We start from the raw sequence: 52,396 nt of genomic DNA on the forward strand, positions 1-52,396 counted from the left end.
CCACCGCCCCCGAACCCGACCCACCGCGGACCCCGGCCGCCCCTCTGGTCCCGAGCGCGGACCCCTGCCGCCCCACTGCTGCCGAGCGCGGACCCCGGCCGCCCCTTCGGCGCCGAGCGCGGACTTCCACCGCCCCTTCAGCGCCGAGCGCGGACGGCTGCCGCCCCGCCAGTCCCGAGCGCGGACCCCGGCCACCCCTTCAACGCCGAACGCGGACCACGGCCGCCCCACCAACGCCGAACGCGGACCACAGCCGCCCCGCCGGCATCGATCATCCACGCTGACCGTTGCAACAACACCGGGCGACGGGACATCCCCAGCCCGCAATGACACCCCTGCCCATCTGCACCTGGACACATCGGGAACCACCCCACGACCGCAGAGCCCCACCGAGATCAAAATAGGCTGGGCGGCATTGGGACACGTGGGGCTGGCGGTGGCGGTCCTCGCCGGAGCCGGAGCCGGCGCCGGAGACAGGCGCCAGCGTCAGCGCCAGCTGGGATCGTGCGGCTGGTGGTGTCGGGGCGGTCAGAGGGGGAGCAGGGCGGACAGGATTTTGGCGGTGCGGGGCGGGTCGAGGGTCAGGCCATGTTCGGTGCCCCACAGCCAGTAGTCGACGCAGCGGGTGATCGCCCAGCCGCGGGCCAGCTCCGGGTTGAGGGCGGCGGTGTCGACCAGGACGGACAGCAGGTGGTGGACGTCGGCGGGGGCGTGCAGGTCGTCGGCGCGGGTCCAGAGGAGTTCCGGGATCGAGTACTCCGGGGTGCCGGCCAGCGGGCGCGGGTCGATGGCCAGCCACGGCGTGCGCGTGCCGGCCAGGATGTTGCCGTAGTGCAGGTCGGCGTGGATCAGGACGGGGGCGCCGGCGGACGGGAGCTCCCCCGCGTACCGCATAGCCTCGCAGAGCCAGCGGTCGGGAACCGGATCGCCGAGCTTGCGCTGACGAGCCTTCAGGGTTTCCGCGATGCCGGCGGCGACGTCCGGCAGGGCCGGAACGCCCGGCGGCGGTGGGATAGCGAGTGTGCGGATCAGCGTTCCGGCGATCTCGGCGGCCGTGGTCAGCGGGACGGCGTGCAGGGTCCGGGTGTGGTCGAGGCGCTCGAGCAGCAGCGTGCCGGGCTCGTCGGCGAGCAGCTCGACGGTCCCGTGGCCGTTCCAGGCGCGCAGGCCGATGGCCTCCTGGGCGGTCGTCCGGTCCTGGGGCGCGCTCACCTTCAGCGCCAGGCGGCGGTCGTCGCGGGTGACCATGAGGACGAGGGCCTGGGAACCGTGCAGCGGCGGAGTGCCGTCGAGCGTCAGGCACCAGCGGTCGAGAAGATCCTCGACGCGGTCCGGCAGGGTGGCGATCCAGTCCCGGCCGCCGGCGCCGTCGAGCCGGATCCGCCAGGCGGCGAACTCCTCCGGGACGGTGATCGGACGGCGGCGGGACGGCATGCGCCGCAGGCTATCCCGGCGGCGGAGCGGGAGTCGTCCGCATTTCCGGGCGGTGGGCCGGCGTTTCCGCAGCCCGCCGCGCCGTACCGCGGGCGGCGAAGAGGTCAGCGCGGGGTCGGGGCCGGGCTGGTCAGGCGGGTGCCGAGGAAGGTGAAGGCGGCCGGGAGCAGCGTGCTCCAGTACCCGAAGTTGTGCTTTCCCGGCCCGAACGCCTCGGCCTCCGGCAGCGCCGGCAGCGCCCGGCGCAGGGCGCGCACGTTGACATACAGCGGATCGTCGCGGCCGCACCACAACCCCACCGGTGTGCCGGTCAGCCGGCCGGTGGCCTGGAACACCGCGTCGCCGGGGACGACCGACGGGGAGAACGCGGCCACCGCCCGGACGAACTGCGGGAACGCCTCGGCCAGCAGCAACGACCCGTAGCCGCCCATCGACCAGCCCCACGCCGCCAGCCGGCCGGTGTCGTAACCCCGGGCCGCGCACCACGCCGGCAGCTCCTCGTGCACCATCCGTTGCGGGTCGTCGGTCCCGTTCGGCTGCCAGGACAGCCGGTCCCCGGTCGCGCCGGCCAGCACGAACGGTGGCGCGCCCCGGTTCACCGCGTCGGTCAGGAACCGGCCCAGGCCCAGCTGCGCGAAGTCGGCCGGACGTTTTGAGCCGCCGTGCAGGACCAGGCAGACCGGCAGCCCGGCGCCGTCACCGTGCCCGGCCGGCACCGCGGTGTAGAAGTCGACGGTCGCCCCGCGCGCCTTCGAGTACCGCAGCTCGCAGCGTTCCCGGCCGGGTGGCACCGACGGTACGGCGAGCGGCGCGACCCCGGTCCGCCCGGCCGCGTAGGCCCAGGCGCCGGCCACGCTCGCCGACGCCACGGCCGCTCCGGCGGTCAGCAGGGTTCGTCGTCGCATGGTCGTCCGCCTCTCGCTCGTGTCGTGAGGACAACGCGCGCCGTGCGGACCCGTCACGGGCCTTAGTTGTTGAGGGTGCCAGCCAGGACACCCGCTTTACAGCTTCCTAGGAGGCTAGGCGGTAACAAGAACCTGCTACTCCGCCGTGGCGGGCGGGGCAATCCGGGGCGGCCGGTTCTCGTACGGCGTGGACAGCACCACGGTCGTGCGCGTGGTCACGTTCGCCGCCGTACGGATGTCCTGCAGCAACCGCTCCAGATCCAGCGGACTCTTCACCCGGACGAGGAGCATGTAGAAGTCCTCACCGGCCACCGAGTAACACGAGTCGATCTCGGAGAGGTGGGCCAGCCGTTCGGGGGCGTCGTCCGGCTGGGACGGGTCGAACGGGCGGATCGCCACGAACGCGGTCAGCGGCAGATCGAGCGCCTCGTACGACACCTTCGCCGTATACCCCGCGATCACCCCGCGCTGCTCGAGCCGGCGAACGCGCTGGTGCACGGCGGAGACACTCAGGCCCACCCGCTCGGCCAAGTCGGTGTACGACAATCGGCCGTCCGCGGTCAGGGCTGACACGATCGCCCGGTCGATCTCTTCCACGGCGGTAACAGTACCGACCGGGCGAACCACGCGCCTCAGCCGGTCAGCGACCGGGCGATCACCATCCGCTGGATCTGGTTGGTGCCCTCGACGATCTGCAGCACCTTGGCCTCACGGAACCAGCGCTCGACCGGGTGATCGGCGACGTAGCCGTACCCGCCGAGCACCTGCACCGCGTCGGTGGTGACCCGCATCGCGACGTCGGTGGCGAACAGTTTCGCCTTCGCCGCCTCGATCGAGAACGGTCGCCCGGCGTCCTTCAACCGCGCCGCCGCCAGCAGCAACGCCCGGGCCGCGGACACCTGGGTGGCCATGTCGGCCAGCATGAAGCCGACACCCTGGAACCGCCCGATCGGCTGACCGAACTGCTCCCGGTCCCGGGCATACCCGACCGCGTAGTCGGTCGCGGCCTGGGCGAGCCCGACCGCGCACGCCGCGATCCCGAGCCGCCCGGAGTCGAGCGCCCGCATCGCGATGGCGAAGCCCTCACCCTCGCCGCCGACCAGGCGGTCGTGCGGGATCCGCGCGTCCTCCAGGACGATCTGCGCCGGTGCCGACGACCGCAGGCCCATCAGCCGCTCGCGGGCCTGCGGCAGCAGACCCGGCGTGTTCGCGTCGGCGATCAGGCAGGAGATGCCCTTCGGCCCGGGCCCGCCGGTGCGCACGAAGATGTTGTAGAAATCCGCGAAACCGCCGTGCGTGATCCACGCCTTGGTGCCGTTGACCAGCCAGTCGTCGCCGTCCGGCACGGCGCGGGTGGTCAGGCTCGCCGCGTCCGAGCCACCCTGCGGCTCGGAGAGGCAGTAGGCGCCGAGCAACTCGCCGCCGAGCATCTCCGGCAGCGCTTTGCGCTGTCGTTCGCTGCCGAAGGCCGCGACCGGGAAACAGGACAACGTGTGCACACTGACGGCCTCGGCGATGCCGAGCCAGGTCCCGGCCAAAATCTCCAAAACCTGAAGATAGATTTCGTACGGTTGGGCAGCGCCTCCGTCGCTTTCCGGGTACGGCAAACCGAGCAGTCCGGCACGTCCCAGCGTGCGCAGGACCTCCCGGGGGAACTCGCCCCGCGCCTCATAGTCGTCGACCTTGCCGGCCAGCTCACGGGTGGCGAGCTCACTGGTCAGGTCGAGCAGGTCGTGTGCCTCAGGGGTGGGAAGCATTCGATCCACGGTCACCGGGTCAGCTTAACGGTCGTTCACCCGCGGGGACAGGCAGGAACGCTTCCGGTCTGTTTGATGGCACACCCGCGGCGCCGGGACCCGACCGGGCGGTGTGCTGCTCGATCAGGGTGCGCGCACGCTCCCTGAGCTCGGGCGCGGGGTGGTCGAGCGCGATCGCGGCGGTCTCCAGGATCTCGGCGAGCCGGGCGGGTTCCCGGGTGGCGAGCGTGCCGAACCAGACCAGCTGGGCCTTGGCCAGGGACTTCACCGGGCCGGCCAGCACCAGTGCCCCGGCGGACAGCACGGTGTCCAGGTCGAGGAGGCCGGCCTTGTCGACGGCGCGCAGGCAGCGCTGGGCCAGGCCGGCGACCGGGGCCGGGGCGGTGGTCAGCATCCGCGCATAACCACCGAGGTGCGCGGCCAGCTCCGGGACCGTGGGCGCGAGGGCGGCGTGCAGCAGGGCGAACGCCCGGAGCTCGGTGGCGCTGCCGCCCCGGGCCAGCCGTGCGACGGTGGCGGACAGGATCCGCCCGCGATCGAGGCGGCCCTCGGCGACCAGCCCGGCCACGGCGGCCGGGAAGGCCGGCGGGCCGACGTGCGACTTGGTGCGCGGATCCCAGTCGGCGGCGGTCAGGTCGACACCGGCCCGGTCGGTCTCGAAGACCACGGGCAGCAGCAGGTCGAGGTGCGGATCGGCGCGGAGCCGCCCGGCGAACGGGACGAGCCGGGACGCGGCCAGCCCGGGCCACTGCAGATGGCCGATCCAGCCGGCGATCACGCCGCTCGGCGCCGGCGGGGTCACCCCGCCCTCGGCGCAGAGGGCTGCCACCAGCTGCCAGCCGTGGGCCCACGGGTCGTCGCCGCCGAGCCGGGCGCCCAGCCGGACCCCGAGCTCGCCGCACCAGGGCGGCTTGCGGGCGTGGAGCACCGCGAGGACGTGCCCCACCGGCACGCGGCCCCACTTGTCGCGGAGGTCCCGGCGGCACAGCAGGGTCTCCGCCGCGGCGGCCGCCGGCGCCGAACCGAGCACGGCCAGCACGTAGGACCCGGCCGGGTCGAACTCGGCCTGCCAGTCCGCCGCCCGCATCGCCCGCAGCCGGGCGGCGACCTCGGGGCCGAAGGCCACCCGCTCGGCCTCGCCGGCGGCACACAGCAGGTCACGGACCGCGTCGATGCGACCGGCGCGGGCCAGCTCGTCGAGCACGTCCCCACTCAGGCTCCCCATGTGCGGCAACCTAGGACACGGGTCCGACAGTTTTCAGCCACCTGGGGTGACCAGGCCCGTCTCGTACGCCAGGACGACCGCCTGGGCGCGGTCGCGCAGGTCGAGCTTGGCGAAGATCCTGGCCACGTGGGTCTTCACCGTGGCCTCACTGAGGCTCAGATCGGCGGCCAGCTCGGTGTTGGACCGGCCGCGGCCGAGCAGGGCGAGCACCTCGGTCTCGCGCGGGGTGAGCGGGGACAGGTCGCGGTGCACGGCCGGGCGGGCGGCCGGGTCGGCGGCGAACCGCTGCACCAGGCGCCGGGTGATCGACGGGGCGAGCAGCGCGTCGCCGGTGCCGACCAGCCGGACCGCGGCGGCCAGGTGGTCGGCGGTCACGTCCTTGAGCAGGAAGCCGCTGGCGCCGAGGGCGAGCGCGGCGTAGACATACCGATCCAGGTCGAAGGTGGTCAGCATGAGCACCCGGCAGCCGGGGCCCCGCGCCAGGATCCGGCGGGTGGCCTCGAGACCGTCCAGCACCGGCATCCGGATGTCCATCAGCACCACGTCGGGGCGCAGCCGCTGCTCCTCGCTGACCGCCTCGGCGCCGTCCGCGGCCTCACCGACCACGTCGATGCCCCGGGCGGTGAGGATCAGCCGGAAACCGGCCCGGATCAGCTCCTGGTCGTCGACGACCAGCACGCGCGGGGACGACGTCACGGCCCCTCCAGCGGGATGCGGGCCCGGACCCGGAACCCTCCGCCGAGGCGGCGCCGGGCGTCGAGGTCACCGCCGTACACCGAAACTCGCTGCCGCAAGCCGAGCAGACCGCGACCGGACCCGCCGCCGTCCCGATCGCCGCCCGGCGGCGCGCCATCCCCGGTGAGCACGCTGGGACCGGTGGTGAGCACCTCGACGCGCAGGGCGCGATCCGCATACCGGATGGTGACCTCGGCCTTGCCGCCGGCGCCGTGCTTGAGCGCGTTGGTCAGCGCCTCCTGCACGATGCGGTAGGCGGTGACGTCGACACCGGACGGCAGCGGCCGCGGCTCGCCCGAGACCCGCACCTCGACCGGCAGGCCGGCGAACGCGATCCGGTCGACCAGGCGGCTCAAGGCCCGCAGGCTGGGCTGGGGCGCGAGATCGGTGTCGGACACCGGGTCGTCGGCGCCGCCGGCGTCCGGCGCCAGCAGGCCCAGCAGGTGCCGCAGCTCGGTCATCGTGGTGCGGCCGGCCCGCTCCACCTCGGTGAGCGCGCCGGCCGCCGCCTCCGGCAGCGAGGTCAGCACCTCCCGGGCCGCCGTGGTCTGCACGATCATCACGCTGACGTTGTGCGAGACGATGTCGTGCAGCTCGCGGGCGATCCGGGCGCGCTCCTGCTCCACCGCGGACCGCGACGCGATCTCCCGCTCGCGCTCCAGCAGCCAGCCCCGCTCCCCCATCGCCCGGGCGTGCCGGCCCCGGGCGCGCACCAGCGCGAACCCCAGCCCGGCGGCGGCCGCGCAGGCCACCGCCAGCGCACCCGCCAGCCACATCGTTCCCACGGGACACACCTTGGCAGAAGGCCGCCGCGGGCACATCCACCCCTGCACGTACGGCGCCTACATCCCTGGTATGACGCCCCGGGAATGTCAGACCACGGTCCGATGCGGACGGCGCCGGGTCTTTCGTAGCGTTCCGGCCATGACGACCGAGAGACCGGTGGTGCGCCTCGACGGGGTGCGCAAGGAGTACGGCGAGACCGCCGCCCTGGACGGGGTGTCCCTGGAGATCTACCCCGGCGAGGCGGTGGCCGTGATGGGCCCGTCCGGGTGCGGCAAGTCCACGCTGCTCAACATGATCGCCGGGCTGGACCGGCCGGCCGCCGGCACCGTCGAGGTGCACGGCGAGCGGCTGGACACGATGACCGAGACCGGGCTGGCGCTGTTCCGCCGCCACCACCTGGGGATGATCTTCCAGTTCTTCAACCTGCTGGACGACCTGCCCGCGCTGGACAACGTGGCCCTGGCCGCGCAGCTCACCGGCAGCAAGGCCGGCCCGGCCCGCAAGCGCGCCCTGGAGCTGCTCGGCGAGCTGGGCATCGCCGACCGGCGCAACGTCTATCCGGCCGCGCTCAGCGGCGGCGAGCGGCAGCGGGTCGCGGTGGCCCGGGCGCTGATGAACCGGCCGGCCCTGCTGCTCGCCGACGAGCCGACCGGCGCCCTGGACAGCAAGGCCGGCGAGCAGGTGATGGACCTGCTGCTGGATCTGAACCAGATCGGTCAGACGCTGCTGATCGTCACGCACGACGAGCGGCTGGCACACCGCTGCGCGAGCCGGCTGGTCGAGCTGGGCGACGGCACGGTCGTCCGCGAGTCCGCCCTGGAGCGGTTGTGAGCGCGGTCTGGCGGGCGGCGCGGGCCGCGGTGCACCGCCGCAAACTGCAGACCTTCGTGATCGGCCTGGTGGTGCTGCTCTGCACGGCCACCGGGGTGGTCTCGCTGGCCCTGCTGGACGCGGTGTCCGCGCCGTTCGACCGGGCGTTCGAGGCGCAGCGCGGCGCGCAGGTGGTCGCCACCTACGATCCGGCCCGGGTCAGCGACGACCAGCTCATCGGGGCGAGCACCGGGCTGACCGCGATCGCCGGGCCGTTCCCCCAGGTGGTGATCGAGCCCGCCGGGGACGCCGGGTCGTTCCTCGGCGGCCGCCCGCTCACCGTGGCCGGGCGCGCCGACCCGGGCGGGGCCGTCGATCAGCTGGATCTCTGGCACGGCCGGTGGCCGTCCGGGCCGGGCGAGATCGTGCTGGCCGCCGAGCCGCACCCGGACGACTACGACCTCGGGCCGTTCGCCGACACCACCACGGTGACCGCGGGCCGGGTGACCCTGCGGGTGGTCGGGTGGGCGTTCAGCATCAGCGGCTCGGCCGACGGCTGGGTGACACCGGCCCAGGCGGCCGCGCTGCACCCGACCGCGACGCAGATGCTGTACCGGTTCGCCGGTGACGTGGCGACGCGGGACGCGCTCAAGGCCCGCGTGGCCGGGGTGGCCACGGGGCTCCCCGGCGGCGCGTTGCTCTCGGCCCAGCCGTACCTGGTGCTGAAGGAGAAGGCGGCCGCCCAGCCGGGCACCTACCTGCCGTTCCTGGCCACGTTCGGCGTGCTCGGCCTGCTGGTCGCCGTGATCATCGTGGGGAACGTGGTGAGCGGAGCGGTGGTGTCCGGGCTCCGGCACATCGGCGTGCTCAAGGCGATCGGCTTCACCCCGCGCCAGGTGGTCGCGGTCTACCTGACCATGGTCGGCGTGCCGGCGGTGGCCGGGGCGGTGCTGGGCACGCTCCTCGGTGCGAACGCGGCGCAGCCGATGCTGGTCAGCACGTTCCGCGGGCTGGGCTTCGGGCAGGAGGCCGGTACCCGGGCGTGGGTGTGGGCGGCCGGGCTGATCGGCGTACCGATGATCGTCCTGCTGGCCGCGCTGCTGCCCGCCCGCCGTGCCCACCGCCTCTCCGCGGCCGAGGTCATCTCGGCCGGCAGCGCGCCGCGCCGGGGGCACGGCCTGCGCGTGCAACGCGCCCTGAGCGCCACCCGGCTGCCGCGCTCGGTCAGCCTCGGCCTGGGCCTGCCGTTCGCCCGGCCCGGCCGGACCGCGCTGACCCTGGCCACGCTGGTGCTCGGCGTCACCACCGTCACCTTCGCGGTCGGATTGTCCGACTCGGTCGTGCGGATCACCGGCCTCGGCGACCAGGCCGCCGGCCAGATCGGGGTGCGCGCCTACAACACCGACGAGCGCGCCACCACCACCCGCACCGATGCCCAGGTCGAGGAGCTGCTGCGCGGCATGCCCGGCACCGCCCGGATCGCCACCTACCTCAACCAGTCGGTGTCGGTGGTCGGGTCGAGCGAGCCCATCCTGGTCAATTTCGGTCGCGGCGAGGTCGCCGCGATGGGGTACGAAGCCCAGCTGCTGGAGGGCCACTGGATCGACGGGCCGGACCAGGTGGTGGCGCCGTCCCAGCTGCTCAACCGTCGCGGCCTGCGCGTGGGTGACCAGCTCACCGTGGTGCTCGGCGGCGGCCGCCGGGCGATCACCGTGGTCGGCGAGACGATGAGCGGCGCGCCCGGGCCGGTGGGCCTGTTCGCCGACTGGCAGCTGCTCGACCAGCTCGACCCGGGCCGCAAGCTCATCCCGTTCGAGTACCGCTACCAGGTGCAGGTGACCGAGGGCACCGACCTGGACGGGTACGCCGCCGCGGTCCGGGCCGCCGATCCCGGGCTCTACTCGTGGAACGACGCCGGGGACAGCTCTTTCGCGGTGGTCGTGACGAGTTTCGCCGGCGTGGTGTCGGTGCTGCTGGCCGTGGTGACCGCGCTCGGCGTGCTGAACACCGTCGCGCTCACCGTGCACGACCGGCGCCGCGACCTGGGCATGCTCAAGTCGATCGGGATGACCCCGCGCCAGGTGGTGGCCATGATGGTCACCTCGGTGGCCGCGCTCGGGGTGGCCGGCGGGCTGGCCGGCATCCCGCTCGGGATGGTGGCGCACCGGTTCATCGTGCCGCTCGCCGCGAGGGCCGCCGCGATCCGGCTGCCGGGCGAGGTGCTGCGGGTGTGGCGGCCGGGGCTGCTCGCCCTGCTGGTCCTCAGCGGGGTGCTGATCGCGGTGCTCGGCGCGCTGCTGCCGGCCCGCGCCGCGGCCCGGGTGAGCATCGCGCAGGTGCTGCACAACGAGTGAGGCCGCCGGGCCTGCGCCGGACCGGCCCGCGGGACTGCCCCGGGCGCTCGGTGCCCGGACGGGACATCCCGCCCGGGCCTCCCCCGGTAAGATCGACTCCCGTGGATCATCGACGTCTCGGGCGTAGCGGCCTGCACCTCAGCGAGATCACCTACGGCAACTGGCTGACCCACGGCGAGCTGGTCGGCCGGGAACCGGCGCTGGAGTGCATCCGCGCCGCCCTGGACGCCGGCATCACGACGTTCGACACCGCCGACGTCTACGCCCAGGGCGCGGCCGAACAGGTGCTCGGCGAGGCGCTGCGCCCGGTGCGCCGCTCGTCGGTGGAGATCGCGACGAAGGTGTGCCTGCCGACCGGCGACGGGCCGAACGACCGCGGCCTGTCCCGCAAGCACATCATGGAGGCCTGCCACGCCTCGCTGACCCGGCTCGGCACCGACTACGTCGACCTCTACCAGGCCCACCGGTTCGACGACGGCACCCCGCTGGACGAGACGCTGATCGCCTTCGACGACCTGGTACGCCAGGGCAAGGTGCTCTACCTGGGCGTCTCGGAGTGGACCGCCCCGCAGATCCGCGGCGCGCTCGACCTCGCCGGTGAGCTCGGGCTGCGCAGCCGGATCGTGGCCAACCAGCCGCAGTACAACATGCTCTGGCGGGTGATCGAGCCCGAGGTGCTGCCGCTCTGCCGCGACGAGGGCATCGGCCAGGTGGTGTTCCAGCCGCTCGCGCAGGGTGTGCTGACCGGCAAGTACCAGCCCGGCCGGCCCGCTCCGGAGGGGTCCCGCGCGGTGAGCGGCGGACGCGGGCCGCGGTTCATCCGGCGGGTGCTCGGCGGCGAACTGCTGGAGCGGGTCCAGGGGCTGCGCCCGCTCGCCGACGCGGCCGGGCTGTCGATGGCCCAGCTCGCGATCGCCTGGACGCTACGGCAGGACGGGGTCAGCTCGGCGATCATCGGCGCGACCCGGCCGGAGCAGGTGACCGAGAACGCCGGTGCGGCCGGTACCCGCCTGCCGGACGATCTGCTCGCCGGCATCGACGGCGTGCTGGGTGACCTGGTCGACCGGGATCCCGCGAAGACCGCACGGATGATGGACGTGATGCAGGGCTGGAGCCGACCGGCCTGACGACGACACCCGGGCGCGCGGGTACCGCAGGCGGTCGTCAGGTGCGTGGCACAGGATCGCCGGACTTTCGGCCCCGGGCCGGCGCGGCTCGCAGAGGCCGGAGTGCCTCGCTGACCGGGTCGCCCGACGGTTGACTGTGACGTCACGTCACAGCGGACACTGACCGGGTGCGCATCGCAGAACTGGCGGATCTCACCGACACGACCGTCCGGACGATCCGCTACTACCACCAGATCGGCTTGCTGCCCGTGCCTGCGTGCCAGGACGGCTTCCGGGACTACGACCTGTCGCACCTGGCCCGGCTGGCACGGATCCGCTGGCTGGCGCGGGCCGGGATCGCGCTGGTGACGATCGGCGCGATGCTCGACGACCCGGACCCGGCGTCCGGCGCGATCCGGGCCGACCTGCGGGCCGCCGTCGATGCCGTGGACGAGCAGATGCGACGGTTGCAGGGGCAACGTGACCGGCTGACCGGGCTGATCGACACGGTCGACACGGATGGCCGGCTGTCCCCGATGCCGGTCGCGATGGCCCGGTTCTACGACCGGATGCAGGCCGGGGCCACCGATCCGCAGACCCGCCGGGTGATCCGCAGGGAACGCAACTTCCTGGAGCTGGCGTTCTACCGCGGCGACATGCCGCCGGAATCGGTGCTCGCGTACGAGGGTCTGACCGAAGCCAGTCTCGCGGAGAGCTCGGCGCTGTTCGACGAGATCGCCGACCGGGTACGACGCGGTGAACGCCTCGAGCAGCCGGAGATGGACGCGATCGCCACGGCGGTGGTGGACCGGATCGCGCGGCGTCTCGGGGGCGACATGCCACGCCTGGTGCGATCGATCGACCAGGAGGTCGCCCAGCGGGCCGTCGACCTCTACGTGCGGCTGGCCGACCCCGGTCAGCGGCAACTCGCCCGGGTGATCGGCGACGCGGTGCTGACCACCATCGAGAAGGGACACGCATCGTGACGGAACCGCCCATCGACGTCTCCGGTCTGGTGAAACGCTTCGGCGGGTACACCGCTGTCGGCGGCCTCGACCTGCGGGTCGGGCCGGCCGAGGTGCACGGCTTCCTCGGCCCGAACGGCGCCGGCAAATCGACGACGATCCGGGTACTGCTCGGGCTCCACCACGCCGACGCGGGTCGGGTCCGGGTGCTGGGGCGTGACCCGGCCCGGCAGGCCGCCGAGGTCACCAGACGGATCTCGTACGTCCCCGGCGAGGTCACCCTCTGGCCGAACCTGACCGGACAGGAGATCCTCGACGCCTTCGCCGGACTGCGCGGCAGCCGCGACAAGGCCGCCGAGAAGCGCCTCGCCGGCGCCTTCGCCCTGGACACCGGACGGCTGGTCCGCACGTACTCCAAGGGCAACCGCCAGAAGGTGGCGCTCGTCGCCGCGTTCGCCGCGCGCACCGACCTGCTCATCCTCGACGAGCCCACGTCAGGTCTCGACCCGTTGATGGAGGAGGTGTTCCAGGGAGCTGTCCGCGATGCCGCCGCGGCCGGTCGCACCGTCCTGCTCTCCAGCCACATCCTCGGCGAGGTCGAGGACCTGTGCGACGCGGTGACCATCATCAAGGACGGGCACCTGGTCGAGTCGGGCCAGCTGTCCGACATGCGGCATCTCGCGGCGTCCGTCGTCACCGCCCATCTGCCCGGCCGGGACGCCGCCACCGTCATGGCGCGGCTCCGCCAGACCGGCCTGACCGGCGAGACCACCGCCGGGACGGTACGACTCGCGGTGCCCCGCGACCTCGTGCCCGCAGTACTCGCCATCCTCGCCGACGCGGACGCCCCCGACATCACCTGCACCCCGGCGAGTCTGGAGGACCTGTTCCTGCGGCACTACGTGGTGGCGCCGCGATGACGATGACCTGGCTCCTGGTGCGCCGCTACCGATTGCCGCTGCTCTGCTGGACGGCGCTGGTGACGGCGCTGTGCAGCACCCCGTCCGCGTATCAGAGCGCGTACGCCACCGCCGAGCAGCGCCGGACGGCCGTCGTGCTGGCCCAGAACAATCCGGCGAGCACCCTGGTCTACGGCCGGCTGCCCGATCCGGGCACGGCGGCGCAGATGTTCGCGTGGGAGATCGGCGCGTTCGTCACCATCCTCACCGCGATCATGGCGGTGGTCGTCGCGGTGACACTGACCCGTACCGCCGAGGACGACGGTTCCCTCGAACTGCTGCGCGGCTGCGGCGTCCCGCCGATGCGGCCGCTGCACAGCGCGCTGGTCATCCTCGCCGTCCAGTCGGGAGTGCTCGCCGTCGCCTGCACCGGCGCGGTTCTGGCCACCTCCAGGACCGCCGACGGGGTGACCGGCGCCGGAGCGGCCGCGTTCGGCGCCGTCGTCGGCCTGACCTTCGCGACGGTGGCCGCGGTGACCGTGCTTCTGGCCCAAGTGGCGGCGACCGCCGGGCAGGCCCGGCTGCTGGGCTTCACCGCGCTCGGCGCCGCGTTCGCGGCCCGCGCGATCGCCGACACCAGGCACCTCGGCACCCTCAATCGGCTGAGCCCGCTCGGGCTACGCGCGGTGACCGGGCCGTTCACCGAGGACCGGTGGGGTGCTCTGCTCCCCGGGCTGCTCGCCGTGGTCATACTCGGCGGGACGGCCGTGCTGCTGTGCGCACGCCGCGAGTTCGGGGCGGGCCTGCTCCCGCGCCGTGACCGGCGCGGCGGCCGGCTGCGGATCCGGACCACCGTCGGGCTGGCCGCACGGCTCGCCCGGCCCGCGCTGCTGTCCTGGACCGTCGCGGTCGCCGCGATCGGCACCCTGTTCGCCGCCATGGGTTCCGGCACTGTCGAGCAGCAGCGCGACGGCGAGGTGGGCGGGTTCCTCGGCAGCCAGCTCGGCGCCGGTGACCCTGCCGCCGAGTACCTCGCCTACTGCGGCACGGTCGTCGGCATCGTCGTGTCCACCTACGCGATCCTGTCGATTCTGGCCGGCCTCCGCGCCGAGGACACCGGCCGGACCGGCCTGGTGCTGGTCACCGGCGTCCGCCGGTGGGCGCCGACGGCCGCGCAAGCTGTCGTCACGGCAGCCGGATGCCTCGTGGTCCTCACCATCACCGGGGTGATCAGCGCGCTGATCACCCCGAGCGTGCTCGACGGTGACGACATCGGCCCGCGCAGCCTGGCCTACACCGTGGGCCAGTGGCCCGCGGCGATGGCGAGCATCGGGTGCGCCACCCTGCTGGTCGGCGCGTTTCCCCGGCTCTCCGGGCTCGCCTGGCTTCCGCTGCTGGCCAGCAGCGGACTGGCGCTGCTCGGTGAATTGCTCGGCGTACCTCGGCGCATTCAAGATCTGGGATTCTTCCGGCACGTGCCGGATGTCGCCGGCCCCGACCCGCACGTCACGCCGCTGCTGGTGCTCATCGCGGCGGGTGCGGTCCTGGTCCTGCTCGGAGCGGCCGGCAGCACGCGCCGTGACCTCCGGGCCGGCTGACAGCGGGCGGAAGGCCAGGGGCTCGGGCCGGCATGCTGTGCGGAAGATCAGGTCCGGCCGGTGACCGGCGGACGCCGTACGGACATTGTCGTACCCGTGTGGCAGGGTTTAGCGCGTGACTCGACCACTGCTCGCCGTCGACGCCCCGAGCCTGTATTTCCGCGCGTTCCACGGCATCCCGGAGAAGGCCGCGCAGACCGAGGCCGGTGAGCCGGTCAACGCGATCCGCGGGTTCCTCGACATGATCGCCCAGCTGGTGCGGACCCGGCGGCCCGACCGGCTGGTCTGCGCGCTCGACGCCGACTGGCGGCCGGCCTGGCGGGTGGCGCTGGTGCCGTCGTACAAGGGGCATCGGGTCGCCCACGGTGACGTCGAGGAGGTGCCGGCGTCGCTGGAGCGGCAGGTGCCGGTGCTGCTCGAGGTGCTCGCGGCGGTCGGCATCCCGGCGTTCGGCGTGCCGGGGTATGAGGCCGACGACGTGCTCGGCACGCTCGCGGCGACCCAGCCCGCGCCGGTCGAGGTGGTCTCCGGCGACCGTGACCTGTTCCAGCTGGTCGACGACGCACGCGGCACCCGGTTGCTCTACTGCGGGCGCGGCGTCGCCAAGCTCGAGGACGCCGACGAGGCGCTGGTCCAGGCGAAATACGGGGTTCCGGCGCGGTATTACGCGGACTTCGCGGCGATGCGGGGCGACGCCAGCGACGGGCTGCCCGGGGTGGCCGGCGTCGGCGAGAAGACCGCGGCGCGGCTGATCGAGCGGTATGGCGGGATCGCCGAGATCATGACCGCGCTCGACGACCCGGAGTCCGGGTTCGCGCCGGGCGTGCGCACCAAGCTGAACGCCGGGCGGGACTATCTGGCGAAGGCCCTGCCGGTGTGCCTGGTGGCCCTCGACGTGAAGCTTCCGGAATTCGATCCGGCCCTGCCGAAGGCGCCCCGCGACCCGGAGGCGCTGCTGGCCCTGGCCGAGCGGTGGAACCTGGCCGGCTCGGCCCGCCGCCTGGTGGATGCCCTGGCCGGCTGATCCCCGCCGGGCGCGCGGCGTGTTCCGGGACTCCGCAGGAGCGAGAGGTGCGCGGCGTGTTCCGGGACTCCGCAGGAGCGAGAGGTGCGCGGCGTGAGTGGTGAGCGGGTGGCGATCGTCACCGGGGGCGGGTCCGGGCTCGGCCGGGAGATCACCGGCGGGCTGGCACGCGCCGGGTTCGCCGTGGTGGTCGCGGATGTCGACCTGGCCGCCGCCGAGGAGAGCGCACGGGCGGCCGGGCGAGGTTCCCTAGCGATGCGGGCCGACAATCCGGGAGCCGGAGCAGGCCCGGGGCGTGGTGGACGCCGCGGTCGCGCGGGGTGGGCCGCACGTGCTGGTCAACAACGCGGGCGGGTGGACGGCGGGCGAGCAGCAGTACCCGTGGGCGGCTCCGGACGACTGGATCGCGAGCATCGCACTCAACCTGACCGCGCCGATGCTGCTCACCCAGCTGGTGCTGGAGCCGATGCGGCGGCTGGGCGGGGGCGCGATCGTCACCATCGGGTCGAGTGCGGGCTCCGGCGAGGCCGCCTACGGTTCACCGGAGTACGCGGCCACCAAGGCCGGGCTGGTGCGCCTCACGACGAGCCTGAGCGGGCTGGACGCCGAGCACGGCGTACGCGTGATGTGTGCCGTCCCGGATTGGATCGGCCTGGAACGGGCCCAGGCGCAGCTCGCCGCGCGGACCCCGGCCGATCGGGCGGCGACGCCGCCGCTGATCCCGCCCGCCGACGTGGTCGCCGTGGTGCTCGACCTGATCAGCACCGGACGCGGCGGCACCGTCGTCGAACTGTGGGGCGGCCAGGAACCGATCACCCGGCAGCCCGGCTGAGTCAGCGGCGGCCCAGGCGCCGTTCGCCGCCCGCACCCGGCACGTACGGCAACCCGTAGTGGGCGAACACCGTCGGTTCGTCCACCGCCGTCAGCTCCCCGTCGACGTCGATCGACGGCGCTTCCCCGGCCAGCTTCTTCGGGAACTGGACCCGCAGCGCGTCCGGTTTCACCGTCGCGCCGGCCAGCGGCACGAAGACCAGCCGGTGCCGGCCGATGAAGCCGACCCGCACCGTGATGAAGGACGGCTCGTCGCTCGCGGTGTCGACGTACACCGCCTCCAGCTCGCCGATCTTGTCGCCGGATGGGTCGATGACCTTGTGGCCTCGCCATTCACGCAGGTTCTCCGCCGGAAACATGCCCCAGGTGTGCCCGGCCGTCCGTCCGGCGAAACGCGACAGGCAAAGGGTCAGTGTTGCCAACCGGGTGCGACCCTGCGCGCCACACTCAGATCGGGCCCGTCCGCCCCGATAACGCGAGTGCTGGACCCACTCACCGAACGGAGTAGGCATGACGACGCGTACCGCTCGCGCGTGCTTCGGCGCCTGGATCCTGGCGCTGGTCGTCCTCTACTACGCGTTCCCGGACGCCCACCTGTACACCTGGGCACTACTCGGGTACTCGTCGGCGGCCGCGATCCTGGTCGGCACCCGGCTGCACCGGCCGGACCGGCGCCTGCCCTGGTATCTCACCAGCGCCGCGCTGGCGTTCTTCACCACCGGTGACACCTGGTACAACCTGATCCTGGCGGTCGGCCGCCGGCCCGGCTTCCCGGGGCTGGCCGACGTCTTCTATCTGCTCGTCTACCCGCTGCTGACCGGCGCGTTCCTGCTGTTCATCAGGTCCCGCTCGGGCCGCGGGGACAACAGGGCGGCGCTGCTCGACGCGCTGGTGCCGACCGTCGGCCTGGGCCTGCTGGCCTGGGTGTACTGGATCGCCCCGTTCACCCGGGCGCAGGACCTGAACGTGCTGGAGAAGGTCGTCTCGATCGGCTACCCGCTCGGCGACGTGCTGGTGCTCGCGATGATCCTGCGGATGCTCGCCGCGATCGGCACCCGGCCGAAGGCGCTGACCAGCCTGGCCGTGGCCATGGTCGGCCTGCTCGTCTCGGACATCTTCTACGGGCAGTCCCAGCTGCGCAGCGACTGGACCCTGGGCGGGCCGGTCGACCTGGGCTGGATCGTGTTCTACGCGATGATGGGCTACACCGCGCTGCAGCCGTCGATGCGGCAGATGACCGAGCCGGCCGAGCGGTCCCGCGTGGTGATGGGCCGGCACCGGCTGGGCTGGCTGACCGCGGCCGCGCTGATCGCCCCGGCGGTGCTCTGCCTGGAGTACGTCCAGGGCCGGCCGGCCGAGATCGCCCGCGGCGGCATCGTCGACGCGCCGATCATCGCGGCCGCCGCGGCCGTGATGTTCCTGCTGGTGCTGGCCCGGGTCGCGGACCTGGCGCTGGCGCAGCGGCAGGCCGGCGCCCGGGAGCGGGCGCTGCGCGAGGCCGGCGCCCTGCTCTTCACCGCCGCCACCGAGGACGACGTGATCGAGGCGATCCGCCGGGCCGTCGACCGCCTGATGCCGCCGAACCAGGCCTACCACCTGGAGCTGACCAGGCCGGTGCCCGGCCACGCGGACGTGTCCGTGCAGTGGCGGGCCGCCGCGGACCTGCCCGAGGGCGTCGGCGCAGGCGGGTTCCCGCTGGTGCTGTTCGCCACCCAGCCGCTGCCCGGTGGCACCCGGCACGGCCAGATGATCGTCGGCGCCGCCGAGGACGTGCTGCACGCGCTGCGGCCGGCGCTGGAGACCCTCGGTGCGCAGATCGCCGTGGTGCTGGAGCGGATCTCGCTGACCGCCGAGGTCAACCAGCGGGACAGCGAGGCGTACTTCCGCACCCTGATCCAGAGCACGGCCGACGTGATCCTGATCCTCGACGAGCAGGACGCCGTCCGGTACGCCAGCCCGTCCGCGACCAAGCTGTTCGGCGCGATCGTCGAGGCCGGCACCCCGCTGACCGCGCTGATCACCGCGGACGGCCAGGACGCGCTGCGGGACGTGCTCGCCCGGCTCGAGCGCGGGAACGGCGACCTGAACGGCGTCGAGCTGACCGCGCAGGGCCCCGGCCGCCGCCAGATGCTGATCGAGTGCGACCTGCGCAACCTGCGGGACGACCCGACCGTGGCCGGCCTGGTGATCACCATGCGCGACGTCACCGAGCAGCGCCGCCTCGAGGACGACCTGACCCATCAGGCGTTCCACGACTCGCTGACCGGGCTGGCCAACCGGGTGCTGTTCCGCAACCGGCTGGAGCAGGCGTACATGGTCGCCGAGCGGGACGGCGCGACGCTGGGTGTGCTCTTCGTGGACCTGGACGACTTCAAGGAGGTCAACGACACCCTCGGGCACGCGATCGGCGACCAGCTGCTGCTCGCCGTGGCCCGGCGGATCTCCTCGATCATCGGGGCCGGCAGCACCGCGGCGCGGATGGGCGGCGACGAGTTCGCCATCCTGGTCGAGCAGGCCGACAGCGCGGACGCCGCCGAGGACGTGGCGGCCCGGATCGTGACCGCGCTGAACTCACCGCTCGAGGTCCCGGACGGCGAGGGCAGCACCCACCTGGTCAGCGGCGCGGTGAGCATCGGCGTCGCCACCAACCGGGACGCGGACGGCGCCACCGAGCTGCTCCGGCACGCCGACCTGGCGCTCTACCTGGCCAAGGGGATGGGCAAGGGCGACTGGCAGCGGTACCAGAGCGACCTGGCGAGTGCCATGGTGCAGCGGCTGGAGATGCGTACCCAGCTGCACGAGGCGATCGAGGACGAGCAGTTCATGCTGCAGTACCAGCCGATCGTCGAGCTGGCCGACCAGCGGGTCACCGGCGTCGAGGCGCTGGTCCGCTGGCAGCACCCGACCCGTGGGCTGCTCGGCCCGTTCCACTTCGTGGAGGCGGCCGAGGAGAGCGGCGCGATCGTCGGGATCGGCGCCTGGGTGCTGGGCGAGGCGCTGCGGCAGTTCGCCGCGTGGAAGGCCGCCGACCCGGACACCACGCTGCGCTACGTCAGCGTGAACGTGTCGCCGCGGCAGTTCCGCGCCGCCGACTTCGTCGAGCAGGTCCGCGCCGCGCTGATCGAGGCGGACGCGCGTCCCGAGTGGCTGCTGCTGGAGATCACCGAGAGCCTGGTGCTCAAGGACGCCGACAAGGTGGTCCAGGATCTGCGCGCGTTGCGCGCCATGGGGGTCCGGGTCGCGATCGACGATTTCGGTACGGGGTACAGCTCGCTCAGCTATTTGCGGCAGATGCCGGTGGACGTCCTTAAACTGGACAAGTCGTTCATCGACGACATTCTGACCAGTCGACAGCAGCACGCGCTCGTCGACGCGATCGTCACCCTCGCCGGTAACCTGGACCTGGCCGTGGTGGCCGAGGGCATCGAGGAGCCCGGGCAGATGCTCGCGCTGGACGCCATGGGCTGCCACTACGGCCAGGGGTACCACTTCGCCAGGCCGCTGTGGCCGGCCGACATCCCGGCGATGACCGCGTCGGTCCGGCCGGCCGCGGTCAGCGCGTGAGACCTGGGGCCGCCGACCACGTAACGATCCACCGTAGGCATGGGAAGTCCGGTTAATTCTTGACTGTCGGTAACCGAACACTCACTGACAGGGTGAGCGCGGTGCTTATCCACTGGCGCGACCGGCCGGGAGGGGGCAGGGTCACAGGGGTGCTGAACAATCCCGTGTGGGCCGCCCTCTCCGGACCGCAGGCCGGCTATGCCGAAGCTGCCGGAGACGCCGCCCGATACCAGCCCGAGATCTCCCCGTTCTGCGCCGTGAGCGACCCGGCCGACCCCGAGGCCTGGCGTGACCTGGGCACCCTCACCGACCACGCGCTGCTCGTCGGCCCGGCGCTCAGCCCGCCGCCCGGCTGGGTGCTCGAGGAGCGGACGATGGGCGTGCAGATGGTCGGCACCGCGATGACCGCGGTCGCGGACCCGGAGGCGGTCCCGCTCACCGAGCACGACGTCCCGGAGATGCTGGAGCTGGTCGCGAGAGCCCAGCCCGGCCCGTTCCGCAAGCGCACCATCGACCTCGGCCGCTACTTCGGCATCCGCAGCGCGGACGGCAGGCTGATCTCGATGGCCGGCGAGCGGATCCGGATGCCCGGCTGGACCGAGGTGTCCGCGGTCTGCACCGACCCGGAGTTCCGTGGCCAGGGCCTGGCCGCCCGCCTGACCCTCGCCGTCGCGGCCGGCATCCTGGCCCGCGGCGAGCTGCCGTTCCTGCACACCGTGCACGACAACGAGAACGCGATCCGCCTCTACGAGCGCCTCGGCTTCAACCACAGCGCCAACCTGGTCTTCGCCTCGTTCCGCCACGTCCCCACCGCCTGACCCGCGCCGCCCAGAGCCGCCCGGGCCGGGCTGCGGCCGCGCGCCCAGGAACTCGGCTGGTCCTGAGGGGTGCCTCCGGATGCGCGAGACACCCCTCAGGACCAGCCGGGGTCGGGAGCCGCGCCGCGGCCGGGAGTGGCTGCGGCCTCGCGGTGGCCTCACGGGCGGGACGTGGCTCGTAGCCTACGGACGTGCGCTCCCCATTCGTACGATATGGGGTTAAATCTGGCCGTGATTCGGCGGTGAGATGTCGGAGAGTTCATACGCCGCGATGTGGTGATATTTCCAGTCCAGGGGGTCGTGGACGCTGTGCGTGCGGGCGTTGCGCCAGTGTCGGTCCAGGTCGTGCTTGGCGGCGGCCGCGCTGGTGCCGCACATCGCGAACAGCTCCGAGCCGGCCTCGACCGCGATCTCACTGCCGAACGCCTTCGCGGCCGCGACGGCGAGTGAGCCCCGTGCCGCGGCGTCGGCGTCCGCCGGGGTCAATGTCACTTCCTCGAGGGTACGAGCGGCGGAGTCGAGCAGCGCCTCGGCTGCCCGGATCCGGGAGGCGAGCCGGCCGTAACGGTGCAGGACGTGCGGGTCCTCGGCAGCCGACCCGGCGCCGTAGCGGACCGCCTCGGTGGACGGGCGCGCCGTGGTCCGCAGGTACTGCCGGGTGTCGGCGAGCGCGGCGCCGGCGATCCCCACCTCGATCGCGGCGTGGTAGAGCTGGGCGCGGGCGCCGAGCTGCTGCGGCACCTGGTAGGCCCCCGCGTAGTCGATCCGCAGCCCCGGCTCGACCGGCACGTTCGTGAACGTGGCCGTGCCGCTGATCGTGGCCCGTTGCCCGATCACGTCCCAGTCGGTGTCCACGGCCACGCCCCCGGCGTCCCGGGCGACGAACGCGAGGACCAGCCGGCCCTGCTCGTCGAGCGCGCTGACCGCGATCCACGCGCTGGTCAGGGCACCGGTGGTGTAGTACTTCACGCCGTCGAGCCGTCCGCCGGTGATCTTGGTGCGCAGGTCCTGGGCGTGTTTCCCGCCGCGCTCGGCGAGCGCGTTGCCGAACCGGCGGCCGGCCAGCACCTCGCCGAAGAGCCGCTTACGGGCGTCCGCGCTGCCGTGCACCGCCAGCACGTCGACCAGCAGGAAGTGCGCCTGCGGCACCTGCGCGACGGACGGGTCGGCGGCCGCGACGATCCGGGCGACCTCGGCGAGGGTGCGCGGGCCGAGACCCGGCCCGCCGTCGGTGGCCGGGACCGTGACGGCCAGCAGGCCGGAGGCGTCGAGAGCGGCGAGGGCGTCGGACGGGATCACCGTCGCGCCGTCGCGGTCCCGCTGGATCGCGCCGGGGGTGAGCTCGGCGGCGAGCCGGTGGGCGGCGGTGACCGCCTCGTCGTGCGTCTGGGGAACGGACATCCACCGATCCTACGATCGGCGGCCTTTCTCAAGTGACCCGCTCCGCGACCGATCAAACGCAGGTCACCGCGGCGGAGGGAGGGCAAGTGCGTATCTGGACCAAGCGTGTTCCGACGGTTCATCTGGTGCTGGGGCTGCTCTACGCCGCCATGCTGGTCCTGTCCGGTGCTCTGTCCGACAACGAACATGTCGGCCAGGGCGCCCGGATGGTCTTCGGGACGATCGGCCTGGTCGCGGCGCTGCGGGCGGCCCGGGAGCCGGCGCTGCTCCCCCGGCTGCGGCAGGCGTGGCGGGCGATCGCGGTCTGCTTCGCGGTGCTGGTCGCCTCGCCGCTGCTGATCGCCGCGCTGCGCCCGGCCGGGATCGAGGTCGCCGACGACGTCACGCACATCGCGTTCGTGGTGGCCCTGCTCGTCGCGCTGCAGCGGTTCCCGCTCGCCGCCACCAACCGCCGGGACTCCTGGAAGACCGCGCTGGACGCCGGAACGGTACTGGTCAGCGGCACGGTGCTGCTCTGGTACACGTCGTTCGGCCCGTACGTCGACACCCACGGCCTGTCCCTGAGCGTGGTAGCCGCCGGGGTCTACCCGATCGTCGACCTGGCCCTGCTCTTCCTGATCGCCCGCGGACTGCTGCGCGGCGCCGACCAGTCCGCGCTCCGGCCGATGCGGCTGCTCGCGGCCGGCACGCTGGTGCTGTTCGCCGGCGACGGCGTGCACGGATACCTGCACGGGCACAATCAGATCGAGATGCACTCCTCGTGGCAGTTCGTCTGCTGGCTGACCGCCGACGCGCTGCTCGCCGCGGCCGCCGCCGAACAGTGCCGGACCCTGGCCGCCGGCCCGCGCGAGATGCGCGACGGCACCCGGTTCGGCAAGCACCTGCCGTTCGTGGCGGTCGCCATGGCACACGCGTTGATGCTGGTCGCGGCGTTCCACGAGGGTTCGCTCTACCCGTGGGGCGGGCTGGCCGTCGGCGGGACCGTCCTCAGCGTGCTGGTGCTGTGCCGGCAGACGCTGGTGCAGCGGGAGAGCGACGAGCAGGCGCTGACCGACGGACTTACCGGGCTGGCGAACCGGTCCCGGTTCCGGTTCACGTCGTACCGGAACCTGGCCCGCGCCGCCCGCACCGGCAAGCACTCGGCCGTCCTGGTGATCGACATGAACGGCTTCAAGGAGGTCAACGACACGCTCGGCCACCACTCGGGTGACCTGGTGCTGATCGAGTTCGCCAAGGTGCTCCGCCAGTGCGTGACCGCGCCGGGACTGGCCTGCCGGATGGGCGGCGACGAGTTCTCCGTGGTCCTGACCGATCTCGACTACCCGGAGCAGGCGTATGAGGTGGCCGGTCGGATCGCCGCCGTGATGGGCCCGGTGCTGATCGGCGGCACCCTGATCTCGCTGGCCGCCAGCATCGGGGTGGCGGTGTCCGCGCCGGGCGAGCTCACCCACGACGAGATCGTGCACCGCGCGGACCTGGCGATGTACCGGGCGAAGGCCCTCGGCCCGGCCACCCGGTGGGCGATCTGGCAGGAGTCGCTGGAGCCTCAGCCCGCTGCGGCCTGAGGTCCGCTCCGCTCCCGACCGCTTTTGACCGGTACGCGCGAGGTCGCTTCGGCTTTCGAGCTCATACGGTACGGATACGGAGCGCTCGTCCGCAGGCTACGAGCCGCGTCCCGTGGTGGTCTCGCGCCGGGCCCGCGCGGGTCACGGCCGCGGCCGCGTCTTGCGCTCCGCGAGGCTCATCACGCGAGGCGGCCGCTGCTCGCGGCCACGGCGCGACTCCCGGCGGTCAGGCGGTTCAGGGCGGTAGGGGCACGCGGTCAGGCGGTTCAGGGCGGTAGGGGCACGCGGTCTGGCGAGTTCAGGGCGGTAGGGGCACGCGGTCGGGGATTGCGTGCGGGTGGCGCCCCTATGAGGGCGGCGGCAGGACGCGATGACGCAGCGCGGACGTTCACCGCCCCACCACAGCGGGGCGGCGGCGGGTGGGTGGTTCTGCGAGGGTGGTGATCTCGGCGGCGGGGCGCGCGGCACCGGCGGGACCGGTGCGGAATATCGCGCGCATCCGCTCACCGCGGGACCGGGCGGAAATCGCGCATCCGTTCGCCGCCGGGCCTGGGGTGGGGCAGGCGCGGCTCGCTGAGCTGGGCGGAGGAGTGGTGATGGCGAAAGAGCAGCGGCTGGCCGGGGGTTTCGACGGCGGCGCGGTGCGGGTGGGTGGCACCGTGCGGCGGGGTCCCGGGCCGTGGACTCCGGCGGTGCACGCGCTGCTGCGGCATCTGGAGGCGACCGGATTCGATCAGGCGCCGCGGGTGCTCGGCTTTGATCAGCAGGGGCGGGAGACGCTGTCGTTCCTGCCCGGCGCGGTGATCGGGACGGCGCGGCCCTGGCCGGGGTGGGCGCACAGCGACGAAGCGCTGCGGCAGGTGGCCGGCTGGGTGCGGGACTATCACGCCGCGGTGGCCGGCTTCGTGCCGCCGGCCGGGGCGGTCTGGCGGGAGGGCGGCAGCTGGCGTCCGGGACTGATCATCGGCCACAACGACGCGGCACCGTACAACGCGGCATGGTCCGACGGGCGGCTGACCGGGTTCTTCGACTGGGACCTGGCCGGGCCGGCCGAACCCGTGGCGGATCTGGCGTTCGTCGCGTTCGCCTGGGTGCCGCTGCACCGCCCGGGAGGTGGTGGCGGCCGAGGGGTTCACCGCGTTCGCCGACCGGCCGCGTCGGTTGCGGTTGTTCCTGGACGCCTACGGCTGGGCGGGTGACCCGGCCGGCTTCGTCGACCTAGTGCGGGATCGGGTGACCGAGACTGCCCAGCGACTCCGGCGGACCGCGGCGGCCGGCGACCCCACCTACCGCGCCATGCTCACCGCCGGCGTCGACACGTCCTTGGACACCGCGGTCCGCGAACTGGCCGACTTCCCCGCCTGACCACCCTCCCCCTACGCATGGCGCGCACCGCAGCCTGGTCGACTCCAGCTCGCATCCAGCAGCCCGCCCGCCGCCCGGTCCCGGCTGGCACTGACGGCTGCCTCACAGCCCACGACACAACCCTGGGCGCCAGCCGAAAACGCGCGGCTGGCGCTGAGGGGTGCCTCACGAGCCGCGAGACACCCCTGGGCGCCAGCTGGGGTCGGTGGGGCGGGACTGGGCTAGCGGGGTAGGTGGTAGAGGGTCAGGGCGGCAAGGGATGGGGCGTCTGCCAGCCGGCCGGTGTGGATCATCTTGGTGAGTTCCGCGTCGGTGACCGGGCGGTGGGTCATGTCGGCCTCGGTCGGTTCGCGGTTGGGGGTGCCCTCGGTCAGGTCGGTGGCCAGGTAGACGTCGAAGGCCTGCGTCGAATAGCCGTAGGCCTCATACAGGTGACCGAGATGGGTCATCGAGCCGGCGCGCAGGCCAGTTTCCTCGGCCAGCTCCTGCCGGGCCAGGGCGAGCTGGTCGCCGCCCTGGCCGCCGCTGCCCCAGCTGCCCTGGGGGAACTCCCAGGCTCGGCGGCCGATCGGGTAGCGGAACTGTTCCACCATCCAGAAGCCGTCCCGCCAGCGGGGCAGCACCAGGGCGAAGTCGGGTTTCTCAACGACGCCGTAGATGCCGGGGGTGCCGTCCGGGTGGCGGACCTCGTCCTCGCGGACGGTCATCCACGGGTTGCGGTAGACGACTCGGCTGCTGAGCTGTTCCACGGAGGTCTCCTACGAGTGGGCCGGTGGGCGGTTGACCAGGACTCGGGCCAGGATCGCGGTGAGCACTCCGGCCAGTACGACGGTGAGCAGGCCGACCCGGAGGCTGGTGAGGTCGGCGACCACCCCGACGATCGGCGGTGAGAGCAGGAAGCCGCCGCGGAGCAACCAGCTCACGATGGTGAGGCCGGTGCCGGGCGGCAGGCCGGGAAGTTCGTCGGCGGTGTGCATCGCGGCCGGGACCAGGGTGGCGACACCGAGTCCGGCCAGCGCGAACCCGGCCAGCGCGGCCGGGACCGACGGGACGGCCAGGGCGGCGCCCATGCCGACGGCGGCCAGGGCGCCGCCGACCCGGACCACGGTGCGCTGGCCGAACCGGTCGACGACCCGGTCACCGGTCAGCCGTCCGGCGGTCATGGCGACCTGGAGGGCGACCACGGCCAGGCCCGCGGTGGCGGCGGAGGCGTGCAGGTCGGTCAGGTACAGCGCGCCCCAGGAGGAGCCGGCGTCCTCGACCAGCGCGCCGCAGGCCGCGAGCACGCCCAGCGCCGCGAGCATCCGCAGGGCCGCGCCGCCGAACGACCGCCACCCGGCGCGAGGTTCGGCCGGGGCCGCGGAAGACGCGACGGTCGCGGCGCGCGGATCGGCCGATGCCGCGGAAGGCGCGGCGGCGAGAAGCGGGTCGGCCGGGGGCGAGGGAGGCGTGGCGGCGGCGGGTTCGCCGATGGGGGCGGTGACGGCTTCCGGGGTACGTTCGGCGTCCTCCGGGCCGGGCAGTGTGAAGCGGTAGGCGACCAGGGCCACCAGGCTGAAGAGGGTGGCCGAGATGGTCAGGTGGACGGCCAGCGGGAGGTCGAGGCCGGCCGCGGCGGCGCCCATCATCCCGCCCAGGACGGCGCCGATGCTCCACACGCCGTGCAGGGAGTTGACGATCGAGCGGCCGTAGAGGCGCTGGACGCGCAGGCCGTGACCGTTCTGGGCGACGTCGACGATCGAGTCGAGGGCGCCGACCACGAACAGCACCGCGGCGAAGACGATCCAGTGCGGGGCGAACGGGATGAGCAGCGTGGCCGCGGCGGTCAGCACGATGCCGAACGAGGCGACCCGGGCCGAGCCGAACCGGCGGATGGCGGCGCCGGCCAGCAGACCGGCGAGCAGCGCACCGACCGGGAAGGCGGCCAGAGACGCGCCGAGCAGCGCGTTGCTGAGGTCGAGGTCCGCTTTGATCTGCGGGTATCGCGGAACGACGTTGAAGAAGACGGCGCCGTTGGTGAGGAAGAGGGCGGCGACGGCGGCCCGGGCCTGACGGGCCTGACGGGTGGGGCCGGTCGCGACGGTGCTGGACACAGCGATCTCCGGGATGGTGGAACGGGTGGGGCAAGGGAGTGTCCGGGTGGGACGGGCAAGGGAGTGGTCAGCGGAGGTAGCGCTCGATCGCGTGCCGGATCTGGTCGGGGGTCATCGGGTCGGTGGAGAGCGCGCTGTGCAGCACCAGCCCCTCGATCAACGCGTCCACCTCACGGGCCGTGGTCGGGTCGAAGTGGCGTTCCAGCGCTCGGCGGCTGCGCTGCATCCAGCCCTGGGTGACCGCCCGCAGGGCCGGGTTGCGGGCCGCGGCGACGTAGAGCTCGACGGCCAGGACCAGGTCGTCCGGGGAGCCGAGCAGGTCGTCACGGACCAGGGTGATCACGGCTTCGATCGCGCCGTCGCGGTCGGTGGCCGCGCCCAGCCGCTCGTCGAAGACCTTCGCGGCCGCCTCGGCATGCCGGGTGAACGCCTCGGCGAGCACCTCGTCGAGCGAGCCGAAGTGGTAGGTCATCGAGCCCAGCGGGACGTCCGCGGCCCGGGCGATCTCCCGGTGCGTGGTGCCGGCGACACCCCGCTCGGCGATCACCCGCAGGGTCGCGTCGATCAGCCGGTCGCGGCGGCCCGGATCATGGCGCCGAGACCGCCGGGCGGGCGCCGGATCCCCCGTGGCGCCGGGTCGATGGACAGGCACAGGATCCCCCGCGGCGCCGGGCCGATGGACAGGCACAGGATCCCCCGCGGCGCCGGGCCGGCGGGAGGGAACCGGGTCGGCGGTCATTCCGGGGTGATGGTGCGGATGATCCGGGCCGGGTTGCCGGCCGCGACCACGTTCGCCGGCAGGTCCCGGGTGACCACCGAGCCCGCGCCGACCACGGTGTTCTCCCCGATGGTGACGCCGGGCAGGACGATCGCGCCGGAGCCGAGCCACACATTGTCGCCGATCACGATCGGTTTGGCCGCCTCCCACTTGTCGCGGCGCGGGCCGGGCTCGATCGGGTGCGTCGGGGTGAGCAACTGGACGTTCGTGCCGATCTGCACGTCCGCGCCGATGGTGATCGGGGCGACGTCCAGCGCGATCAGGCCGAAGTTGGCGAACGTGCGCGCGCCGATCCGCAGGTGCGAGCCGTAGTCGACGCGCAGCGGCGGGCGGATCTCCACGCCCTCGCCGAGCTCACCGAGCAGATCACCGAGCAGACGGCGGCGCTCGTCGAAGTTCCGGATCGGGGTCGCGTTGAACTCGTCGGTCAGGTCCATGGCGCGCAGGGCCGCTTCGCCGAGCTCCGGGTCGTCGGCGATGTACAGGTCACCGGCGAGCATCCGCTCACGCATGGAACGCGTGTCAGGAGACGTGGTCATGCGTACGAGCGTACACATGATGCGTACGCCCGTACATAAAAGTTCCGGAACCTCGCCGCCGGACCGGCACCCACCTCGGTCGTGACCTGCATCGATGCCGCAAGGGTCGCCGGAACCGGTTCCGGCGGGATATTGACACCGCTTCACGGCGAGTTCACAGTGTCCGGCAAGAGAGCGTTTTCACAGCTTGTTCCCCAGGTGGAAACCGCTTCGTCACATCCTCCAGGAGTCCCCATGTCGATGCCTGCTGCCCGAAAACACCGACCCCTCAGACGCCTGCTGACCGCGACCGCCGCCCTCACCGGCCTGGTGGCCGTGCTGCTCTCCGCACCGAGCGGCGCGCAGGCCGCGGAAACCCTCGTCTCGCAGAACAAGCCCGCCACCGCGTCGTCGTCGGAGTGGGCCGGCACGCCGGCGAGCGCCGCGGTCGACGGCGACAACGGCACCCGCTGGTCGAGCGCGTTCGCGGCCGCACAGTGGTTCCAGGTCGACCTCGGCGCGCCGACCGCGGTCAGCCGGGTCGCGATCAACTGGGAGGGCGCGTACGCGAAGGCGTTCACGATCCAGCTCTCCACCGACGGCAGCGCGTACACCCAGGCCTACGCGACCACCACCGGCACCGGCGGCGCGCAGAGCATCCCGCTCTCCGGCACCGCCCGGTACGTGCGGATCAACCTCACCCAGCGGGCCCTGGACATCTACGGCTACTCGTTCTGGGAGTTCCAGGTCTTCTCCGGCGGCGGCACCACCACGCCGGGCGCGCGACTGCTCTCCTACGCGAAGCCGGCCCGCGCCTCGACCGAGCAGAACGACGTGAACTGCAACCCGTGCACCGCCGACAAGGCGTTCGACAACGACCCGGCCAGCCGCTGGGCGACGAGTTCGACGAACGGCTGGGTGGACCCGGGCTGGATCCAGGTCGACCTGGGCGCCACCGCGCAGGTCAGCCAGGTGGTGCTGCAGTGGGACCCGGCGTACGCGAAGGCCTACCAGATCCAGGTCTCCGCCGACGCCGTGAACTGGACCAGCATCTACTCCACCACCACCGGTGACGGCCTCAAGGACGTCATCAACGCCACCGGCACCGGCCGTTACGTGCGGATGTACGGCACCGCCCGCAGCAGCGCCTACGGCTACTCGCTCTGGGAGTTCAGCGTCTACGGCACCGGCGGCAACCCGGTCGACCCGCCCGCCAAGCCCGCCGACCCGACCTTCCCGGCCACCCGCCTGGTCTTCGCCGACGAGTTCAACGGCGCGGCCGGGTCCAAGCCGGACACCGCGAAGTGGACCTACGACCCGGGCGTCCCGCAGAACGGCGAGGTCCAGTACTACACCCCGAACAGCGAGAACGCGTCGATGAACGGGTCGGGCTCACTGGTCATCCAGGCCCGCAAGCAGGACTACGAGGGCCGGCAGTACACCTCGGCCCGGATGAACACCAGCAACAAGTTCCACGTCCAGTACGGCAAGGTCGAGGCCCGGATCAAGGTGCCGAAGGGCAACGGGCTCTGGCCGGCGTTCTGGATGATGGGCGCCGACTTCCTCAACGGACGGCCCTGGCCGTACAACGGGGAGATCGACATCATGGAGGTGCTGGGCCGCAACACGTCCGAGGCGTACTCCACGCTGCACGCCCCGGCCTACAACGGGGCGGGTGGATACGGCCAGAAGTACGCGACGGTGGACCTCTCCCAGGACTACCACGTCTGGGCGGTCGAATGGGACAGCAAGGGGATGCGGTTCCTGCTCGACAACCGTGAGGTCTTCTACGCCGCCAAGGACACCGTGGAGAACACCCGCGGCCCGTGGATCTACGACCACCAGTTCTACGTGATCCTGAACCTGGCGGTCGGCGGCGACTTCCCCGGCCCCATCGACGCCACCACCCCGTTCCCGAGCCAGATGCTCGTCGACTACGTGCACGTCTACCAGTAGGTCACGCGCCGGGGCCGGCTCCGGCCGGTCCCGGCAGCAGCTTGTCCAGGTCCGGGGCGTACACCGTCATCCAGTGCGGGCGCAGGCGGTAGTAGACGACCTCGTTGGCCCAGTCGAACGCGTCGTCGCCATAAAATCCTTTGAGGTACGCCAGCAGCTCCGGTCCCGCCGCCATGTCGAGCGTCGCCACCGTGCCGTGGGTGAAGACGCCCAGCTCCTCGCCGCGCAGGTCGGCGACGCTGGCGGCCGGCCGGGCGGCCAGATGGCGGGCCTTCGCGGCCGCCGGCGCGGTGCCGAAGATCCAGACGCCGTGCAGGAAGTGGCCGTCGACGGCGCTGATCCGGGGCTCACCCTTGGCGGTCACGGTGGAGAGCGCGAGCGTGCACATGCCGGTCAGCACCCGGGCGAGCTGCTCGGCGGTGATGGTGCGCTCGGCGACGATCGACTTCAGGTGCGCGGTCGAGCCGGACAGCGACACGTCCAGCAGGCGCTGCAGCTCGGCGAGCTCCTCCGGGGTCTCCCGCATGGTCTCAGCGCGGGGCGCGGCGGTCGGCGGCGGCGTACGAGGCCGCGGCGGTGAGCGCGGAGACGGCGAGGACCGCGGGCCAGGGACCGATCTTCCTGGCCAGGGGGTGTGACAGGCCGAAGGCCCCGAGATACGTCGCGGCCAGCGCGGTGGTGACGGCCGGGCTGGTGCGGCGGGACCACTCCCGGCCGGCCAGCACGCCACCGGCGGCCAGGACGACGGCGCCGAGCGGGCGGATGCCGGTGCGGCGGGCGATCTGCCACCCGCCGATCAGGGAGCCCGCGGTGATCACAGCAGTGGGAACACGCATGGGCCGACCCTACTACCGGCCGCGCGCCGGTTTCGAGGACACCACGCGGTGCCGCGCCGAGACGGTCAGGTCAGGCTGGTGGTGGCCAGGGCCGTCGCGATCAGCAGGCCGAGGCCGTTCGTGGCCCAGTGCAGGGCGGCGGCCGCGAGCAGGCTGCCGGAGCGGCGGCGCAGCTCGCAGAGGAGCAGGCCGGCCAGCGCGGTGAAACCGACCGCGGCCAGCACGGCCAGGACGCTGCCGAGCGGGCCGGAGCCCAGCGTGGCGCCGACCGCCGCGTTGACCTGTGCCAGCCGCAGCGACGGCAGGATGTGCCAGAGTCCGAACAGGACCGACGACGTGATGCTGGCCCAGGTGGCGCCGCGGTGCCGGTTAACCAGCCCGAGCAGCACGCCGCGGAACGCGACCTCCTCGAGCAGCACGGTGCCGAGCGGGACCACGACGAACGCGGTGAGCAGGGCGGCGCCCGGGTGCAGGTGGTAGCGGACGTCGTGGAACGCGATCCGGGTGGCCGGGATCGCGGCGCCGATCGTGTAGACCACCGCGACCAGGGCGACCGCGCCGACGGCCCACTTCACGCCGGGCAGGAACGTGCGCCGGGACAGGCCGAGGTCGTGCCAGGTCAGGCCGGCGTGCCGGGAGATCAGCACCAGGGCCAGGGCGACCACCGGGCCGGCGACCAGGCCGGTGTGGTGCGGGCCGTACTTGTCGGCGACGTTGACCGCGGCCAGGATCACCAGGACCGCGCCGAAGACCAGAGCCAGGCGGCGGCCGGACGGGTGACCGGCGAGCGGGACCGGTGCGGCGGTGAGCGGGACCCGTGCGCCGGCAGGCGGGACCGGTGCGGCGGTGGGCAGAGCGACGGCAGGCGGCGGCGGGAGGGCGCGGGACGGGATCGGCATGGCGGGGCGAAGGCTACCCGGTCGTACCGTCTCGAACCAATTGCGGCAGGTGCCCCGAACGGGTCAGATCTGCGGTTTCGTGATGGTGACCGGCTCGCCCTGACCGGCGAATGTCGTGGTCATGGTGATCGGACCGGGTCCCGGGTTCGCGGTGACGACAACCGAGGTCAGTCGCCCGGCGGTGTCGAGCTCGGCGGTCCAGGTGGCGGTGTCGGAACCGGTCAGGTCGAGGCCGGGCGCGCCGAGCGGGAGGAAGCGCCCGTCGTCGCGGGTGGGGTCGACCGTGCCGGTGAACGTGGCCGGTCCGGTGCGGGTCACCGCGCCGATCACCTTGCTGAGACCGAGCAGGCCGACCGGATCGTACGAGTCGACGCCGAGCAGGAAGCTCTTCGCGTCGAAGAGCGCGAGGGGCACCTGGGACCAGGTCGTGGTCTTGCCGACCCGGGTCCAGGCGTCGTCGCCGATCGTGATGACCTGACCGGAGCCGGCATCCGCACCGGTGAAAGCCTGGTATTCCCGGGTGAACAGCTGCCGCGCCGGGTCGTGGGCGCCGCTGGCCTCGAAGCGCGGCCCGGCGGCCGAGTCGACGGTGAGGAGGTAGCGGTAGGTGCTCGTGCGGAGCTGATCCAGCGCGGTCAGGACGGTGCTGCCTGCGGGCGGGGGCGACGCCTCCGGCGTGGACGGGGCGGGCGTTTCGGGCGCGGACGTCGTGCAGCCGGCCAGCAGGGCGGCCACCGGGGCGAGCAGGACGAGACGGCGGCGCACGGTCATGGTTCCCCCGGGGACATTCACGTGGATGCGTGTGCCGACACCCTAGCCTCACGGGCGGGACGTGGCTCGTAGCCTACGGACGAGCGCTCGGTATTCGTACCATATGGGGTTTGTGGAAACGGCCGCCGTGAGGGGAACGGCGGCCGTGACCAGGGGGAATGTCAGCTGCAGGTGTTGAGCATGGTCTGCAGGGCGGTCTTCTCGGTGGACTGGAGCTTGAGGGCCCAGTAGTACTTGACCGCGATCCACATGCGGGCATAGGTGCACTTGTACGACGACACCGACGGCTGCCAGGTCGACGGGTCCTGGTCGCTCTTCGACTGGTTGACGTTGTCGGTGACCGCGATCAGTTGCGGACGGGTGAGGTCGTTCGCGAAGAGCTGGCGCTTGGCCGTGGTCCACGCGTCGGCGCCGGAGCGCCAGGCCTCGGCGAGCGGGACGACGTGGTCGATGTCGAGGTCGCTGGCGGCGGTCCAGGTGGCGCCGTCGTAGGGCGAGTACCAGGAGCCGCTGGTGGCGGCGCAGGCCGAGCTGACGACCACACTGGAGCCGTCCCGCTTGAGCACCGTCTCGCGGGTGTTGCAGGTACCGCTGATGGTGATCCAGTGCGGGAAGAGATCCCGGTCGTAGGTGCTGGCGTTCGCCTCGGCGGCGACGGTGAGCGAGTTCAGCTCGGTCTGTGCGGTGGCCTTCGTGGGGATGTTCGGCGGGGTGGCCTGAGCCGGGGACGCCAGCAGGCCGGCGGCGATCGCAGCGGTGGCTACGGTCGCCAGGAGACGGGTGACAACGCGCATCTGGTGCTCCCATCGGGGATGAAAACGGGACACCGAAGAATTACGGGAGTTCGACGACCGTGGATGGGTTTTGACGTGAACTCCTTGTTTCCCGCACAAGAAGACCGTTTCGGGCGTGTGTACGGAGAGGAAACATCCGGCCAGGTCATCCCCTAGCCACCCGGACCCGGAAGTAGCCTCAGCTGTCCTGAATTTTCCGAAATAGGAGTTTTCACTGTGGGGTTACCGCGCCGTCGATTCCTGGCCCTCAGCGGAGCCGCGCTGGCCGGAGCCCTCCCCCGGCCCCGGATCGCGGACCCGTTCACGCTCGGCGTCGCGTCCGGCGACCCGCTGCCCGAGGGCGTGGTGCTCTGGACCCGGCTCGCGCCCCGCCCGCTGGAACCGGCCGGCGGCCTGCCACCGGTGCCCTACCCGGTCGGCTGGCAGGTGGCCGAGGACGACCGGTTCACCCGGGTGGTCCGCAGCGGCACCGCGACCGCCGCGCCGGAGTTCGGCCACACCGTCCACGTCGACGTGCGCGGGCTGCGGCCCGGACGCGACTACCACTACCGGTTCCGCACCGGCGGCCACCTCAGCCCGGCCGGCCGGACCCGGACCACGCCGGCCCGGACCTCGTCGCCCCGGGCCCTGCGGTTCGCGGTGGCGTCCTGCCAGTCCTACGCGGACGGTTACTACGACGCGTGGCGGCACGCCGCGGCCGAGGACTTCGACGTGGTCTTCTTCCTCGGCGACTACATCTACGAGGGCGCGATCGACAGCGTCGGCGGCAGCCGATCGGACACCGGGCTGGCGCTGCCGGACACGTTCGAGCTGGAGACCGACACCCTCGACCTGTACCGGATGCGGTACGCGCTGCACCGCACCGACCCGGACCTGCAGGCGGCGCACGCCGCCTTCCCGTGGATGCTGACCTGGGACGACCACGAGGTGCAGGACAACTACGCGGACGCCGCGTCGCGCTTCCCGGACGTGCCGGCGCAGGACTTCCTGGTACGGCGCGCCGACGCCTACCGCGCCTACTGGGAGAACCAGCCGCTGCGCCGGTCACACGCGCCGGCCGGACCGGACATGTCGCTGCACCGCCGGTTCCGCTTCGGCGACCTGGCCGAGGCGTACCTGCTGGACACCCGGCAGTACCGCTCCGACCAGGTCTGCGGCGACAACCTGCGGTCCGGCTGCGCCGATCGGGAGGACCCCGGGCGTACGCTGCTCGGCGCACCGCAGCGCGACTGGCTGCTCGACCGGATGGGCCGCTCCGAGGCCCGCTGGAGCGTGCTCGCCCAGCAGGTCATGATGGCCGAGTGCCGGTACGGCGGCCCGGCCGACCGCCGCGACATGGACAAGTGGGACGGCTACCCTCCCGACCGGCAGCGGATCCTCGAGCAGGCCGCCCGCACCCCCGGCACCGTGGTGCTCTCCGGCGACCTGCACTACAACTACGCCGCCGACCTGCACCTGCGCCCGGACGAGCGGCCGGTCGCCGTGGAACTGGTCGGCACGTCGATCTCCAGCGCCGGGGACGGCAGCGACAGCACGCCGCAGCTGGACCTGCAGCGCGAGTACAACCCGCACCTGCGGTTCGCGAACGCGCAGCGCGGATACCTGCGGTGCGAGCTGACCCGGGACCGGTTGCGCGCCGACTACCGGGTGATGTCGGAGGTCACCCGGCGCGGCGGGACGGTGTCCACCCGGGCGTCGTTCGTGTCCGAGCGGGAGCGGCCGGGGCTGGTGGCGGCGTGATCGCGCTCGGGCTCGTGGCGGCTCTGCTGGTCTCGGTCGATCCCGGCGCCCTGGCGATCACGACCGGGCAGTGCAACGGCAGCGACCTGGTGGTCCGGATGACCAACGACGGGCCGGAGCCGATCTACGCGGACGCGTTCCTGGAGGCGCCCGCCGCACTGCACCTGCCCCGGAAGATGATCTCGAGCTGGCTGCCGCCGGGATACACCCGCAGCGTGCCGGTGGCGGTGCGTGCGGCGCCGGGCACGCCGGCCGGGGTCTATCACGTACGGGTGAGCGGGAGGGACGTGCCGGTGACGGTGCGCGCTCCGGATCCGTCGGCGGATCTGATGCGGCTCGCGTCGCGGGTGAGCGCGTCGTCGGCGCGGGCCGGGTCGGGGGCCTGCGCGGCGATCGACGGGGATCCGGCGACGATGTGGAACGACGGGACCGGGAAGCGGTGGCCGGACTGGTGGCAGATGTCGTGGGATCGTGCGCAGGTGGTCGGCCGCGTGGAGGTGGCGACGACGGCAGTGTGGGGGCTGCGCGACTGGGATGTGCAGGTACTCGGGGCGGGTGGATGGTCGACGGTCGCTTCGGTGCGGGGCAACACTGCTGTCCGAAATTTAGCTATTTTTCCCTCTGAAACCACTAAATCGCTGCGGATCGTCACGCTCGCCGGGAACACCGTGAACGATCAGTCACGCCTGGTGGAGGTGATCGTCTCGGCTCCCTATCCTCAACGGCATGGCTGACGCTGAAGACGTACGCCGGCTCGCGCTGGCACTCCCCGGCGTGGTCGAGATCGCGAGTGACGGCTTCGACTTCCGGGTGGCGAACAAGGGTTTCATCTGGTCATACCCGGAGCGGGTCCCGGGCAAGCCGCGGGTGATCCGCACCGACATCGCGGTGCTCTACGTCGGCGACGAGGCGGAGAAGCAGGCCCTGTTGCTCGGCGAGCCCGACCTGTTCTTCACCACCCCGGGCTACGACGGCTTCCCGCTGGTCATGGTGCGGCTCGCCGCGGTGGACGTGCCGCGCCTGACCGAGCTGGTCACCGACGCGTGGCAGATGCGCGCCCCGGTCACCACCGATCCTGGTGCACCGCCTGCGCCAGTGGACGCCGCCTCCGCCAGCCGTGCCGCTCCAGGTCGGGGACGTCGCTCAGCCGGCTGACCGGGCCCACGCACAGCCAGGCGATGGGCCGGATCCCGTCCGGGATGCCGAGGAGCTTGCCGAGGAACTCCTCGCGGTAGAACGACACCCACCCCACACCGAGTTCCTCCGCGGTCGCCGCCAGCCAGAGGTTCTGCACGGCCAGGCAGGCCGAGTAGAGCCCGGCGTCGGCGATCGCGTGCCGCCCCAGCACGGCCGGCCCGCCCCGCTCCGCGTCGTAGGTGACCACGATCGACAGCGTCGACTCCAGCACCCCGTCGATCTTGATGCGGGCGAACCGGTCGGCGGCCTCGCCGGTCAGCGTCGCGGCGAACACCTCGCGCTCCTCGTGCACGTGCCGGTGGAACTCGCCGCGGATCCCCCGGTCGCGGATCACCACGAAATCCCACGGCTGCGACAGACCGACGCTCGGCGCGGCGTGCGCCGCCGCGAGGAGCCTTTCCAGTACGTCGTCAGCGAGCGGTTCCCCGGTGAACTCGCCGCGCACGTCACGGCGGCGGTGGATGACGTCGTAGATCGAATCCGGCATGGGTCGACTCTGTCAGGCGCCTCATCGACGGGTCAGCGGGGTCGCCGTGTGCACCCGGGTCAGCTTCGCCGGGTTCCGGACGTAGTAGAGACCGGTGATCCGCCCGTGCACCACCCGGACCGCCATCACCCCGTCGAGCTCGCCGTCCAGGCTCACCACCAGGGCCGGGTAACCGTTCACCGCCGCGAGCTCGAAGGTGATCGCCGCCGGGTGCCGGCTGATGCCGCCGAGGCCGAACCGGGCCACCCGGTTCGCTCCGGTCACCGGGCGCACCGCGGCCTGCTTGACCCCGCCGCCGTCGGCGATCAGCACCACGTCCGGCGCCAGCACGTCGAGCAGGCCCTGCAGGTCGCCGTTCGTCACGGCCCGCTGGAACGACGCCACCACGGCCCGGGCCTCCCCCGCCGGGACCGCGGCCCGCGGGCGCCGTTCGCCGACGTGCCGGCGGGCCCGGAGCGCGATCTGCCGTACCGCCTCGGTGCTCCTGCCGACCGCCTCGGCGATCTCCGCGTAGTCCAGGGCGAACGCCTCACGCAGCACGAACACGGCCCGCTCGGTCGGCGACAGCGTCTCCAGGACCAGCAGCAGCGCCATCGACACGCTCTCCGCCAGCTCGACGTCCTCGGCCACGTCCGGGGTGGTCAGCATCGGCTCGGGCAGCCACGGGCCGACGTAGGCCTCGCGGCGGCGGGTCACCGTGCGCAGCCGGTTGAGCGCCTGGCGGGTGGTGATCCGGACCAGATAGGCGCGCCGGTCGCGGACCTGCTCCAGATCCACGGCCACCCACCGCAGCCACGTCTCCTGCAGTACGTCCTCGGCGTCGGCCGCCGACCCGAGCATCTCGTAGGCCACGGTGAAGAGCAGGTTGCGGTGCGCGACGAAGACCTCGGTCGCCGGCTCACTCATGCGCGGTCCCCTCAGGTGGTGAACGGCTGCGGACCGAGACGGCCCCAGAGCACGAAGACCGCGACCGCCAGCCAGACCAGGTTGCCGATCGCGAACTTCCACCCACCGTCGTACCGGAGATGGGTGATCATCGCGCCGACCATCAGCCCGACCCAGCAGGCGGCGGTGATCGGCACCAGCACCGGCGCGATCCCGGTCAACGCGGGCAGGATCAGACCGGCCGCGGCAAGGAGTTCGAGAACCCCCAGAGTCCTCACGAATCCCGCCGCGGCGTTTCTGGTCCACTCACCACCGCGGTGCGCGGCGAGCTTCTCCTTCGGTACAAACGTCTTGCTGATCCCCCCGGCCAGCGCGACCAGAGCCAACAACCCACCGGCGATCCACAGCCCCACATCCACGACAGCCTCCTCGTTTCCACCGGGTACGCCCGCAAGACACCGGCCCGCCCCGAGCCGTGACATCGGTGACCCAGGTCACTCCCCATCGTGGGTCAGCGCCGTGGCTCCTCGAGGGCCACGGCGAACGCCTCGGCCAGTTCAGCGTCGGTGGCACCCCCACGGCGCCCGGCGCGTACGTAGTCGCGGGCACGCCGGGCGAGATCGGTGGCCAGGTCCTCCGACAGCGGGGCGGGGAGGTCGGCGACCCGGGTCCCGGCGGCCCGTCTCGTGACCACCAGGCCGGCCGCCTCGAGTTCCTGGTACGCCCGGGCGACCGTGCCGTTCGCCAGCCCCAGGTCGCCGGCCAGCTGCCGGACCGGTGGGAGCTTCTCCCCCGCGACCAGTCCGCCGAGCCGGATCAGATCCGCGATCTGCTGCCTGACCTGCTCGAACGGGGGCACCGCCGAACCCGGATCGACCCGGATGAGCGGCGTGGCGGTCATCGCGCCGCTGCGCTCTCCCGCACCGCCGCTTCCTCGCGCGCCGGTCCTGTGGCTTCTTGAGGCGGCGTCACCAGGGTGCCGGCGAACCGGGCGAACGTCACCAGGCCGGCGGCGGCCAGCAGGCTCAGCGTGTAACCCCACGGCGGTGAGCCGGCACCGCGCCAATCCAGCTGGTCGTCGGCGTACCAGAAGGCAAGCGAGGTGAGGACCACCGCGAAAATCGCACCGCAGCCATGCACGATCCGCCGTACGGCGGCCTGTCGCCACATCCCGTCGGCGGCGTGCTCCGCCTCGTCGAGGCCGAGTTGCGGGCTGCGCACCACCCGCCACACGGCGAGCGCGGCCAGGACCGCGACCACTCCCAAGGTCGCGATGGTGCCGACGAGGGTCACCGGCGCCGCGGTGCCGTAGTACTCCACTTCGTGTCCGGGCCGGTCCGGCTGCGGGAACGCGGTGAAGCCAGCGACGTAGTGATAAGACGCCACGAATCCGGCGACCCCGGCGGCGAGCAGCCCGATCACCACGAGATCCCCAGCGGCGACGTAGTCGCTCATCCGCCGGACCCGCAGGCCGGCACCCCCGGACCGCCGAGCCGGCCGCGGCGAGACAGCCTCACCGGCCAGCATCCCCACGACCGTCGCGACGGCGAGCACCACCGGCGCCAGCTCGAAGTAGATAGTCCGGACCAGCGCGAACCCCACCCCGACCCCGACCGCGATCCCCGTCGCGCGACATCGCTCACTGACCGCCATGACCATCCCCCTTGTACCGGCAACTTGGTACAAGGTAGCGACCGGGCCGCTTTGTATCAAGAGGCCGGTACAAGAGGGCGCAGTCGATGGCGACGCCGATTCACGTCAGATCCGTCTGCTGCCAACCCGGCGGGAGCTTCTCAAGCCCGATCAGGACATCGAGGTTGAGATGCTCTTTGAGCAGATACTTGAGATGTCGCCCTTCGATGATTTCAATCCGCCCGTTCGCCACGGCAAAGTCACGGCTAGCCTTGCCCACCCATGAGGTCGTGACGAGGACACCCTTCGCGGCACGCTTGTGGTCCATCACGCCGGCGAGAGCGTGGACCGCCTCCAGGCCGACGATCTTGCTATACCGCTTGGCCTGGATGATGCACAGCCCGCCCACGATGGGATCCTTGTTGAAGGCGACACCGTCAACACCTTCGTCCTTGGACGCCTGAGTAACCCAGGATTCCATCCCGATGGCTTCGAAGAGCCGACGGATCAGGTGCTCGAACGCGCCGGGGGACAGCGTCAGCAGATCGGTGCGGCTGTCCATTCCGGCGACCACGTCCATCTCATCGACGAATTTGTACTTCGACAGATCGAAAGACACCACCGGCCGGACCGCTTCAAGGTCGTACGGATGCGGAGAGACGATGGCGTTGAGGTGTCCACGGAGGCACAGCACCGGATCGAGTTCAGGTTCGTCGAGTTCGATCTCGGCGAACTTGTCGCGTCGCGCATCAATGCTGATGAGAAGTGGACGGATCGCCCGGCCGGTCGCCTTGTCCTTGGTGGAGACATAGCCGTTGAAGACGATGCCGTCGACCAGGTGTGGCGAGGTTGCCCCGAATGCTTCGGCGAGGGTACGCAGTGTCAACCGCGCGAGGAGATCGCCGTAGAGTTTTTTGGTTTCAGGCTCCTTACGCGGCAAAGCCGTCACGCCTTTCGCCTTGGTGTACCGGTAGGCGACGACGATCGGCACTGCGCCCTGGAGCGGTAGCTCGTATTCGATGAGCAACTCGCGGGAGGCTGGGTCGTAGTGAGCCGCGGCTCGCCCGGTAAGGCCTTCGGGGTATCGGGACTGGGCCAGAACACGCTGCAGACGTTCGACGAAGACGGCTGGACCACCGTTGGCCGCCGCGCCGTCAAGTTCAGTGACCGCATCGGTGGCCCGCCGATTCCTACCGGCCAGAAGGTCGGCGAAATCAGCGACCCTCGTCGCTACGGCCTCGGTGCGAAACTCTGCCTCGGCAGCCATCCGGGCTTGGGCCTCCTGTTCCTCCTGCCGCGCCGCAGCAGCCGCCTCCTGCGCCTTCGCCCGAGCTTCAGCGGCTTGGCGCCGTTCCTCCGCCTGCGCCCGCTGTGACGCCTCCCGAACAGCCTTCGCAGCCGCTTGATCAGCCAGGCGTTGCGCCTGCACTTCCTGGCGCAGTCGCGCGACTTCGGCCTTCTTCGCCGCGGCTTCAGCCTGACGCGCCTCTCGGCTCGCCTCCGCCTCCTGGCGTTTCTGCTCGGCGATCAGCTCACGATGCCTGCGTGCCTCGGCTTGGGCCTCAAGCTCCTTGGCCCGTTTGCGGGCATCGAGCATCTGAGCGAAAAGCCCTTTACGTCGCGCCATACATCCTCCGCAAGCTCCCGACAGACAGGCATGACCGTAGCCCAGAGCATCACGCAGCGGAAGATGTTAATAGCTCAGAGTGACCCCCTGGGAGTGATGACTCGATCTTCGCCAAGCCGAACCTCCACACAGGCCGACCGGCGCCTATTCGTAGCCGGTCGCCATGACCAGGACCTCGGCGAGCAGCTTCCAGGTCGGCTGGGCCGGCAGCGCCTCACCCCGATTGGTGTGCAGCGGCTCCAGGGCTTCCAAGCTCGCGGCCAGGGCGTCGAGGAACCGGTCCAGGGTCGGGTTCTCCCACGTATCCGGGTGCGCACGGAGGTCGCCGCGCATCTGCTCGACGATGCGTGCGACGTCGGCGTACGAGTCCACTGCGGCCAGGTCGGATCCGGATATCTCGGCGAAGCAACCGGTGCCGGACGGGCCGGTCATGTCAGTAGCTGTTGTGCAACTCCGAGTTGGTCCAGGCTTTGCACGGGGTGTCGTAGCGGCCCTTGATGTAGCCCAGCCCCCACTTGATCTGCGTCGCCGGGTTCGTCTTCCAGTCGGCGCCCTCGGACGCCATCTTCGAGCCGGGCAGGGACTGCGGGATGCCGTACGCGCCGGAGCTGCGGTTCTCGGCGCGGTAGTTCCAGCCGCTCTCCTTGTTCCACAGCTTGTTCAGGCAGGCGAACTGGTCCAGGCCGAAACCGGCGGACAGCGTCAGGGCGCAGCCGATCGCGCGGCTGCCGCTGAACTCGTTGCACGAGGTGGGGATCGGGCCGGCGTAGGCGACCGGGCCGCTGCTCTGCTGCTGGGCGGCCTTCTTCGCGGCGGCGACGCTCTTGTCCAGGTTCTTGGCGTACCCGGCGGCGGTCTTGGCGACCACGGCGGCCTTCTGCGCGGCGGCGCCCTCGGCCTGGGTGACCCGGGCGCGGGCGACCGCGTGCTCGTTCTGCCGTTGTTTCAGCAGCTGCATCTCGGCGCCCTCGGCCTGCACCGAGTCCAGGGCCACGTCGGTGGTCGCCGGTGGGCGCTGTTGCCCGATGTAGACGCCGCCGGCGGTGCCGGCGAGCAGCAGCACGACGGAGGCGGCACGAATGACGACCCGGCTCACGTGGCCTCCCTCTGGCGAACGGTCTCGGCACGGTACCAGGCGATCTTGTCGCGGACGCGAGCCTGTTCGTGCCGGAGCTGCGCGACCCGCTCGTCGATCTCCCGGTCGTGTTCGGCGAGCAGCTCGACGCGCTGCTCAGCAGCGCCGGGGCCGTCGTGCAGCAACTCGGCGAAGCGCCGCAGCCGGGCGATCGGCATACCCGAGTCGCGCAGGCAGCGCAGCAGACCGATCCGGCCCAGGTCGTCGTCGGAGAACACCCGCTGACCGGTCGAGGAGCGTTCGATGCCGTGCAGCAGCCCGATCCGCTCGTAGTAGCGCAGCGTGTCGATGCTGACGCCGATCTTCCCGGCGACCTCACCCGGCGTGTACGGCACGGCTCCCCCTCGGCCCACGTTTCCCGGACGCCGACCGTACCTAATAAGGGCGCTACGCGCGGTACCCGATAGCGTTGGTCCGTGCGATCCCGTATTCAGCCCCTGCACGTGGGCTGCGCGATGTGGTCCCTGAAGTCCTGGCAGGGGCGGTTCACCCCGCATCCGCTGCCGTCCGGGGAGAAGCTGCGGGCCTATGCCGGCTGGTGCAACGCGGTCGAGGGCAACACCACGTTCTACGCGATCCCGCCCCGGGAGACCGCCGCGAGCTGGGCGCAGCAGACCGGCCCGGAGTTCCGGCTGATCCCGAAGATCCCCAAGCGGATCACCCACGAGCTGCGACTGTCCGGCGGCGAGGACGAGCTGCGGATCTTCCTGGACGCGATCGAGCCACTCGGCCCCCGCGCGTCCGCTCTCTGGATCCAGTTGCCCGGGTCCTTCGGACCCGACGACCTCGCTGTTCTCTCCAGGTTCCTGCGCACCTTGCCGCTTTCTTTCCGGTACGCGGTGGAAGTGCGCCACCCGGACTTCTTCGCCGACCCCCGGGCCCTCGAGGCGGTGCTGGCGCCCCTGCGCGCCGAGTGGATCCCGTTCGACACCACGGCGTTCTTCGACACCCCGCCGACCAGCGACGCCGAGCGGGACGCCTGGACCAAGAAGCCGCGGATGCCCCGCCGTGACACCGCGCTGACCGACCACCCGATCGTCCGCTACCTGGGCCGGGACGACACCGCCCGCACGGTGGCCGGCTGGCAGCCCTGGGTGGCGACGGTGGCCGGCTGGCTGCGCGAGGGCCGCTCACCGACGGTGTTCCTGCACACCCCGGACAACGCCGACGCGCCGGAGCTGGCCCGCCGGTTCCACGACGAGGTCCGCGTCCTGGTCCCGGAGCTGCCGGGGCTGCCCGCGCCGGCGCCGCTGCCGGTCGAGGACGAGCCGCTCACGCTGTTCTAGAACTGCACGGTCGGAAGCACGTGCAGCGATCGTGCCGTTCCCGCAGGTGAGACGGATCTCGGACAGTCTCCACCCTGGAGGAATGCTGAGAATGTTCCCGGAGGTGCGAGATGACAGAGAAGACCTACGCTGCGGGATTTGACCGGAAGAGGGCGGCCTGGCGCCGGAGTACCCGCAGCTACTCGGACAACTGTGTCGAAGTGGCCGAGCTGCCCGACGGCGGGCGGGCGGTCCGCGACTCGAAGAACCCCGACGGCCCGATCCTGTTCTTCACCCCGTCCGAGTGGTCCGCGTTCCTCGGCGGCGCGAAGGACGGCGAGTTCGACACCTGATTGGCAGCTCCGCGGGCTGGCGCCGGCCCTGCGGTGGTGTTACGCAGAGCGCATGGACGGTGAACCGGGCGTGGGGCTGCGGCCCCGGATGCACTTCACCCCGCGCGACGGCCGGGTCGGCGATCTCTTCGGGGTGCTCCGGCTGGACGGCCGGTATCACCTGTTCTACGAGCACCGCACCGCCGCCGACCGGGCGCCCGGCTGGGGCTGCGCGGTCTCCGACGACCTGGTGATCTGGCACGAGCGGGCGGTCGCCCCGGCGCCGGACGCGACCGTCACACCGCTCTGCGGGTCGGTCGTGGACGGTCCCGGTGGCCCGGTGCTGTTCCATTCCCAGGCGGAACGGGGTGGGGTCCGGCGCGCGGTGACCGTGCCGGACCGGGACGGCTGGCAGGCCACGCCGGACCGTCCGGTGCTCGGCCCGCCGCCCGGTGGCTTCACCGGCCTGCGCGATCCGTTCGTCTTCACGGCGGGTGACGGGTGGCGGATGCTGGTCGCCGCCGTACCGGAAAATGGCGGGTCGGCGGTCCTGCAGTATCGCTCGGGCGACCTGCTGACCTGGGATTACGACGGGGTGCTGATCGCCCGGGCGGAGAGCGGCTGGGGCTGCCCGCGGCTGTTCGCGCTGGACGGCGAATGGGTGCTGCTGGTGGCGGGCGCCGACGCGTCGTACGCGATCGGCTCCTATGACGGCCGTGACTTCACCGCCCGCGTCTGGGGCGTCTTCGGCCGGGGCCGGCTCGGACCGGCCGCGCCGTTCCTCGACGCGGCCGGCCGCCGCTGTGTGCTGGCCCGCGTGGGCGACGCGGAGAGCGACGGCCCGGTGTGGGCGGGCCGGCTCAGCGTTCCCTGGACCCTTTCGGTACGCGGCGCCACCCTGGTCGCCACCCCCCACCCGCACCTGGACCGATACCTCGTCACCGGCGTCACCGGGCTGACCACGGCCGGCGGTGAGGTCCGCGACCACGGCGACCTGATCCTGCGCATGCCGGCCGGCGGCGAGACCACCGTGCTGACCGACGCGGACATCGTCGAGGTCGCCGTCGAGGGGGTGAGCGGTCTCGGCGCCGCCCGGCGCTCGGTCCCCGGGTATCCGGGCGGCCACATCGCCCGGATCGCCGGATCCGGCCGGTCGGACACCTAGACTTCCCGGCGTTCCTCAGATCCGGTGGCACCGCTGCCGACCTGGGGCGGTGTGAATGCCAACGATCCTCGCGACCTCTTCGCCTTCGCGGAACGGCCGGTCGGCGAGCACCAGCCCGCGCAGGCGGTTCCCGAGGAACGTCCGCTCTGGCGCGCCCGCCTGATCTGGACCACCGCCGGGATGGCCGCCCTCGCCCTGGTCGCGTCCGGCGCGGTGTACGGCGTCGCGCGCCACACCAAGAACACCGTCTGCACCAGCATCACGAGCATCGGCGCGAACGCCGTCACACCGACCGGTGCGGTGTCCCTCGTCGCGTCGGACGGCTCCCTCGCCGAGGCCGGGCGCATCCTCACCGACCAGGCCAACCTGCTGATCTTCAACCGGGAGCTGGAGAAGGCCGTCCACCTGCTGGCCGCCGACACCGCCCGGCTGCGGACGGTCGGTGACGCGAGCACCGGGCCGACCAACCTGCCGCAGCTGATGGCCCTGTTCCAGTCGGTCGACGAGCACTTCAAGCAGGCACAGACCGAGTGCGGCCTGCCGGCACAGGGCCTGCTCGCCACCGGCCTGGGCACCGCCGTGACGGCCGAGGCGAAGGCCGTCGCCGCGGCCGGGCCGATCCCGGCCGCGACCCCGGCGCCGCTGCCCGCGCCCGATTACACCGCGTCGGCCGACGAACTCGCCGCCGCGGCGAACGACGTCGCCCAGCGGCAGGGCGAGCTCAACGACATCCGCGGCGACCAGGGCACCTCCCCGGCCGATCTGGCCGTGGCGCGCTACGAGCTGGCGGCGGCCAAGCAGCACCTGGCCGATCTCAAGGGTGACACCCTGGGCACCTTCCACCAGGCCCTCGAGCTGCGCGGCGCGCGGGCCTACCTGGCCTCGGCCCGGGAGGACCTGCGACAGGCCAAGGCCGACGAGATGGCGACCGCCGCTGACCGGGCCGGCGCCCGCGCCGTGGTCCTCAAGTGGCAGAACCGGGTGAAGGAGTTGTCGTAGGTAGTGCTGGCATTACCGTGAAGTGTCACGGTGACGGTAGTGAACCGCGCGGCGGGTTCTTCCAGGATTGACGCATGGAACCACTGCTCGATCTGCGCGGCGTCCGCCGCCGCCACGGCCGGGGCGCCGGCGCCGTCACCGCGCTCGACTCGCTGACCCTCGGCTTCCGGGCCGGCACCTTCACCGCGGTGATGGGCCCGTCCGGCTCGGGCAAGAGCACCCTGCTGCAGTGCGCGGCCGGTCTGGACAAACCAGACGCCGGCACGGTCACCCTGGACGGCGCCGAGCTCACCACGCTGTCCGAGACCGAGCTGACCCTGCTGCGCCGCGACAGGATCGGATTCGTCTTCCAGTCGTTCAACCTGCTCCCGTCCCTGACCGCGGAGCAGAACGTGGCGCTCCCGCTGCGCCTGGCCGGCCGTCGACCGGCGCGTGGCCAGGTGCGCGACATGCTGGCCGCGGTCGGGCTCGCCGAGCGCGGCGGGCACCGGCCGGCCCAGCTCTCCGGCGGCCAGCAGCAGCGCGTCGCGATCGCCCGCGCCCTGGTCACCCGGCCCACCGTGCTCTTCGCCGACGAGCCGACCGGCGCCCTGGACTCGACCACCGGGCGCGGCGTGCTCGACCTGATGCGTGACATGGTCGACCGGCACGGCCAGACCATCGTGATGGTCACCCACGACCCGGTCGCCGCGGCCCGGGCCGACCGGGTGGTCTTCCTGGTCGACGGCCGGGTCGCCGACGACCGCGGCGCGATGACCCCGCAGACCGTCGCCGACCTGATGACCGGCCTCGAGTCCGGCCTCCCCACCGGCCCGGCCGCCTCAGCGGTGGTCCTGCCGTGTTGAGGCTCGCCGCGCAGACCGTGCGGGCCCGGTGGGCCGGGTTCGCCGGGGTGTTCGTCGCGCTCACCCTGGGGGTCTGCCTGCTCACCGTCACCGGGCTGGCCACCGCCGCCACGCTCCGCGGCGACCGGGTGCCGGTCTGGTTCTCCGGCGCCGCCCTGGTCGCGGTCGCCCCCGACACCGTCTCGGCGCGGGTCGGGTCCGGCGACGAGGCGTATACGGCTTCCAACACCGCCGACGTGCGACCGGCTCTCCCGGCGGCCGCGGTGGCCCGGCTGGCCGCGCTGCCCGGGGCGGTCGTCGACCGGCAGGTGCCGGCGATGGCCGGCGAGGTCGCGACCGACGTGCACCCGTGGGCGAGCGCCGCGCTGCATCCGGCCGCGCTGCTCTCCGGGCGGGCGCCGATCGAGGCCGGCGATGCGGTGGTCACTGTCGCTTCCGGGCGCGCGGTCGGCGATCTTCTCCCGGTACGTACGGCGCAGGGCACCTGGACCGCCACCGTCACCGGGGTGGTGACCGGGCCCGACGCGGTGTACGTGAGTGACGCCGAGGCCGCGCGACTGTCCGGTGGGCGGGTGGACGCGATCGCGTTCCGGGACGGGACGGCGGCTCAGGCCGTACCGGAAAGGGGTTGGGAAAAGCTCACCGGGAGTCGCCGCAGCCTCGCCGAGCCGGACGTCGATGGCGAGGCCCTGACCGTGGTGGTGTCGCTGCTGGGGACGTTCACCGGCATCGCGGTCCTGGTGTCGATCTTCGTGGTGGCCGGGACGTTCGCGTTCGCGGTCAGCCAGCGGCGGCGCGAGCTGGCCCTGCTGCGGTCGGCCGGCGCGACCCCGCGTCAGGTGCGCCGGCTGGTCCTGGGCGAGGCGATGATCGCGGCCGGGCTCGCCGCCGTCGCCGGATGCGCGCTCGGGCTGCTCGTCGCGCCGTGGTGCGGGCGCTGGATGGCCGCGCACGGGCTGGCGCCGGAGGACTTCACCGTCGCTTTCAACCCGTGGGCGCTGCTGATCGCGGCCGGCGCCGGATTCCTGGTGGCACTTCTGGGTACGTGGGTGGCCGCCCGCCGAGCCGGCAGGATCCGCCCGGTCGAGGCGCTGCGCGAGGCGGCGCTGGACCGGCGGGTGATGACCCCGTCCCGCTGGATCTTCGGGCTGCTCTTCGGCGGCGGGGCGATCGCCATGGTCGCCGCCGGTGGAGCGGCCGGTGGGGAGGACGCGATCGCGCTGACGTTCTTCGCGGCGTATTTCGCGCTGATCGCGACGGTGCTGTTCACCCCGTTGCTGGCCCCGCTGCTGATCCGGATGGCAACCGGCCTGCTGCCCGGCGTGACCGTGCAGATCGCCCGCGGCAACGCGCTGACCTCGCTCCGGCGCACCACGTCCACGGTGGCGCCGATGCTGGTCACGGTCGGCCTGGCGGTGTCGCTGCTGGCTTCGAGCGCCACCGCCCAGCAGGCCGACCAGCTCGCCTCCCGTTCCCGGGTGACCGCGTCCGCGCTGGTCGGCGCGGTCGACCCGGTCGGGTTGCCGGCCACCGTGGTGTCCGCCCTGGCCCAGGTCCCCGGCGTGACCGCAGCGGTCCCGGTGCGCAGCAGCTCCGCCTTCGTCCTGACCGCCGACACCATCGAGCTGATCCCCGCGCGCTACGCCGGCCCGGGCATCGAGAAGGTCTGGGACCTGCCGCCCACGGTGAGCGCCCTGCGCGGCACCGACACCGTGGCGGTGGGCGCCGAGCTGGCCCGTTCCCGGCACTGGTCCGCCGGCGACGAGATCCAGCTGTGGCTCGCCGACACGACACCGGTCACCCTGCGCGTGGTCACCGTCCTGCCACCCAGCCTGGACCTGGGCCAGGCAGTCCTGCTCCCCTATGCCCTGTCCGCTGCCACCACCACGCCCACAGGTCCCACAACCACCACCGCGCCACCCGGTCCCACAACCGCCTCGTCGCCCGCTCCCACAACCACCACCGCGCCGTCCGGTCCCGCAGCCGCCGCCGCTGCGCTGCCTGATGCTTCGGCGTGGGTCGGCGTCGGTGCGGATGCGGTTTATCTCGCCGGGGACGGTGACCCGGCTGCTCTCGCCGCGGCCGCCGGGTCCGCGGGGCGGGTCGCGACCGCGGACGCCTACTTCGCCGATCAGGCCGCCGAGGCCAACCGGATGAACGACATCGCGATGCTCGCCCTGCTCGGCCTGACCCTGCTCTACACCACGATCGCCATCGCGAACACCCTGGTGATGTCGACAGCGGACCGCGCCCGGGACATCGCCGTGCTCCGGCTCGGCGGCGCGACCCCGCGGCAGGTCCTCGGCCTGATCGCCACCGAGACCGGCATCGTCGTCGGGGTCGCCGTCCTGCTCGCCGCCGCCGTCTCGGCCGGCCTGCTGCTCAGCCTCCGCGCCCGCCTGACCGAACTCATCCCGCACGCCGGCATCGCCGCCCCCTGGCCGGTGATCATCGGAGTGACGGCACTGTGCGCCCTGGTCGCCTTCGCCGCCAGCCTCATCCCAGCCGCCCTGCTCCTCCGCACCCCACCAGCCACCCTGGCCTCCATCCGCGACTGACCCAGACCGCACCCACCCTCCCGCTCCCCACCACACCCTCCCGGACCGACGCGGACCTCCCGGACCGACGCGGACCTCCCGGACCGACGCGGACCTCCCGGGCCTCGCGGGCCTCCCGGGCCTCGCGGGCCTCCCGGGCCTCGCGCGATCTTGGCGACTTGGGGCGGCATTTCGGCTGGTGATCGCCAAGATCGGGCGGTGGTGGTGTGGTCGCGGCCACGGCGGGTGGGCGGGTCGGCGGTTAGGGTCGGCGGCATGTTGGACAACGCCGCACTCCCGGTCGACGCCGCGCTCTTCGACTGTGACGGGGTTCTGGTCGATTCGGAGTGGATCACGAACTCGGTGCTCCGCGCGATGCTGCACGAGCTCGGCTGGGCGGTCAGCGAGGCGGACTGCTTCCGGCTGTTCGTCGGACGCGCGCTGCACGACGAACTCGGCGTGATCACCGCCAACACCGGATTCGTCGTCACCGAGGACTGGATCGCCGAGTTCCGGCAGCGCCGCAACGAGGCGCTGCTGTCCGACCTGCAGGAGATCCCGGGCGCGGTCGCCGCCGCACGCGAGGTCGACCGGATCTTCGGTGGCAGCCTGGCCTGCGCCAGCGGCGCCGATCGCTTCAAGGTCGAGCTGCAACTGACCAAGGTCGGCCTGGCCGACGTCTTCGCCGGCAAGATCTTCAGCGGTATGGAGATGCCGCGCAGCAAGCCCGCCCCGGACGTCTACCTGGCCGCCGCGGCCGCCCTCGGCGTCGACCCGGCCCGGACCGCGGTCGTCGAGGACACCGCCACCGGAGTCCACGCGGGCGTAGCCGCCGGCGCGGTAGTCCTCGGCTACTGCCCGCCCGGCAGCCCGGCCCACCACGCGCCCGAGGTCCTGCTCGCGGCCGGCGCCAGCTACACGTTCACCAGCATGACCGATCTCCCCGGTCTCCTCACCCGCCTCCCGGCCCGCCCGCACGTCGCAGGCGCCCGCTGACCGAGGCTCGAAAGCGCTACCAGCGGCGGGGCCGGCCAGGCAGAGCCGTCGGTGGGTCGCGGTGCGCCACGCGGCTGCTGACGGCGCTCCCGCAGGCCGGACTACTGGGTCTCACCGAGCAACGCCCGGCGGGTCAGTCTGGGTCCCGGCGGCCGGTATCGAGATCGCCGAGCAACCGCGAGAACCAGCCCCGGCCGTTAGCGGCACCCCAAACCGCAACGAGCGCTCACCAGCCCAACGCGGCAAGCACCCACGGTGGCAAACAGCCCCGAAACCACAACGAGCGCTCGCCAACCCAACCCAGCGAGCACCCACCGAGGCAAAACGGCCGCGAAACCACGACGGGCGCTCACCGGGGTGGTGCGGCGAGCAAGAGCGGTGGTTCCCGCGCGCATGAGGGCCGTCAGGACCAGCTCGACATGCCCGGCTGGTCCTGACGGCCCTCAAACCGGACGCATAACGGCCGCCAGAGCCAGCCCGACGAACCCGGCTGGGCGTGACGGCCGCTAAAACACACGCATAACGGCCGCTAGAACCAGCCCGACGAACCCGGCTGGGCGTGACGGCCGTGACGGCCGCCAGAGCCAGCCCGACGAACCCGGCTGGGCGTGACGGCCGCTAAAACACACGCACAACGGCCGCCAGAGCCAGCCCGGCCGATCTGGCGGGCCTCGACCGTGAACGAGGCGGTTGCCGCTCAGAGCCGGCTGGGGCTGCTGCCATCTGGGCGTGGAACGGCGCGGGGCTGTCTCGCCGCTCCGACGATCCCGGCCCGGGCAGGTGACCGGCGCGGCGGGTCATGACCGGACGGCTGCCCGCTCGGCGAGCCGGCGCAGGTCGCCCACAACCGGGCACCGGCTGGGCTCCAGGGGTGTCTCCGGGTCGCGGAGACACCCCTGGGAGCCAGCCGCGGTCTGCAGCCGGGCCGCGGTCCGCACCACCCACGGCCCGGCCCGCCGAACTGTCGCGGCCATGACCGGCGAACCAACCCTCATCCGGTCACCTCCCCGGCCTGCGCGCGTCGCTGGCGGGCGGCGGGATGGCCTTCGGGTGGTGACTGGTGGTGGCCGTCAGTAGCGGCAGCGGAGGACGACCAAGGCGTGGCGCACCACCTCGAAATTGCTGCCGGAACGGGCGGTCTTGCGGCGGCGGGCCAGCAGCGGGTCGGCGGTGTGTGCGACGACCTCCCAGGTCTTGCCGTATTCGCGGGCCGGCAGGGTGAAGGCCACGTCCTCGTCGAGCGGGTTGAACAACAGCAGGAACGAGTCGTCGATGATCTCCTCGCCGAGCGCGTCGCGTTCCGGGATGCCGTGACCGTTGAGGAACACGGTCATGGTCATGCCGCTGCGGGTGTTCCAGTCTTCCTCGTTCATCATTTCGCCGTCGCGGCGGAGCCAGGCGATGTCGGGCAGCTTCGAGTCGCCGGCCGGGTCGCCGGTGAAGAAGCGGCGGCGGCGGAAGATCGGGTGGTCGGCGCGGAGTTTGGTGAGGAGCCGGACGAAGTGGGTGAGCACGTCCTCCTCGCGGGCGTTCTCCCAGTCGATCCAGCTGAGCTCGTTGTCCTGGCAGTAGACGTTGTTGTTGCCCTGCTGGGTACGGCCCAGCTCGTCGCCGTGCACGATCATCGGGACGCCCTGGCTGAGCAGCATGGTGGCCAGGAAGTTGCGCTTCTGCCGTTCACGGAGCGTGACGACCTCGGTGTCCTCGGTGGGACCCTCGATGCCGCAGTTCCAGGACCGGTTGTGGCTCTCGCCGTCCCGGTTGCCC

The 52,396-nt window shown here is 72.5% G+C and carries 52 protein-coding genes and 1 pseudogene; 24 read left to right on the forward strand and 29 right to left on the reverse strand.

The window, feature by feature from the left end:
• Positions 1 to 528 precede the first annotated feature (528 nt).
• From Apa02nite_RS45920 to Apa02nite_RS45950, 7 genes are all read right to left on the reverse strand, one after another.
• Entirely contained in the window at positions 529 to 1,434 is a 906-nt protein-coding gene (locus tag Apa02nite_RS45920; protein WP_203830769.1) for an aminoglycoside phosphotransferase family protein, read from the reverse strand.
• Between the two features lie 104 nt (positions 1,435 to 1,538).
• Positions 1,539 to 2,339: an alpha/beta hydrolase-fold protein gene (locus tag Apa02nite_RS45925; RefSeq protein WP_203830770.1), complete on the reverse strand. Its 801-nt coding sequence runs from the start codon at positions 2,337 to 2,339 to the stop codon at positions 1,539 to 1,541.
• Between the two features lie 135 nt (positions 2,340 to 2,474).
• On the reverse strand, positions 2,475 to 2,936 hold the full coding sequence (locus Apa02nite_RS45930; RefSeq protein WP_067693594.1) for an Lrp/AsnC family transcriptional regulator: 462 nt from the start codon (positions 2,934 to 2,936) through the stop codon (positions 2,475 to 2,477).
• 35 nt (positions 2,937 to 2,971) lie between these two features.
• Positions 2,972 to 4,111, reverse strand: a complete 1,140-nt coding sequence (locus tag Apa02nite_RS45935) for an acyl-CoA dehydrogenase family protein (RefSeq protein ID WP_067693591.1) — start codon at positions 4,109 to 4,111, stop codon at positions 2,972 to 2,974.
• 4 nt (positions 4,112 to 4,115) lie between these two features.
• Positions 4,116 to 5,321: a hypothetical protein gene (locus tag Apa02nite_RS45940; protein WP_203830771.1), complete on the reverse strand. Its 1,206-nt coding sequence runs from the start codon at positions 5,319 to 5,321 to the stop codon at positions 4,116 to 4,118.
• Between the two features lie 33 nt (positions 5,322 to 5,354).
• Positions 5,355 to 6,017, reverse strand: coding sequence for a response regulator (locus tag Apa02nite_RS45945; protein WP_203830772.1), 663 nt, complete (start codon positions 6,015 to 6,017; stop codon positions 5,355 to 5,357).
• A complete protein-coding gene (locus Apa02nite_RS45950; RefSeq protein ID WP_203830808.1) occupies positions 6,014 to 6,832 on the reverse strand; it encodes a sensor histidine kinase in 819 nt (272 codons plus the stop codon). The genes Apa02nite_RS45945 and Apa02nite_RS45950 overlap by 4 nt, the downstream gene beginning before the upstream one ends.
• A 148-nt stretch (positions 6,833 to 6,980) precedes the next feature.
• Here Apa02nite_RS45950 and Apa02nite_RS45955 point away from each other — a divergent pair, with 148 nt between their 5' ends.
• The 8 genes from Apa02nite_RS45955 to Apa02nite_RS45990 all read left to right on the forward strand — a co-directional run bounded on the left by Apa02nite_RS45955 (position 6,981) and on the right by Apa02nite_RS45990 (position 16,430).
• Entirely contained in the window at positions 6,981 to 7,673 is a 693-nt protein-coding gene (locus Apa02nite_RS45955; protein ID WP_203830773.1) for an ABC transporter ATP-binding protein, read from the forward strand.
• Complete coding sequence (locus Apa02nite_RS45960) at positions 7,670 to 10,006, forward strand: ABC transporter permease (protein WP_239165036.1); 2,337 nt, start codon at positions 7,670 to 7,672, stop codon at positions 10,004 to 10,006. Before Apa02nite_RS45955 ends, Apa02nite_RS45960 begins: the two co-directional genes overlap by 4 nt.
• A gap of 101 nt (positions 10,007 to 10,107) precedes the next feature.
• On the forward strand, positions 10,108 to 11,133 hold the full coding sequence (locus tag Apa02nite_RS45965; protein WP_203830774.1) for an aldo/keto reductase family protein: 1,026 nt from the start codon (positions 10,108 to 10,110) through the stop codon (positions 11,131 to 11,133).
• 167 nt (positions 11,134 to 11,300) lie between these two features.
• A complete protein-coding gene (locus Apa02nite_RS45970; protein WP_203830775.1) occupies positions 11,301 to 12,098 on the forward strand; it encodes a helix-turn-helix domain-containing protein in 798 nt (265 codons plus the stop codon).
• Positions 12,095 to 12,997, forward strand: a complete 903-nt coding sequence (locus Apa02nite_RS45975) for an ABC transporter ATP-binding protein (RefSeq protein WP_239165037.1) — start codon at positions 12,095 to 12,097, stop codon at positions 12,995 to 12,997. The genes Apa02nite_RS45970 and Apa02nite_RS45975 overlap by 4 nt, the downstream gene beginning before the upstream one ends.
• Positions 12,994 to 14,574, forward strand: a complete 1,581-nt coding sequence (locus Apa02nite_RS45980) for an efflux permease Rv1217c-related protein (RefSeq protein WP_203830776.1) — start codon at positions 12,994 to 12,996, stop codon at positions 14,572 to 14,574. The genes Apa02nite_RS45975 and Apa02nite_RS45980 overlap by 4 nt, the downstream gene beginning before the upstream one ends.
• Positions 14,575 to 14,689: 115 nt before the next feature.
• A complete protein-coding gene (locus Apa02nite_RS45985) occupies positions 14,690 to 15,598 on the forward strand; it encodes a 5'-3' exonuclease (RefSeq protein ID WP_203830777.1) in 909 nt (302 codons plus the stop codon).
• Positions 15,599 to 15,866: 268 nt separating this feature from the next.
• Positions 15,867 to 16,430 carry an SDR family NAD(P)-dependent oxidoreductase gene (locus Apa02nite_RS45990; RefSeq protein ID WP_275412910.1) on the forward strand — a complete coding sequence of 188 codons (564 nt, stop codon included), beginning with the start codon at positions 15,867 to 15,869 and terminating at the stop codon, positions 16,428 to 16,430.
• 1 nt (position 16,431) lies between these two features.
• On the opposite strand, the gene Apa02nite_RS45995 is transcribed toward Apa02nite_RS45990, so the two are convergent.
• Positions 16,432 to 16,788 carry a PRC-barrel domain-containing protein gene (locus Apa02nite_RS45995; protein ID WP_067693571.1) on the reverse strand — a complete coding sequence of 119 codons (357 nt, stop codon included), beginning with the start codon at positions 16,786 to 16,788 and terminating at the stop codon, positions 16,432 to 16,434.
• A 151-nt stretch (positions 16,789 to 16,939) separates the two neighbouring features.
• Between Apa02nite_RS45995 and Apa02nite_RS46000 the strand changes: the two genes are divergently transcribed.
• A complete protein-coding gene (locus Apa02nite_RS46000; protein WP_203830779.1) occupies positions 16,940 to 19,993 on the forward strand; it encodes a putative bifunctional diguanylate cyclase/phosphodiesterase in 3,054 nt (1,017 codons plus the stop codon).
• Between the two features lie 149 nt (positions 19,994 to 20,142).
• Positions 20,143 to 20,811: a GNAT family N-acetyltransferase gene (locus tag Apa02nite_RS46005; RefSeq protein WP_203830780.1), complete on the forward strand. Its 669-nt coding sequence runs from the start codon at positions 20,143 to 20,145 to the stop codon at positions 20,809 to 20,811.
• A gap of 219 nt (positions 20,812 to 21,030) precedes the next feature.
• Here Apa02nite_RS46005 and Apa02nite_RS46010 read toward each other — a convergent pair whose 3' ends face one another.
• Positions 21,031 to 22,212 carry an acyl-CoA dehydrogenase family protein gene (locus Apa02nite_RS46010; RefSeq protein WP_203830781.1) on the reverse strand — a complete coding sequence of 394 codons (1,182 nt, stop codon included), beginning with the start codon at positions 22,210 to 22,212 and terminating at the stop codon, positions 21,031 to 21,033.
• 86 nt (positions 22,213 to 22,298) lie between these two features.
• Here Apa02nite_RS46010 and Apa02nite_RS46015 point away from each other — a divergent pair, with 86 nt between their 5' ends.
• The 3 genes from Apa02nite_RS46015 to Apa02nite_RS52160 all read left to right on the forward strand — a co-directional run bounded on the left by Apa02nite_RS46015 (position 22,299) and on the right by Apa02nite_RS52160 (position 25,142).
• On the forward strand, positions 22,299 to 23,777 hold the full coding sequence (locus Apa02nite_RS46015; RefSeq protein ID WP_203830782.1) for a GGDEF domain-containing protein: 1,479 nt from the start codon (positions 22,299 to 22,301) through the stop codon (positions 23,775 to 23,777).
• A gap of 596 nt (positions 23,778 to 24,373) precedes the next feature.
• Entirely contained in the window at positions 24,374 to 24,976 is a 603-nt protein-coding gene (locus Apa02nite_RS46020) for a phosphotransferase (RefSeq protein WP_203830783.1), read from the forward strand.
• Positions 24,977 to 25,010: 34 nt separating this feature from the next.
• The gene (locus tag Apa02nite_RS52160; RefSeq protein WP_275412907.1) at positions 25,011 to 25,142 is read left to right on the forward strand and encodes a hypothetical protein; all 132 of its coding nucleotides are present in this window, start codon (positions 25,011 to 25,013) and stop codon (positions 25,140 to 25,142) included.
• Positions 25,143 to 25,363: 221 nt separating this feature from the next.
• Here Apa02nite_RS52160 and Apa02nite_RS46025 read toward each other — a convergent pair whose 3' ends face one another.
• From Apa02nite_RS46025 to Apa02nite_RS46040, 4 genes are all read right to left on the reverse strand, one after another.
• A complete protein-coding gene (locus Apa02nite_RS46025; protein WP_239165038.1) occupies positions 25,364 to 25,891 on the reverse strand; it encodes an NUDIX domain-containing protein in 528 nt (175 codons plus the stop codon).
• Positions 25,892 to 25,900: 9 nt separating this feature from the next.
• A complete protein-coding gene (locus Apa02nite_RS46030) occupies positions 25,901 to 27,235 on the reverse strand; it encodes an MFS transporter (protein ID WP_203830784.1) in 1,335 nt (444 codons plus the stop codon).
• Positions 27,236 to 27,302: 67 nt separating this feature from the next.
• Complete coding sequence (locus tag Apa02nite_RS46035; RefSeq protein ID WP_239165039.1) at positions 27,303 to 27,887, reverse strand: TetR/AcrR family transcriptional regulator; 585 nt, start codon at positions 27,885 to 27,887, stop codon at positions 27,303 to 27,305.
• A gap of 83 nt (positions 27,888 to 27,970) precedes the next feature.
• Positions 27,971 to 28,552, reverse strand: coding sequence for a sugar O-acetyltransferase (locus Apa02nite_RS46040; protein WP_239165040.1), 582 nt, complete (start codon positions 28,550 to 28,552; stop codon positions 27,971 to 27,973).
• Between the two features lie 234 nt (positions 28,553 to 28,786).
• Between Apa02nite_RS46040 and Apa02nite_RS46045 the strand changes: the two genes are divergently transcribed.
• Entirely contained in the window at positions 28,787 to 30,487 is a 1,701-nt protein-coding gene (locus Apa02nite_RS46045; protein ID WP_203830786.1) for a discoidin domain-containing protein, read from the forward strand.
• Position 30,488: 1 nt separating this feature from the next.
• On the opposite strand, the gene Apa02nite_RS46050 is transcribed toward Apa02nite_RS46045, so the two are convergent.
• From Apa02nite_RS46050 to Apa02nite_RS46070, 5 genes are all read right to left on the reverse strand, one after another.
• Complete coding sequence (locus Apa02nite_RS46050; RefSeq protein WP_203830787.1) at positions 30,489 to 31,013, reverse strand: pyridoxamine 5'-phosphate oxidase family protein; 525 nt, start codon at positions 31,011 to 31,013, stop codon at positions 30,489 to 30,491.
• Positions 31,014 to 31,017: 4 nt separating this feature from the next.
• Positions 31,018 to 31,323 carry a hypothetical protein gene (locus Apa02nite_RS46055; protein WP_203830788.1) on the reverse strand — a complete coding sequence of 102 codons (306 nt, stop codon included), beginning with the start codon at positions 31,321 to 31,323 and terminating at the stop codon, positions 31,018 to 31,020.
• A 65-nt stretch (positions 31,324 to 31,388) separates the two neighbouring features.
• A complete protein-coding gene (locus tag Apa02nite_RS46060; protein WP_203830789.1) occupies positions 31,389 to 32,222 on the reverse strand; it encodes a CPBP family intramembrane glutamic endopeptidase in 834 nt (277 codons plus the stop codon).
• Positions 32,223 to 32,285: 63 nt separating this feature from the next.
• Positions 32,286 to 32,993 (reverse strand): hypothetical protein, encoded by a 708-nt coding sequence (locus Apa02nite_RS46065; RefSeq protein ID WP_203830790.1) that lies wholly within the window; start codon positions 32,991 to 32,993, stop codon positions 32,286 to 32,288.
• Between the two features lie 161 nt (positions 32,994 to 33,154).
• The gene (locus tag Apa02nite_RS46070; RefSeq protein ID WP_203830791.1) at positions 33,155 to 33,787 is read right to left on the reverse strand and encodes an HNH endonuclease family protein; all 633 of its coding nucleotides are present in this window, start codon (positions 33,785 to 33,787) and stop codon (positions 33,155 to 33,157) included.
• Positions 33,788 to 34,003: 216 nt separating this feature from the next.
• On the opposite strand from Apa02nite_RS46070, the gene Apa02nite_RS46075 reads away from it, so the two are divergent.
• The 3 genes from Apa02nite_RS46075 to Apa02nite_RS46085 are packed head-to-tail and all read left to right on the forward strand — an operon-like array spanning position 34,004 to position 36,682.
• The gene (locus Apa02nite_RS46075) at positions 34,004 to 35,527 is read left to right on the forward strand and encodes an alkaline phosphatase D family protein (RefSeq protein WP_203830792.1); all 1,524 of its coding nucleotides are present in this window, start codon (positions 34,004 to 34,006) and stop codon (positions 35,525 to 35,527) included.
• Positions 35,524 to 36,261, forward strand: coding sequence for a galactose-binding domain-containing protein (locus Apa02nite_RS46080; RefSeq protein WP_203830793.1), 738 nt, complete (start codon positions 35,524 to 35,526; stop codon positions 36,259 to 36,261). Before Apa02nite_RS46075 ends, Apa02nite_RS46080 begins: the two co-directional genes overlap by 4 nt.
• Positions 36,254 to 36,682 (forward strand): MmcQ/YjbR family DNA-binding protein, encoded by a 429-nt coding sequence (locus tag Apa02nite_RS46085; protein WP_067693519.1) that lies wholly within the window; start codon positions 36,254 to 36,256, stop codon positions 36,680 to 36,682. The genes Apa02nite_RS46080 and Apa02nite_RS46085 overlap by 8 nt, the downstream gene beginning before the upstream one ends.
• On the opposite strand, the gene bluB is transcribed toward Apa02nite_RS46085, so the two are convergent.
• The 9 genes from bluB to Apa02nite_RS46130 all read right to left on the reverse strand — a co-directional run bounded on the left by bluB (position 36,591) and on the right by Apa02nite_RS46130 (position 42,825).
• Complete coding sequence (bluB, locus tag Apa02nite_RS46090) at positions 36,591 to 37,211, reverse strand: 5,6-dimethylbenzimidazole synthase (RefSeq protein ID WP_203830794.1); 621 nt, start codon at positions 37,209 to 37,211, stop codon at positions 36,591 to 36,593. The two genes, Apa02nite_RS46085 and bluB, sit on opposite strands and share 92 nt — an antisense overlap.
• Positions 37,212 to 37,232: 21 nt before the next feature.
• Positions 37,233 to 38,117: an RNA polymerase sigma-70 factor gene (locus Apa02nite_RS46095; protein ID WP_203830795.1), complete on the reverse strand. Its 885-nt coding sequence runs from the start codon at positions 38,115 to 38,117 to the stop codon at positions 37,233 to 37,235.
• Between the two features lie 11 nt (positions 38,118 to 38,128).
• Positions 38,129 to 38,515 carry a DoxX family protein gene (locus Apa02nite_RS46100; protein WP_203830796.1) on the reverse strand — a complete coding sequence of 129 codons (387 nt, stop codon included), beginning with the start codon at positions 38,513 to 38,515 and terminating at the stop codon, positions 38,129 to 38,131.
• Between the two features lie 92 nt (positions 38,516 to 38,607).
• Positions 38,608 to 38,997: a GntR family transcriptional regulator gene (locus tag Apa02nite_RS46105; protein WP_203830797.1), complete on the reverse strand. Its 390-nt coding sequence runs from the start codon at positions 38,995 to 38,997 to the stop codon at positions 38,608 to 38,610.
• On the reverse strand, positions 38,994 to 39,749 hold the full coding sequence (locus Apa02nite_RS46110; RefSeq protein ID WP_203830798.1) for a hypothetical protein: 756 nt from the start codon (positions 39,747 to 39,749) through the stop codon (positions 38,994 to 38,996). Before Apa02nite_RS46110 ends, Apa02nite_RS46105 begins: the two co-directional genes overlap by 4 nt.
• 100 nt (positions 39,750 to 39,849) lie before the next feature.
• Positions 39,850 to 41,355: a restriction endonuclease gene (locus Apa02nite_RS46115; RefSeq protein WP_203830799.1), complete on the reverse strand. Its 1,506-nt coding sequence runs from the start codon at positions 41,353 to 41,355 to the stop codon at positions 39,850 to 39,852.
• A 144-nt stretch (positions 41,356 to 41,499) separates the two neighbouring features.
• Entirely contained in the window at positions 41,500 to 41,787 is a 288-nt protein-coding gene (locus Apa02nite_RS46120) for a DUF7660 family protein (RefSeq protein ID WP_203830800.1), read from the reverse strand.
• 1 nt (position 41,788) lies between these two features.
• The gene (locus Apa02nite_RS46125; RefSeq protein WP_203830801.1) at positions 41,789 to 42,451 is read right to left on the reverse strand and encodes an aggregation-promoting factor C-terminal-like domain-containing protein; all 663 of its coding nucleotides are present in this window, start codon (positions 42,449 to 42,451) and stop codon (positions 41,789 to 41,791) included.
• Positions 42,448 to 42,825 carry a MerR family transcriptional regulator gene (locus Apa02nite_RS46130; protein WP_067693506.1) on the reverse strand — a complete coding sequence of 126 codons (378 nt, stop codon included), beginning with the start codon at positions 42,823 to 42,825 and terminating at the stop codon, positions 42,448 to 42,450. The genes Apa02nite_RS46125 and Apa02nite_RS46130 overlap by 4 nt, the downstream gene beginning before the upstream one ends.
• 81 nt (positions 42,826 to 42,906) lie before the next feature.
• Between Apa02nite_RS46130 and Apa02nite_RS46135 the strand changes: the two genes are divergently transcribed.
• From Apa02nite_RS46135 to Apa02nite_RS46165, 7 genes are all read left to right on the forward strand, one after another.
• On the forward strand, positions 42,907 to 43,776 hold the full coding sequence (locus Apa02nite_RS46135; protein ID WP_507762498.1) for a DUF72 domain-containing protein: 870 nt from the start codon (positions 42,907 to 42,909) through the stop codon (positions 43,774 to 43,776).
• A 110-nt stretch (positions 43,777 to 43,886) separates the two neighbouring features.
• A complete protein-coding gene (locus Apa02nite_RS46140) occupies positions 43,887 to 44,108 on the forward strand; it encodes a DUF397 domain-containing protein (RefSeq protein ID WP_067687918.1) in 222 nt (73 codons plus the stop codon).
• A gap of 52 nt (positions 44,109 to 44,160) precedes the next feature.
• Positions 44,161 to 45,252, forward strand: coding sequence for a glycoside hydrolase family 32 protein (locus Apa02nite_RS46145; protein WP_203830802.1), 1,092 nt, complete (start codon positions 44,161 to 44,163; stop codon positions 45,250 to 45,252).
• 24 nt (positions 45,253 to 45,276) lie between these two features.
• Positions 45,277 to 46,251: a hypothetical protein gene (locus Apa02nite_RS46150; protein ID WP_203830803.1), complete on the forward strand. Its 975-nt coding sequence runs from the start codon at positions 45,277 to 45,279 to the stop codon at positions 46,249 to 46,251.
• Between the two features lie 74 nt (positions 46,252 to 46,325).
• A complete protein-coding gene (locus Apa02nite_RS46155) occupies positions 46,326 to 47,096 on the forward strand; it encodes an ABC transporter ATP-binding protein (RefSeq protein ID WP_203830804.1) in 771 nt (256 codons plus the stop codon).
• Complete coding sequence (locus Apa02nite_RS52165) at positions 47,090 to 49,654, forward strand: FtsX-like permease family protein (RefSeq protein ID WP_203830805.1); 2,565 nt, start codon at positions 47,090 to 47,092, stop codon at positions 49,652 to 49,654. Before Apa02nite_RS46155 ends, Apa02nite_RS52165 begins: the two co-directional genes overlap by 7 nt.
• 255 nt (positions 49,655 to 49,909) lie before the next feature.
• A complete protein-coding gene (locus Apa02nite_RS46165; protein WP_203830806.1) occupies positions 49,910 to 50,629 on the forward strand; it encodes an HAD family hydrolase in 720 nt (239 codons plus the stop codon).
• A gap of 797 nt (positions 50,630 to 51,426) precedes the next feature.
• Here the strand turns inward: Apa02nite_RS46165 and Apa02nite_RS46170 are convergent.
• Both Apa02nite_RS46170 and Apa02nite_RS46175 read right to left on the reverse strand, forming a co-directional pair.
• Positions 51,427 to 51,624 (reverse strand): hypothetical protein, encoded by a 198-nt coding sequence (locus Apa02nite_RS46170; protein WP_203830807.1) that lies wholly within the window; start codon positions 51,622 to 51,624, stop codon positions 51,427 to 51,429.
• A gap of 75 nt (positions 51,625 to 51,699) precedes the next feature.
• Positions 51,700 to 52,396: pseudogene (locus Apa02nite_RS46175) on the reverse strand (glycogen debranching enzyme); the annotation flags it as partial.

Origin of the sequence: Actinoplanes palleronii (genome assembly GCF_016862315.1) — a bacterium.
GTDB lineage: Bacteria > Actinomycetota > Actinomycetes > Mycobacteriales > Micromonosporaceae > Actinoplanes > Actinoplanes palleronii.

Bases quoted from the DNA above. Each gene is read 5' to 3' on its own strand.
- Apa02nite_RS45980 (WP_203830776.1), top strand. From the start codon at position 12,994: ATGACGATGACCTGGCTCCTGGTGCGCCGCTACCGATTGCCGCTGCTC.
- Apa02nite_RS46145 (WP_203830802.1), top strand. From the start codon at position 44,161: ATGGACGGTGAACCGGGCGTGGGGCTGCGGCCCCGGATGCACTTCACC.
- Apa02nite_RS46165 (WP_203830806.1), top strand. From the start codon at position 49,910: ATGTTGGACAACGCCGCACTCCCGGTCGACGCCGCGCTCTTCGACTGT.
- Apa02nite_RS46095 (WP_203830795.1), bottom strand. From the start codon at position 38,117: ATGAGTGAGCCGGCGACCGAGGTCTTCGTCGCGCACCGCAACCTGCTC.
- Apa02nite_RS46050 (WP_203830787.1), bottom strand. From the start codon at position 31,013: ATGCGGGAGACCCCGGAGGAGCTCGCCGAGCTGCAGCGCCTGCTGGAC.
- Apa02nite_RS46045 (WP_203830786.1), top strand. From the start codon at position 28,787: ATGTCGATGCCTGCTGCCCGAAAACACCGACCCCTCAGACGCCTGCTG.
- Apa02nite_RS46000 (WP_203830779.1), top strand. From the start codon at position 16,940: ATGACGACGCGTACCGCTCGCGCGTGCTTCGGCGCCTGGATCCTGGCG.
- Apa02nite_RS46105 (WP_203830797.1), bottom strand. From the start codon at position 38,997: ATGACCGCCACGCCGCTCATCCGGGTCGATCCGGGTTCGGCGGTGCCC.
- Apa02nite_RS45995 (WP_067693571.1), bottom strand. From the start codon at position 16,788: ATGTTTCCGGCGGAGAACCTGCGTGAATGGCGAGGCCACAAGGTCATC.
- bluB (WP_203830794.1), bottom strand. From the start codon at position 37,211: ATGCCGGATTCGATCTACGACGTCATCCACCGCCGCCGTGACGTGCGC.
- Apa02nite_RS45920 (WP_203830769.1), bottom strand. From the start codon at position 1,434: ATGCCGTCCCGCCGCCGTCCGATCACCGTCCCGGAGGAGTTCGCCGCC.
- Apa02nite_RS46120 (WP_203830800.1), bottom strand. From the start codon at position 41,787: ATGACCGGCCCGTCCGGCACCGGTTGCTTCGCCGAGATATCCGGATCC.
- Apa02nite_RS46170 (WP_203830807.1), bottom strand. From the start codon at position 51,624: ATGAGGGTTGGTTCGCCGGTCATGGCCGCGACAGTTCGGCGGGCCGGG.
- Apa02nite_RS46155 (WP_203830804.1), top strand. From the start codon at position 46,326: ATGGAACCACTGCTCGATCTGCGCGGCGTCCGCCGCCGCCACGGCCGG.
- Apa02nite_RS46040 (WP_239165040.1), bottom strand. From the start codon at position 28,552: ATGACCACGTCTCCTGACACGCGTTCCATGCGTGAGCGGATGCTCGCC.
- Apa02nite_RS46070 (WP_203830791.1), bottom strand. From the start codon at position 33,787: ATGCGCGTTGTCACCCGTCTCCTGGCGACCGTAGCCACCGCTGCGATC.
- Apa02nite_RS46115 (WP_203830799.1), bottom strand. From the start codon at position 41,355: ATGGCGCGACGTAAAGGGCTTTTCGCTCAGATGCTCGATGCCCGCAAA.
- Apa02nite_RS46110 (WP_203830798.1), bottom strand. From the start codon at position 39,749: ATGGCGGTCAGTGAGCGATGTCGCGCGACGGGGATCGCGGTCGGGGTC.
- Apa02nite_RS46055 (WP_203830788.1), bottom strand. From the start codon at position 31,323: ATGCGTGTTCCCACTGCTGTGATCACCGCGGGCTCCCTGATCGGCGGG.
- Apa02nite_RS46010 (WP_203830781.1), bottom strand. From the start codon at position 22,212: ATGTCCGTTCCCCAGACGCACGACGAGGCGGTCACCGCCGCCCACCGG.
- Apa02nite_RS45955 (WP_203830773.1), top strand. From the start codon at position 6,981: ATGACGACCGAGAGACCGGTGGTGCGCCTCGACGGGGTGCGCAAGGAG.
- Apa02nite_RS45950 (WP_203830808.1), bottom strand. From the start codon at position 6,832: ATGTGGCTGGCGGGTGCGCTGGCGGTGGCCTGCGCGGCCGCCGCCGGG.
- Apa02nite_RS46085 (WP_067693519.1), top strand. From the start codon at position 36,254: ATGGCTGACGCTGAAGACGTACGCCGGCTCGCGCTGGCACTCCCCGGC.
- Apa02nite_RS46065 (WP_203830790.1), bottom strand. From the start codon at position 32,993: ATGACCGTGCGCCGCCGTCTCGTCCTGCTCGCCCCGGTGGCCGCCCTG.
- Apa02nite_RS45925 (WP_203830770.1), bottom strand. From the start codon at position 2,339: ATGCGACGACGAACCCTGCTGACCGCCGGAGCGGCCGTGGCGTCGGCG.
- Apa02nite_RS46140 (WP_067687918.1), top strand. From the start codon at position 43,887: ATGACAGAGAAGACCTACGCTGCGGGATTTGACCGGAAGAGGGCGGCC.
- Apa02nite_RS46060 (WP_203830789.1), bottom strand. From the start codon at position 32,222: ATGCCGATCCCGTCCCGCGCCCTCCCGCCGCCGCCTGCCGTCGCTCTG.
- Apa02nite_RS45940 (WP_203830771.1), bottom strand. From the start codon at position 5,321: ATGGGGAGCCTGAGTGGGGACGTGCTCGACGAGCTGGCCCGCGCCGGT.
- Apa02nite_RS46020 (WP_203830783.1), top strand. From the start codon at position 24,374: ATGGCGAAAGAGCAGCGGCTGGCCGGGGGTTTCGACGGCGGCGCGGTG.